Raw genomic sequence first — 57671 nt, 5'->3', positions numbered from 1 at the left:
TGCGGATTGCCCCTGTACTTTCACACTGACAATACCATCACTGCTTATGGCGAGGTCCGTCGCATTATCAGGAATAGTAATGGTAGGGAAGATCAAAAAACCGCTAGCGGTCGTCAACTGCCCGTTTTGATCTTCCTGAAATGAACCGTCACGGGTATAGGCGCTGGTGCCATCAGGTAACTGAACCTGAAAGAAACCCTTTCCTCTAATAGCAACATTATGGCTGTTATTAGTTTCAGATAAGTTTCCCTGGCTATGTATACGTTCTGTTGCTACCGGGCGCACCCCAGTACCTATCTGTAAACCAGAAGGTAAGCGGGTTTGCTCCGATGACATCGCCCCTGGTTGACGAATGTTCTGGTAAAGCAGATCTTCAAAAATGGCACGCTGGCGTTTAAAACCATTGGTGCTGACGTTTGCCAGGTTGTTGGCAATCACATCCATATTAGTTTGCTGAGCATCCAGCCCAGTTTTAGCAATCCATAATGATCGGATCATCGGTTTTATCCTCTGTGTCTAAATCAACTCATTGCTAATAGCTGATTAGCACGTTGTGCATTTTCATCTGAGCTATGGATGACTTTCATCTGCATTTCAAAACGGCGGGCATTGGCAATCATACTCACCATGCTTTCCATTGGATTGACGTTACTTCCTTCAAGTACACCGGGCATTAATTTCACCTCATCACTGGCTGGCAAGACATCACCCTGTACCCCTTGCGCCTGTTCCGTCATGTGAAAAAGGCCATCATCGCCGCGGACTAGCTGATCGCTCTCCGGTTTCACCATTTTCAATCTGCCAAGTTGCCCCAACTGTGTTGGCGGATCACCAGGAATCAATGCAGATATAGAACCATCCGTCGCCAGGGTTAACTCAGCCTGTGGCGGAATGTTGATCGGGCCGTTGTCCCCCATCAATAAGTTACCTTGGACGGTTAACTGGCCTTCCGCTGAAATCTGAATGCTACCGTTACGTGTATAAGCCTCAGAACCATCTTCAAGCTGAACCGCCAGATATCCCCCCTGCCCAATCGCCACATCCAACGGACGAGAGGTATAGTTCATCGGCCCTTGACGATTGTCAGAACCCGGCGTTGAAGCCACAACCAAAGTACGGGTATTAAAGGCAGCCCCTTCAACAGGCACCGCTCGCAAAGCAGCCAGTTGCGCCTTAAAACCCGGCGTCGATGCATTAGCCAGGTTATTTGCCGTCACTGCCTGATGTTCTAGTGTCTGACGAGCGCCGCCCATTGCGGTATAAATGACATGATCCATAATGCTATCCTGAAACTATCAGCGCAGGCTGACCAGCGTTTGTAGGATCTGATCTTGGGTTTTAATGGTTTGCGCACTGGATTGGTAGTTGCGCTGCGCCACGATCATATTAACCAGTTCCTGGCTCATATCGACGTTGGATGCTTCCAGAGAACCACTGAGCAATTTGCCAAAACCGCCAGAATCCGCAATGCCAACAACAGGATTCCCAGAAGCCCCCGTCTCTACCCAAACGTTGTCCCCCTGCGCTGACATCCCCTCTGGGTTAGCAAAATTAGCCAGAACGATCTGCCCCAATAACTGGGATTGTTTATTGGAATAGGTGCCGACAACGCGGCCATCTGACTCAATACGGTAGCCACTGAATTCACCTGCGGCATAACCGTCTGCCTTGAGTGTCGATATGCTATCAGCATCAATTTTCTGCTGCTTACTGCCATTAAAATCAATAGTGATATCAGCGGCATTAGAACCATTCAGAGAGGGAACATTAAATGTAAACTGATTATTGTCACCAATCAGTTTACCGTTGCCATCAAATTTCAACGTCCCCAACGAAGCGGCTTTAGCGCCCTCTACCGCACTATCCTGAGCATGAACCTGCCATTCGTTATCGTTCGTTTTCACAAAGAACACCTTGATATTATGTGGATTACCCAGGCTATCAAAAGTGGTAACAGTGGTAGGGTAGTTATAAGAATCCTTATTTTCCGGCGAGAAAGCCTCTGTCGGTTTTTCATGCATCGAATTAAGGTTGGTTGTCATCGTCACCTTAGTTGTTGCCTTAGCCGCCAACATACCTTGAGGTATTGTAATCGGCTCTGGGTTAGCCCCTTTCTGAATCTCCGGCGTGCCACCATTGACACTGGCGGCGGGATAGCCGGTCAATTTCATGCCTTGCATGTTGATAATATTACGGTTCTCATCCATCTTGAATTGACCGTTACGGGAATAGTAGATCTTACCATCACCGCCTTGCATACGGAAAAAACCGCTTTGAGTGATCGCCAAATCAAGTGGGCGATTGGTCGTCGTTGGCGTACCATCTTTAAAATTCTGATTAACACCCGATATTTTTACCCCCAGCCCCACCTGAGAACCGGCAAAAATGTCAGAAAAAGCAACCGTGCTGGATTTAAAGCCAGATGTCGCCGCGTTAGCGATATTATTACCAATAACGTCCAAATTACCTGCCGCGGCATTCAAACCACTTACTGCTTGTGAAAAAGCCATATTATTCTCCGTTAAAATTCTTGCTTGTTAAAGAATCTGACGTATCTGATCCATTGTGACGGCCCCGATCCGTCCTAAATCCAACTTAGCGCCATCCGCATCACGAGTAACACCCTTCACCTCCGCGTGCCTCAGTTGCTGAAATACGCTCGGGCTGCCTTGATAGCTGGCCGAAATGGTGAATTTATAAGCGGTTCCCTCAGCCATAGCACCATCTTCTTTTATGCCATCCCAAGTAAAATTATGAACACCCGCTTCCAAGGCGCCGAGATCAATTTGGCGTACAACCCCGCCTTGCTTATCAGTAATGGTGACTTTTACACTATCTGCCGGTCTTGCCAGTTCAATACCATATTGTGACGTGCTGATGCTTCCATTTTCCTTTGAACCCACCAGGATGGTATCCCCTGGGATCATCACCCCTCGCCCAATCAGAGCCGATGCCTGTACAGGCTGATTATTATTTATCTGACCGACAATAGACCCCAGTGTGGTATTCAGCTTTTCGATCCCCGCCAGGGTGTTAATCTGCGCCAAATGGGAAGTCAGCTCATTGTTCTTCATCGGGTTAGTTGGGTCCTGATTTTTCATTTGCGCGACCAGCAATTTCATGAAGTTGCTATTCAGCTCTTCACTGTTCTTTTTCTTGCCGTTCGATGCTAACTCACCAACAGTCATGTTATTCAGTGATTCATTCACTGAACCAGTAATAGCCATGAGTCACTCCTGTTATTGACCTAACGTCAATGTTTTCAACATTATCGATTTAGTTGTATTAAGCACTTCAACGTTGGCTTGATAACTACGGGAAGCGGAAATGGTGTTAATCATTTCTCCGACCACATCAACGTTTGGCATCCGCACATAACCCTTTTCATCGGCCAATGGGTGCCCTGGCTGATACTCAAGGCGGAAAGGGGTGGGATCATCAACAATTTCACTGACTCTGACGCCGCCGGTTTCTTGCCCTGCCGGTGCGGCAACACGGAAAACAACTTGTTTAGCCCGATATGGCTGACCATCAGGCCCCGCAACGCTATCGGCATTTGCCATATTGCTGGCGCTGACATTTAATCGTTGGGATTGAGCTGATAATGCCGAACTGGCAATATCAAAAACACTAAGTAAAGACATTGCTCTTATCCTTGCTGTAAGACTGACATCATGCTTTTAACTTGAGAGCTGGTCGCAGTCAGTTCAGCCTGATATTTCAAGCTGTTATCCATAAAATTGCTGCGTTCCATATCCATATCTACCGTGTTGCCATCCATCGCTGGCTGATAAGGCACCCGATACAGCAAGTCCATCTCCATTCTCTTCTGAGGCTGAATAGGAATATGCCGATCGGATGTCAGCGTCAGCCCGATCCCGTTTCCGGCGACCCGACCGTGTGCAATGGTTTTTTTCAGTTGTGTGGCGAAATCAATATCCCGCGCTTGATAACCGGGCGTATCCGCATTGGCGATGTTAGCGGACAATATCTCTTGCCGCCGTGATCGCAATGACAGGGCTTCCTGCTGAAAATGAAAGGCTGCATCTAATTTATCGAGCATATTCCTCCCTCTGATGTGACTGACCTGTGTTGTGAACCTTTAATTGCGCTTTTCGCGATCGCGAAATTCGCAGTAAACAGAATAAACGCAGAAGGAAAAGCCTATCGGATGAATAGACGCTAATTGGATTGCTATTTATCCCATTGACCGATATTCAATACAGGTACACTTATACGCGACTAAACAGCAGCGTATTGACCTACAGAAATAATGAGAGCGAGAAGATGCAAGCTATAAAGATTATCGGGCTGTTCGCATTTTTCTTTATCGCTTCGATGGCATGGGGCAATAATTTACCCCAAGCTATAGAGCACTATTTCCAACAGATACATAGGGATAATCATCGCAAAGTTTCTGTTGACATCAGAACCCCTAAACAACAATGGCCCCAATGTGAACGGCCAGAAATTCAACCCGCTATCGGCGGTCAAAACTGGGGAAATCTCTCCTTACCGGTTATCTGCCATCAACAACGCAAATTCATTCAAGTCGCTGTCAGTGTGACAGGAAATTATCTGGTTACTCGCCGTGCCCTCGCACGTAATGATATTTTGTCAGAGAAAGATTTTCAGGTCAGAAGCGGATTACTGGAAAAACTGCCCCATGATCTGGTTATTAACAAAAATGAAATAAAAAACAGCATTACGATACGTAACATCCCAGCAGGGCAAGTCATTACACGTAATATGTTACGCCGCCCGTGGGCGATACGGTCAGGCCAGAGTGTGGTGGTGGTTGTACAGGGAAATGGCTTTCAGATACGGAATGAAGGGAAAGCTATTAATAACGCCGCCATTTCTGATAAAGTCAGGGTTCGAATGAATTCAGGACATGTTATAACCGGCCAGGCATTAGAAAACGGCAGTGTAAAAATCATGTTATAAGTTCCTAAAGTTTTCTTTCACTGTGCCGATATAACCAGCAGAGCACGATTTGCAGGTATGCAAATGGCATGTAACCTGCTCCGATCCATAGGTGAACCTATGCCTGGCCACAAAGGATAATAATTATGAGTATCGAACGCACTCACCCCTTATTAGCTATCGCTGCTGTTCAACAGCGACCAACTAATGAAAGCGCCCAAGGCACCCGCAAAACCTCCGGCGTTACCTTACAAAGCAGCGATGCACAAGTAAAACTGAGCGAAGCACAAGCAAAACTGGTTCAACCAAGCAGCCAGGATATCAATATCCAAAAGGTGCAAAAGTTGAAAGAAGCTATTGCTCAAGGAACTTTAAAAATGAACAGCGGTAAAATCGCAGATGCTTTGCTTAAAGAAGCCGCCGAAAACTTTCAGTACGATAAGAAATAATTGAACCTGCTATGGAAGCACTACAACAATTACTCGAACAGCAAGTGACCTATTTGACCTCGCTGACCCAAACTATGGCGGAAGAACAGCGTATTTTATGCGAGGGTTTTATTGAAGCACGAGATTTGCACCAGATAACAGAACGAAAAAATTTTTTGTTATCTGCGCTTAGCCATTCAGAACAGCAACGTCTTAATTTGAGCAAGACATTAAACATCATTGCACCTTATGATAAACAACCTATGCTTGCCACGTTATGGCAACAGATCGGCAAAGCTGTCACCCAAATTCGTGATCTAAATACCCATAACGGCCTGCTATTAACTCAACATCTTGAACTAAATAGTCAAGCTATCGCTTTTCTAAAAAGCCACCATAGCCCTTCTCTTTATGGCTCAGACGGCCAAGCTGCCCGTCACTCTGCGCTTTCCGGCCATAGAGCTCAAGTTTAATTCAGCGCATTACCGCCTATTGCGGTAGTGCTGCTTTTTATTGTTTTGATCGTATTTGTAAGCACCACCTTCCTGTTCAAACCGAGCTTCGTATCTGCTCACAGAGTCCTCAAGCATGAATAATTCAAACGAAATGTACTGTGAAATGGTTGTTGCAATCAGGGGAGAACGGATTGGCAAAAATCACTGTTTGTAAGCCAACGTAACAATTGCGAAACAATAACGTTTTGCGTGTTGCAAAAATATACTGCAAAATAGGAATAAGCAACAACGGGGAGATTATCAAAAATCAGGCTAATGGATTAACAGCGAGAACACCCTTCATTTCATTGATCTATCTTGGGAATAACACATTGATGCACAAGAAATTAAAAAAAAGCAAATCTAGCGGACAGCAGATGCCAAAAACGCCTCAGCAACAATTCAAAGCTTACTGGACGTCCATCGAAAAATACCAGTTGAAGATCGCTAAGTTACAACAGCAGCAAGACGAACTGTTCATGCGCTTTCAACAGGAGGTCTTACCGGTAGAGCATCAATATATGCAGTCCAGATATGATAAAGCGGCGCGGTTGCTTTCATTTGCCGATAAAAAATCGCTGGGGAAAAACCAACGAAGAGAACTATTTTCCTGGATAGAAGAAGAGCTTGCTGAGTTATGTACTTACCCCTTTAACGAAAACCTTGATCTCAATAAGTTGACCGATCACTTTTCCAATCTTCATGCGTTTAAAGAAGAGGAAATTCCGACACCAGAACAGATGGCTGATATCCGGCAGACTTTTGGTGAATATTTTGATTTTAATGAAGAAATATCTGATGAAGAATTACTTGATATGATAAAAAATCCCGAAAAAATGCGTGCCACCATAGAACAGCATTTTCAACGGGAATCAGAACATTTCTACGATGAATATGATGCAGAAGAGACCTCTGACTTCGATCCTGCGGCAGAAGACCAGAAAAAACTGGATTCTTTGTTTAAATCGCAGGAAGTGAGCCAAATGTATAGAAAAATAGCCAAGGTACTGCATCCGGATCGTGAACAGGATTTAGATGAGAAAAAGAAAAAAAACCAATTGATGGTACAGTTATCGCAAGCCAAGAAAGATAATGATGTCTGGACGATAATAAACATGTACCACAAGTACATTGATCCAACTTTCAGTTTTAACAGCCAGGATATATCCGACATCAATAAATTGCTCAAAGCACGTATAGACATATTAGCCAATGAGCTTAATCAGCTAAAACAATCTGATTCATTACCGGGCATGATTTGGCGCACACTGGGAGGTAATACATCGAAGGCAATAGAGAATAACCTCCGCGAACATTGCAAAAAATTGCGACAAAATATAGAAAACGAAATCCAACTGCGCGAAAGCCTACGCTCACTCACTGTACTAAAAAGCTACCTGGCAGAACGACGTGATGCCTTTGCCTTTGAAATTGAACAGGAAATGATCGACTATTTTTTCAGACAATATTGAATCCGCTGAGTCTGACAGAAATTTCAGCGGCTTACTTATAAGTTTACCGACCATTAGCCGCGCACTGTGTCAGAGCATTACCACCCATTGTGGTAGTCCCATTTCCTTGTAATATATACAAAAAATGGGGCTATCCTAGATTAGACCATCATTTGATATTCTCAAAAACATAAACTGCACCGGCTTCGGACTCAGAACCAAGCTTGATTGGACCTGCGCCAACAACCAAACTCGTCCCCGCCTTATTCAGGCCGACAGCCCCACCAAAACCACTTAAATTGTCTGAAAGGTTTTTTATGTCTAATTTTAATTTCGGCCCTGTTATTCCCCTTGGCAGGGTTTTTCCTCCGGGAAGTACAATCAATCATGGAAATGGCTGGACAACAACGACAACCCCCGTTTTTCCTGGGGTTCCGGGTGGAGGGCATAGCATTACTCATTATACAGGTATCTATAATAAACCAACACAGCCTCCAACCTATAATTGGACACCCCCCATTAATAGACCCTGGGGACAACCTGGAACTCCTTATAAAGACGTAGACCATTACTTTAGAGAAAACGATCTTGAAGTTATTGATAAAAAATTAACCAATGTAACAAAAGAATTAGAAGATTCTGAGAAAAACGTTTCTTATGATTTTGACGACTCTCTTCTAAAAGCAGAAATGTTGTTGGTCATATTAAATAAATTGGCTTCTGAGAATTCTTCCGAAGCACTAAAAACAAATGTTGTTGATTTCAAGTTATTGATTGAGCAAAAGCCGTGCTTGGATATCGGGGAGATTGGACCGGGGTTTGGAATGAATACGTTGTAGCACCAGCGATGGATTTATATAATGCAAAACATGAACTCATTAATGTATTAAATAAAATAACACCGGCAAAAGAAGAGATCAAAACAAATACTAAAAAATTATTGACTACAGATAATAGCATGAGTGGATTGGGAATGTTTTTTCATTTTACAGGAAAATCAGGTCGAGAACTCACTCTCTCTGAAATCGGTGTGCATGATAGAATTCGTGTATTAATGCAGAAGCCAGGTGCATTTGGCAGAACAGAAGGCAGTATTCAATCTCGTTTTATTTCACAAATTCAGAATGGTGAACGAATTGATTTTAAAAATGGTTATGATTTTGCTAAGGAATCAAAAATACCAGGTATCGACCCTCTGTGGGCTATTGGAGGTGCAACGATTAGTGGAAATTTGATAAATATTAAGGCAGAAGACTCAGGTGATAAATATAATATATCCGGTGTAATAAATTATAAACTATATGATAATTTTACTGATCCATATGATACATTTAACTGGAAGACGGAAGATATTAATTGGGGTGGAGAGCCATTTGAAATCACTGGGGAATGGAAGGAAAATGTAAATTTTCAGATCGATAAAAATATTTATGAAAATAAAATCAAACCATTAATTCAACAGAATAAACAATAATATTCTTAAGGTCTCGCATTAAATGCGCGACCTTATACCAAATACCCAATTAAAAAAAGTACTGATAAATAACCTGAGGAAAAACGTGACTGAATATTGCAATAACAGTCATTAGCAATGATATCAATATAGTTTTTTTAAAATTTCTTCCTAGTATAAAAAAATAATTAACCAACATAGATAACATAAAAAAAATAACAAATATCGATAAAAAAAGAGCAACCAGCATTTTATATACACTCAGTTTAAAAACTTTCTGTAATATTATCATAAATAAGATTTATTCTCAGTGCTGAGAACATGATCAATTCTAAATATTCAATAAATGTGAGATTTATCGCAAAAAACGCGATAACAACGGGAATGGTGCATGCGTGATCAGGCACATTCAACTTAGAACTTAGTATTAACAATTATGGCCATCAATTGATATTTTCAAAGATATAAACCGCACCGACTTTGGATTTAGAATCGACACTTTCTGACATTGCCCCAACAACCAAACTCGTTCCTGCTTTATTCAGGCCAACAGGTCCACCAAAACCATTTAAATTGTCTGAATTGCCTGAAGGATTCAAAATCTCCATCGGTGTTTCCATATTCCACTTACCATTCAGACAGGTATACACATACACCCGGGAAGCCGCCCCCACTGCCAGACGATCCCCCGCAGCATTCAGATCGAGAGAACGGCCAAAATCTGTTACGTCACCACTTGCAGGAGCTGAAAACTTAATGGGATTTTCTTTATCCCAGATCCCATTCCTGCTCTTATACAAATAAACCTCCCCATCTGTGGATTTATAAAACTCCATCCCCACCGCCAAGCGATCCCCCTCTGCATTCAGGCTAAAAGCCCTGCCCACTGATAGGTTATTTTCAGAGGCACTGAACTTAATGGGGTTTTCTCCATCCCAAATCCCATTTGTGCGTGTCGTGGAATCGTTATCACGCACCGCCAGACAGTTTCCCGCAGCACTTAGGTGGGCCATCCAGCCAAACTCATAAGAATCCGAAGGGAGCGGAATAGGGTTTTTTGTATCCCAGATCCCATTCCGGCGCATAAATATACGGAACGGAGGGGAGTATTTGCCCCCACCCACCAGACAGTCTCCCGCGGCACTCAAGCTGACATTCACACCAAAGTATTCAACTCCAATCGGAAACACAACGGGATGTTTTATATCCCAGACGCCCTTCCTGCGCGTATACACACAAACCCGCCCTCGGTTATCAGCAGGATACGGCAACATGTTTCCCAACGCTAGGGTATCTCCCGCCGCATCCAGACAGACATCCCATGAAGATCTATGATATTCATCTTCAAAAGCCTCAAACACAATCGGCTTACTTATATTCCACTCACCACTCTTCCGGCGTGTATATACACAGACTTGATTATTCATCCCAACCGCTAAACAGTCTCCTGCCGCGTTCAGGCTAACAGAAGTGCCAAAATGCTCATTCTCTTTGGGGAAGGGAGAAACAATTCGCGTTATCATGGTGCGTTTCAAACCTAACACCTGCGTGATCTCTATCCGCTCACGCCGCGATAAACTGAAAAAATCCGCAAACTGAACCTGCCGATCGGCATCCAATTTCAGATACCCTCCCCCATCAAAAGAGAGTCCACCTTCTGGCTTCAGTGATAGGGACAAAGCGCCTTGATTAGAATTTAACCCGCCAGAATACTGGGTGTTGAGGGTCAGTTTTCCTTTGCTATCTCGTTTCAGTCCTGCGGTTGGGCCATCACCCTGAGCGCCATCAATGGTTTCATATGCCTTATATGCCTCATCAATCAAATGGGAAAAGGCTTCAGGCATGAGCCGTACACCAGACTTAAAACTCGCTTTCAATGAGTCAACGGTATTAATTTCTTTATCAGTCATCACTTATCAGTCATCACATTTCCTCAAAAGCCACATTAGACAGTCACCTGTCTTCTGTTCTCTGTCTTCTGTCTTCTATACGGTCATCAATTGATATTTTCAAAGATATAAACTGCACCGGCTTTGGATTTAGAATCAACACCTTCTGACGTTGCCCCAACAGCCAAACTCGTCCCCGTCTTATTCAGGCCGACAGGTCCACCAAAACCATTTAAATTGTTTGAATTGCCTGAAGGGTTCAAAATCTCCATAGGTGTTTCCATATTCCACTTACCATTCAGACAGGTATACACATACACCCGGGAAGCTGCACCCACTGCCAGACGATCTCCCGCGTCATTCAGTTCGAGAGAACCGCCAAAAGATATGCGACTTACAGGGGCCGAAAACTTAACGGGATTTTCTCTATCCCATATCCCATTCGTGCACGTATACAGATAAACCTCCCCATTATAGGGTTTATAAAAACCCGTACCCACCGCCAAGCGATCTCCCTCTGCATTCAGGCTAAAAACCCTGCTAAAATTAGATGATTCATGATCAGGGCGACGGAACTTAATGGGGTTTTCTGTATCCCAAATCCCATTTGTGCGTGTATACACATAAATCGCGGAAATGTAATCATCACACACCGCCAGACGGTTTCCCGCAGCACTCAGGTGGGCAATCGCGCCAAACTCATAAGCATCCGAAGGGGCCGGAAACAGAATGGTTTTTTTTGTATCCCAGATCCCATTCCTGCGTATAAACATACGGAATGGAGAGGAGTATTTGCCCCCAGCCACCAGACAGTCTCCTGCGGCGTTCAAGCTGACATTCGCACCAAATCTTACAGCATCCCTCGGAAACACAACGGGATGTTTTGTATCCCAAACGCCCTTCGTGCGTGTATATACACGAACCACTTCGGGCCATATGTCTCCCAACGCCAGACAATCTCCCGCCGCATCCAGACCGACACTCCATGAAGATAAATCATCTTCAACATCCTCAAACATAATCGGCTTGCTTATATTCCACTCACCACTCTTCCGGCGCGTATACACATAGACGTGACTATTCATCCCAACCGCTAAACAGTCTCCTGCCGCGTTCAGGCTAACAGAGCTACCAAAATACTCATCCGTTCTAGGGAAGGGAGAAACAATGCGCGTTATCATAGTACGTTTCAAACCCAACAACTGCGTGATCTCCATCCGCGCTCCCCGCGATAAACTGAAAAAATCCGCAAACTGAATCTGCCGAGCGGCATCCAATTTCAGATATCCTCCCCCATCAAAAGAGAGTCCACCTTCTGGCTTCAAGGATAGCGCCAAAGCGCCTTGTTCGAGGTTTAACCCGCCAGAATGATGAGTGTTGAGGGCCAGTTTTCCTTTTCCATCTCGTTTCAGCCCTGCGGTTGGGCCATCACCCTGAGCGCCATCAATGATTTCATATGCCTTATATGCCTCATCAATCAAATAGGAAAAGGCTTCCGGCATGAGCCGTACACCAGACTTAAAACTCGCTTTCAATGAGTCAACAGAACTAATTTCTTTATCAGTCATCATATTTCCCCAAAAGCCGTATTAGACAGTCACTGCTATCGGTTTCTGTTAATGTTTTATCCACTTCGTTAAAGTCGATGGAATTAAGTGACGGCACTGACTACGAAATACACCACAATTAATGCCTTCACACCTTTTAGCTCGATATCCTGCGGTTTGGCGCTACTTAACTTCACTGACTACCTCAGGTATGTTGCTATCTTCTAAAAACACATCCCAGATAACACTGATTTGATATTTAAGTTGAATATGTCATTAACTTTTCGTATAACACAATCTGATATTATTAAGCATTATGGAAATGTAAATTTTTGCCAGTTATTTAATAAAAATTAATTGCTCCTATAAAATTTCATATAAAAATATATCGCTTAAATAATAACTCAAGAACTATAATTACCGCAACAACCATAAAGTTAATTAGATTAAAATCAATCCACCAAAAAACAAAAAAATTACAAAATAATCAATAACATAATAAAACATCTTTATTTAAATATAATCTTTTTATTATCATTCAATAAATGTATTTCATTTTAATTTTTAAAGAAAAATTAGCACATACTCAAACAATATCAAAATCATAATTACTCATATTAAATAATTCACAATCGAAAATAAAATCAATATAAAGACAAGAATAATGGTTAATAAATAAATTTAAAACTCCTCACAAACACAATTACCACCAAATTAAAAATAATATAAAATCACCCGAAATGATAACACCACATCCTTTTACAATATGTCCCTGTTATGTTTAATTTATTTTTATTAGATGTTATCATGCACTTATTTTCCATATTTGAAGGTGAAAAGCGAAATAATTACTATATACCCATATTCTGTTGTATACCGCCGATAGAAGATAATATCCAGTTTAGTGATTACAGTCATCAATTGACATTCTCAAAAACATAAACTACACCGGCTTTGGATTTAGAATCAACACTCTCTGAATCTGCACCAACAACCAAACTCGTCCCCGCCTTATTCAGGCCGATAGACCCACCAAAACCATTTAAATTGTCTGAATTGCCCGAAGGGTCCAAAATCTCCGTAGGTGTTTCTATATTCCACTTATTATTCAAACAGGTATACAGATATACCCTGTAAGACGCTCCTACTGCCAGACGATCTCCCGCATCATTCAGTTCGAGAGCTCGGCCAAAATCTGTTACATCACTTGCAGGAGCTGAAAACTTAATGGGATTTTCTCTATCCCAGATCCCATTTGTGCGTGTATACAGATAAACCTCCCTAACAATATTCGTGGACTTATAAAAACCCACCCCCACCGCCAGACGATCTCCCTCTGCATTCAGGCTAAAAACCTTGCTGAAAACAGATGATTGACCTTCAAGGTGACTGAGCTTAATGGGGGTTTCTCTATCCCAGATCCCATTCGTACGTGTATACACATAAATCGTGCTTATTGTGTAATCATCGTAACCATGCACCGCCAGACAGTTTCCTGCGGCACTCAGGACGACAGCCTTGCCAAACTCATAAGAACTTAAAGGGACCGGAAACTTAATGGGATTTTCTCTATCCCAGATCCCGTTCGTACATGTAAATATATGGAACGTAGAATGTAACGCAGGTTTGTATTCGCATCCAGCCACCAGACCGTCTCCTGCTGCGCTCAAGCTGATACTTATACCAAAGATTTCAGTGTGGCTCGGAGCCGGAAACCAAACGGGCTTTACTACATCCCAAACGCCATTGGTGCGCATATGTACACCAACCCTCTTTTCGGAACTATTGGCCCCACTAGCTGCCAACGCCAAGCAACCTCCCGCCGCATCCAGACAGACATCCCATGAAAATCCATAATGATCACTTTGATAATACTCAAGAACAATAGGAGTGCTTGTATTCCACTCACCACTCTTCCGGCGCGTATATACATAGACTTTATTCATCATTCCAACCGCTAAACAGTCTCCTGCGGCATTCAGACTAACAGAAGTACCAAAGTACTCCCTCGCTTTAGGAGAAGGAGAAACAATACGCGTCATCATGGCGCGTTTCAAACCCAACACCTGCGTGATCTCCATCCGCTCCCACCGCGATAAACTGAAAAAATCCGCAAATTGAACCTGCCGATCGGCATCCAATTTCAGATACCCTCCCCCATCAAAAGAGAGCCCACCTTCTGGCTTCAAGGATAGCGCCAAAGCCCCCTGTTCAAGGTTTAACCCTCCAGAATGGTGAGTGTTGAGGGCCAGTTTTCCTTTGCCATCTCGTTTCAGCCCTGTGGTTGGGCCATCACCCTGAGTGCCATCAATGATTTCATATGCCTTATATGCTTCATCAATCAAGTGGGAAAAGGCGTCAGGCATAAGCCGAATACCAGACTTAAAACTCGCTTTCAATGAGTCAACAGAACTAATTTCTTTATCAGTCATCATATTTCCTCAAAAGCCGTATTAGACAGTCACCGTCATCTGTTCTCTGTCTTCTGTCCTCTATTTGACATCCTCAAAAACATAAACCGCACCAGCTCTGGACTTAGAATCGACACTTTCTGACGTTGCCCCAACAACCAAACTCGTTCCCGCCTTATTCAGGCCAATAGCCTTACCAAAATCATTTAAATTGTCTGAATTGCCCGAAGGGTCCAAAATCTCCGTAGGTGTTTCTATATTCCACTTATTATTCAGACAGGTATACACATACACCCGGGAAGCTGCACCCACTGCCAGACGATCTCCCGCATCATTCAGTTCGAGAGCTCGGCCAAAATCTGTTACATCACTTGCAGGAGCTGAAAACTTAATGGGATTTTGTGTATCCCAGATCCCATTCGTGCGCGTATACAGATAAACCTTCCCATTAATAATAGGTGAATCATCATCCGCCCCCACCGCCAGACGATCTCCCTCTGCATTCAGGCTAAAAACCTTGCCAAAACTGGGTGAGCTATCTTCAGGGGGATCGAACCTAATGTAGCCTGCATCCCAAATCCCATTCGTGCGTGTATACACATAAACCGTGTTTCGTGCGGGATGATAAGAATAGTTTCCATACACTGCCAGGCAGTTTCCCGAGGCACTCAGACAAATCGTAGTAACCCCGTTACCAACATCCGTAAAACGAAGCTGAATGGGGTTTTCTTTGTCCCAAATCCCATTTGTGCGTGTATACACATAGAACGTATAGTCCCCCATTACCACCAGACAGTTTCCTGCTGCACTCAAGCTGACACTCACACCATAGTTTCCATAAGAACGCGCGATCGGAAACACAATGGGATTTTTTGTATCCCAGACACCATTCGTGCGCGTATACACACAAACCTCCACTTTTTGATCACCAGTTTCATCTGAGTATCCCACTGCCAGGTTATCTCCCTCAGCATCCAGACTGACATTCCATGAAGCACTGCGATATTTATCACCATAAGCCTCAAACACAATGGGCGTGCTTGTATTCCACCACTCATCCTTCCGGCACATATACAAATAGAGTACTTTCCCCATCCCAACCACTAAGCAATCTCCCGCCGCGTTCAAGCTAACAGAAGTGCCAAAGCGTTCATTCTCTTTAGGGGAAGGAGCAACAATACGCGTCATCTTGGTGTTGGTACTGCGTTTCAAACCCAACAACTGTGCGATCTCCATCCGCTCCCACCGCGATAAACTGAAAAAATCGGCAAACTGAACCTGCCGATCGGCATCTAATTTCAGACGCCTTCCTCCATCAAAAGAGAGCCCACCTTCTGGCTTCAGTGACAGTGCCAAAGCTCTCTGATCAAGGTTTAACCCGCCAGAATGGTGAGTGTTGAGGGCCAGTTTTCCTTTGTCATCTCGTCCCAGCCCTGTGGTCGGACCATCCCGCTTATCACCATCAATGATTTCATATGCCTTATATGCCTCATCAATCAAATGAGAAAATGCTTCAGGCATAGGCGGAACACCAGACTTAAAACTCGCTTTCAATGAGTCAACAGAACTCATTTCTTTATCAGTCATAATATGTCCTCAAAAGCCGTATTAGGCAGTCACCGTCATCTATTCTCTGTCATCTGTTTTCTGTCTCAGCATTCAATAACAACTTGGCAATTTGTTTCCGCGTCTCCTCAGGAAGCAATTTAAAAGCTTGTGCTGAAACTGCTACAGTACCATCCACCGACAGCGCCCCAGATTTATCCAACATCAATCCCCCATTGGGCTGTAGCCTTAACGCAAGCCCCTCCGGTTTCACCGTGATGCCATTACCAGTCTTAACCGCCAAACGGTTGTCGATAACCTGCAAACCGCCCCCCGGATGATAAGCCTGATCACCATCCTGCCAACCAAAAAGCTGTCGCCACAACGTGGCCCAATCAATCAGTGAATAAAACGCCGCCTCAGTCGGGATCTTTCCAGGGGCGAAGTGGGTACCAAGCTGACTGACCGTTTCATCTGTTATCTCTTTCGCCATCGTCTTTTCCTCATTTAGCTAGTCGTAAAGGTAAACTTTCCCTTCGCCACTTTTCCAGCCACTGGCACCGATCGCCAATGTATTGGCGTCACCGCTAAAACAAACACCGGCACCAAATTTATGGTTTAATTCCCCATCCAGCTCCAGTAATTTGCTTTGCATAATCCATTGTTCATTCTGATAGATAAACCACCATACCGCACCGGTTTGCACACCTGTGTCATTCTTACCAACAGGTGTTGACACCACCAGCACCTGGCCGTCACTACTCAAAGACAGTTCGCTGCCAAACCTTTCCCCGGCAGTCACCGCTTCTCTCAGTATTCCCATAACTTGCCATACATTACGGTGACGCTGGTACAAATAGACCGCACCAACATTGTTCTTCTCTCCCGGGCACCCCACCGCCAGAATATTGCCGCTATCGCTCAGGCTGAGACTGCCGCCAAAGTCGTCTTTTCTGATGGTTAAAGGCGAAGTCAGCGAATTGAGCGGCGGTTGCGGCTGCCAATATTCCCCGTGACGATGAAATATCGTCACTTCACCATTACCATTACGCCCTGTTGCCGCCACTGCCAAGGTTGAACCATCGGCACTCAAGCTAAGTTTGCCGCCAAACATATCGCCCTGTGCCGGAGAAGATAAGGTCAGACGCTCACCAAGCTGTGACCACTTCTTCCCGTCATACTGATAAAGATACACTGCGCCGCAGTTATCCAATAAACCCGATCTCCAGCCATAAGAACCTACTGCTAATAGTGTGCCATCAGCGCTTAGGCCCACAGCGCAACCGAAATGCTGCTGAACGTTCGCCTCACTAAGCCAAAGTTTGGCAGATTTCTCCCACGCGCCATTTGCCAATCTGCGATAAACGAACACCGAACCATGCCCACCATCACTGTTCCGGTTATCAATCCCCACCGCGAGAACATTACCATTTCGATTCAAACTTAACGCTCTGCCGCTATAACCACTGACGTAATCAGCGAATTGCTGCCGCCAACCGTTATCGGTATAAGAAAAGAGATATACAGGATCCTTTCCTTCTGCCCCACTAAGCGCGATAGTTTTCCCATCGCCGCTGACACTGACAACAGCGCCAAGGTTTTTATTGTTACCATTGGTCGGCAAATCAAACGCAGGCAACTGCGCCTTACTTGCTGCTATCTCCTCAGCATGAATCAGCCAACGGTAAAGCTCCCTTTTTTGTTCCTCTGTAAAACTCTCAAACAATTCCAGCGACAATTTAAAGTCGGGGCGTAATCCCAATTCGCCATTAATGAACTGTAAACCGCTGCTTTTATCAATATTGACAGCAATTTCACGGTCTTCGCCGATATGCACCCCATCACCGGGATTCACTAAGAGTAAATTCACTTCATCCAGATCTCGGTTCAAACCTGCTCCTGGATTATTATCGGGCTGAGCAGGGTCCAGCCCGGCCAAACGTCGACCTTCCGCCGCTATTTGCACCAATTGAGCATAATTTTCACTTTTCGGCAGGGAATATAATTTAAACCAGGATTTAACTTCCTCTTTATCCAACAAACTATTCTCGCTGGATGTAGTAGATGTCTTGTTGTGAGCCATTAATACCTCCAATTCCGAATGACAGATAAGTTAATGTTATTACACGCCGTTCTATTCTTTTATTTTCGGGATAAACAATATTCTGGCTTTATCCCCCTCTTAATGTTTCTTTTCATTCTAATTGGCCGCTTTATCGGTAAATTTTGCCGAATCGTCTGGCGTGGCGATATGTTTACCCCCTAACCGGGCATTCCTTCTCTGGGTACAAACAGCACCTCTGCGGCTTTTAGCTGTTCGTAGTCTTTCTTACTCCAGAAAAGTTCTTTATCGGCAAACTTCGCCAAATCGTCGGGCGTGGCAACATGTTTGATCCCTACACCACGTATTTTCTCTGCCGGTATAAACAACACCCTTACAACTTCTATCTGTTCGTAGGTTTCCTCACTCCAGTAACCCTCTTCATCGACAAACCTCACCAAATCACCGGGCGTGGCGACATATTTAATTCCCAGGCCAGGTGAAATCTCTCCCGCTGGTGTAAACAACACTTCGGCAGTTTTCATCTGTTCATAGGTTTCTTCATTCCAGAAGAGCGATTGATCGGCAAACTTCGCCAAATCGTCGGGTGTGGCAACATGTATCACGACAATATCTTCTTGATATAGCGGCGGTTCGGTGGACATAATGTTCCCCCTATTAATAAAGTCAGACCTTGGTTATGTGTTATAGCTGAAACTATCCTCGGCAGACTCGCTTCCGATAACACTTATTTAATATTTAACTTGACTACGTTATTCGTTTTTCGTATGAAACAATCAGCTATATTTAAGCATTATAGAAAAATGAATTTTTGCCAGCCATTTAATAAATTTTTAATTACTTTTTTTTAAAAATCTCACATAAAAAGATATCGTTTAAACAATATTCCACTGGTATCGCAATAACTATTAATTCAATTAGATCTAAACTAATCAACCAAAGATTTTATTAGAGCAAACATAATAATCAATAGCACTTATAAATGTCACATATTTATGCCGGACTATTTCATTGCTACATAATAAAAACATTTTACGAATTAAACCAAATACAATAATTAAAACTGATTTTTTAATATAATCAACAACCCATTTAAATGGAGAAGTTTATAGATAATTATAAAGAATTAAAAATATAGAAATTTAAAATTAACAAAATATAAAAATAGAGCTCATTCTCCAGATTTATATATACCCAATGGATTTCAAGATGGATCGCGACGGCAAGGGAGCGAATCCCCGGGAGCATAGAGAACTATGTGACCGGGGTGAGTGAGTGCAGCCAACAAAGAGGCAACTTGAAAGATGACGGGTATATTTGATAATAGGATTGGTAATATGGAGTATGAGAGTTACCTGGCGTTTTATTATAAGATTTCAAATCTATACCAAAACCGGTAACTCTCAATTTTTCAAAGTGCTGTATCAGCTCAAGTTGTGCTTAATACACATTAATTTAATCGATCATTTTCCAAATATCTTGGTTTTAGCTGGTATTCCATCTGAAAATTTTGTACCACTCCAGTCTATCTGATTAGGCGGTATACCGAACTTTTTCCATGTCAAATTAACCGGTACTCCAAGTATACATGCAGCAATAAATCGATGCTGACCATCCATGATATGGGTAAGCCCCGTCCGGCTATTGTGCCAGACAACGATTGATATTGGATTTCCCTTTGTTTTGAAGCTTGCTATTTTTTCGTCAACAACTTTTTGAAAAACTTCTGCTTGAGCGGGTAATGGTGCGGAATTCCCAATATCCCTTCTTCCTACAGGGCTGCCTTTTAATATTGATGTGTCATATGTTCCCTCATTTCCTTTTAGTTGAGGTCCGTTTGCTGTTTTTCTTAATGTTACGGGATTTAACATATTTTTATACATATTTAACTCTCATCCTTTTGAATTGTTTAGGGCATCCGATATTACTGAATTTTCCTTTTTCGTCACCCAATTCTGTGTATTATTTTTTATCTTTCCTTTATCATTATTTTATTCAACATTCGATTATTTAGCCCGTTATTTATTATTCTTACTCAGTATGACTTGATCTGTTTTTGAGCTATTTAAAAAACTTTTTAACATCAACTATGGACATAATATCATCATTTGTGAATTTCAAACAAAAAGTATATTGGAAATAAATAATATATAGATTACATCCATTATTTATATTTAATCTTATCTCAACATAGAGAAATTAAAATAAATACATTTAAATAAATATTATTATACAAAAGCATTAATTGATAGCTTGGATTCAAAATTTCAATATAAATATATAATATGAAATCAACCAGAAAATACAATTTTTTCATCGACAGAAGAACAGAACACGATTATTCGTCATGAATAAGCCGAATAATCCTCCTCGTAAAATATTATGATATAAAACATCCAATGAATTATTTTTAAATAAAGGAAGTTCGTTTATCGTATAGATAAAATCATTTTTACTTATTATGTGAATCTACCTACCCTAATTAGTGTTGTTGACTAAAAATAACTATTAATATCGAAAGATGATGATAGCAGGCCATTTGGGAATAAAGTGGCCTGCTATTCTATTGATACCGCTATCCATTACCACCAATGGTCGCGGTCATACGGATTTGACGGTTATCACTGATTTCAAGATTAGATAAAACCACTAATTGAGGCAAAGTTCTACGCAAGAAACGCGATAACAGCGGGCGTAATGCATGATTGACCAACAGTACCGGAGGCGCGCCCAACATTTCTTGGCGTTGCAGTGCTTCCGTCGCCTGCCGTTGTAAGTTATCCGCCAATCCCGGTTCCAGACCACCGCCATTTTGTAATGCCTGAATTAACAAGCGTTCAAGGCCAGCATCCAACCCGATCACCTGAATTTCCTGTGCGCCGGGGAACCATTGTTGAGCAATTGCCCGGCCAAGCGCGATTCTAACCAAGGATGTCAATTCATAAGGATCAGTTTGTCCAGGTGCATGTTCAGCCAAGGTTTCAATAATTGTCCGCATGTCTCGAATCGGCACTTGTTCAGACAACAGATTTTGCAGCACTTTGTGCAAGGTTGTCAGATTAACAACATCAGGAATAAAGTCTTCCGTCAATTTCGGCATCTCCTGGCTGACCCGCTCAAACAGTTGCTGAGCTTCCTGACGACCAAATAATTCATTCGCATATTGCGTCAACAGGTGATTCATATGGGTCGCAACCACCGTACTAGCGGCAACCACAGTGTATCCCTGAACCTGAGCCTGTTCTCTGAGGCTATCATCAATCCAAACCGCAGACAGGCCAAAAGCGGGATCTTTCGTGATATCACCTTGCAATTCCCCTACGGCACCACCGGGATTAATCGCCAGCCAACGCCCCGGATGCGCTTCACCACGACCAATTTCCACCCCTTTCATCAAAATACGGTAGCCCGCCGGAGCGAGTTCAAGGTTGTCCCGGATATGAACAACCGGCGGTAAATATCCCATCTCTTGGGCAAATTTCTTACGAATACCGCTGATTCGCCCCAATAACTCACCATTTTGCCGAAAATCAACCATCGGGATCAGGCGATATCCCACTTCCATACCCAAGGGATCTTCAAGCTGAACGTCAGACCATGAAGCTTCTGATGCTTGTTGTTGTTCTTCTATTTTCGGTTTTTCTGTGTTTATTGCCGGCGCATCAGTGCGGCGATATAGATACCAGCCAAGACCTGCCAACGCCGCAGTAAATAACAAGAAAACAAAGTTAGGCATTCCCGGTACCATACCCAACAACCCGAGAACACCGGCACTCAACATCATCACTCTGGGATTATTGAACAGTTGAGTCACCATCTGCTGACCAACGTCCTGATCCGTTGCTACACGGGTGACAATCACACCCGCCGCAGTAGAAATAATGAGAGCAGGCAGCTGTGCAACCAGACCATCGCCAATGGTTAACAGGGTATACGCTTCTCCCGCATCTCCCAGACTCATACCATGTTGAGCTACACCAACAATTAAGCCGCCAACGACGTTGATAACTAAGATCATCAATCCCGCAATCGCATCGCCGCGCACAAACTTACTGGCGCCATCCATCGAACCATAAAAATCCGATTCCTGCGTCACCTCAGCACGGCGCTTCTTCGCTTCTTCTTCACCAATTAATCCGGCATTTAAATCGGCATCAATTGCCATCTGTTTACCGGGCATGCCATCCAACACAAAACGGGCGCCCACTTCGGCAATCCGACCTGCACCTTTAGTAATGACCATAAAGTTAATCAATACCAAGATGATAAATACCACAATACCGATAGCGAAGTTGCCACCAACCAGAAAATGACCAAATGCCTCTACAACGTGCCCCGCTGCCGCAGAACCCGTATGCCCTTCCAATAAAATGATACGGGTTGAAGCTACGTTAAGAGATAAACGCAATAACGTGGAGAACAGCAAAATGGTCGGAAATGCGGCAAAATCCAGCGTACGCCGGGTAAACATCGCCACCAGCAACACCATGATTGATAACGCTATGTTAAATGTAAACAGCAAATCAAGCATGAATGGCGGCAATGGCAATACCATCATCGACAAAATCAAGAGGATCAATACCGGTCCAGCAAGCATTTGCCATTGCGAACCTTTCATATTGCCCGGTAAACGAAGTATAGAGGCCAGATTAGCCATGACGATTATTTTCTCCAGCAAAATCCAGTGCAGGCGGCACTGGCAGATTTTCAGGTTTCTTCGGCTTCAAGCCGCCTTCCCGTTTCCAACGTTTCAATTGATAAACCCAGGCAATGACTTCCGCGACTGCTGCATAAAGTGTCGCGGGAATATGCCCGCCGACTTCACTATGGCGATAAAGCGCTCTGGCAAGCGGCGGCGCCTCAAGTAATGGAATGCGGTTTTCTGTACCGATTTCCTTAATACGTAAAGCAATTAGCCCTGCCCCTTTCGCCAATACTTTTGGCGCACTCATCGCTTTTTCGTCATATTTCAACGCAACAGCATAGTGAGTTGGGTTGGTGATAATCACATCCGCTTTCGGTACATCCGCCATCATACGCTGACGGGCAGCCGCCCGCTGTTGCTGACGGATACGCGCTTTAACATGTGGGTCCCCCTCTTGTTCTTTAAACTCATCCTTTATTTCCTGCCGGGTCATTCTCAGTTTTTTCAAATGGCTGTATATCTGATAAACAACATCGAAAGCCACCATCGGTATCAACATGAAAACCACCACATAACCGGCGAATATCAGCATTTGCATAGCGTCATCCAGCGCCAACAATGGCGGTTGAGCTATAAGCCGTAACATGGCAGGCCAGTTCATCCAAAGGAACAAAGCAGCACCAATACCGACAAATCCCGCTTTAAGCAGTGCTTTGAATAACTCCGCCAACGCATTCATTGAAAAAATACGTTTCAGGCCAGAAATGGGATTCAATTTTTTCGGATCAAATTTGATGGATTTAGTACTGAACACTAACCCACCCAACAGCGCCGGGGCACTTAATGCAACTAACACTAATCCAGCAAAAACTGGCAGCAGAGCCAAAACAGCCTGTTGCAGCAACCTGCCAATCTGTTGCACCATCTGCTTATCATTGCTGACCATGCTGTGATCAAAGCTAAACCCTTCAAACACCATCAACGACAATTCATGCGTCATTGACTGACCACTCATCCAGAGCAAACTTAAACCACTGGTCAACATCAATATAGAACTCAGCTCTCTGGAACGGACTATCTGCCCCTCTTTTCGGGCTTTTTCCCGCTTATGGGGCGTGGGTTCTTCTGTTTTCTCAAGATCGCTATCTTCAGCCACGGCTTTCCTTGTCAGATTTTCAAACGCTATCGATCAGAAAATATGGAATCAAATGGCGGTTAGCATGACAAAAGAGAAAAAATCCGATGGCTGGAACAATGAGAAATTTGACCGGGTATTTGCGGGATAGAGCTAGCCGCAAAAAATTCGATTTTATTTTCATTAATTTCTGAACTTTTCTATATCTCCTTAACTCAAATATATTGCATTACCGATCAATTATTACCTTTTAAGTTGTAACGATACGGTAATTATTTTAGTTAAACAAAAGATTAATGTGGTTAGTCAAAGGAGAAGTGAAGTAGATGGCAATAGGGTATTACCTGCTCGTTGGTGACAAAACCACCTGCGGCGGACAGATTATCACTGGTGATCACACCATGACATTTAACGGGCGAGCAACTGCGCGTGAAGGGGATAAAGTTACCTGTGGTAAACATCCCGGCACTTACACGATTGTCGGCGGCATATCAGATATGTTTGATATGGGGCAACGATTAGCTGGCACATTGGATAGTGTCAGCACCTGCCCTTGCCGGGCCCGGTTTATTAACTCAGTTATGGACAGCTACGAGAAGCAGGAACAGCCTCGTCAACAAGCGGTAACGCCTGCTTATATGGCGACGCAAAACTTCTCATCACCAATGAAGGAAGCAACAACAGTTCAGCCCAATCCTCCACCGGTGACACAAGCGCCGCCTCCACCGATCCCGGTATTTGCCAAATCTCGTCAACGGGGCAAAGGCTGTACCGACGCCGGTACGGAGACTGAACCGGCAGATAATTTCGGTAGAATGGGGATATATCAGGTTCTATCATCGCCCGCTCCTGTCACGGAATCAAAGCCTGAACAGCCTCCGCAAGGCAAGAAACACCCGCCAGAACCGGATAAGCCACAGGATAAAAAATTACCGTGGTATAAACGGTGGTTTAGCGACAGCAAAGGTAAGTCCGAAGCCGCTGCAACTGTTGTAGCTGCAACGACCCGTAGCGCGGTAGCGGATGGCGAAGCGCTGGTGATGCGTTTCATTGGTGGTGGCGTTACCAGTGCCGGACGTTGGCTGGCGGTGCCGAATCCGTTGACAGTCGGGTTAATGGGGTTGTTTTATTCATCGGGGTTAAATGAAGGCGAAGAAGATTACTTAAACCAATATCATCTTAGTGAAATTGCCAGTCAGTATGGTAAAGCACCGACCCGTGTCCGTTTTCGCTGGATCAGAGATGAAAAAAGCGGCAGGATGACAGTTCAGGGGTATCACGTCAGCCCAGAAAGTGGTCTGGATAAAGTGCCAGTTCATATGATGAAACTGAATCCAGTCACCGGTAATTATGAGTTCTGGGAACCAGGAGAATACCGGCCGACGATTTTATGGACACCAAACGAACAGGAATTCAAAGTTCCATCCCATACCGGGAATGAGGAACAGCCGTTTATTCCGTCACAGATAACCGTATTGCCGATCCCGGATAAAGTCGGCAGCGATATTGAATCGTTGCCAATACCGGAAGAGAAGGATTTTCGGGATTATATTCTGGTATTTCCCGCCGGTTCAGGAATGAAACCAGTTTATGTGATGTTTAATACTCCTCGGAACCAACCGGGAGTGGTAACTGGCCAAGGACAAAGAGTTGAAGGTAATTGGTTAAGTCTCGCAGGACAAGATATGGGGGCACCCATCCCTAGCCAGATAGCGGATAAGTTACGAGGGAGGAGATTTAATAACTTTGATGATTTCAGAAGGGCATTTTGGAAAGAGGTTGGTAATGATCCTGAGTTGTCTCAGCAATTTAATTCACATAATAAAGAGTTTTTAAAAAAGAGTTACTCTCCATATTCACCACGACAGGAACACATTGGAAATCGAGAAAAATATGAGATCCATCATGTTAAATTTATTAAAGACGGTGGTGAAGTCTATAATCTCGATAACCTTCGTGTAACAACACCAAAAAGGCATATCGAAATTCATTCAAGCAAAGGTGGAATAAAATGAAGTTAAATAAAAAGTTAGAAGATTATACAGAAGCTGAGTTTTTAGAATTTGCCAGAAAAGTATGCAATGCAGACTATGCGACGGAAGATGAAGCTAATGTTGCAGTTCAAGATTTTATCCGTTTATCAGAGCATCCAGATGGTACTGATATCCTTTTTTACCCATCGTCTGGTCAGGATGATTCTCCTGAAGGAATAGTGAAGCAAATCAAAGAATGGCGAGCCAAAAGCGGTAAACCTGGCTTTAAAAAATAGCAATTAAGTCAGTGATCAAAAGGATTTTTATAATCCTTTTGATCACGGTTAAGTAAGGTTAATACCTCACACAGCTATCATATTGGTATTGAATCGCTGCCGATGCCGGAAGAGAAGGATTTTCGGGATTATATTCTGATACTCCCCATCCCGAATATGCCACCGGTGTATGTGTATTTGAGTAAGCCGCCGGTGAAATTGTTTGAGGTGGATTTTTGCGGGGAGACTGAGGAATGGAACACATGCAGATCATATGCCTTCAGATGCTGCGGTTCAGGCTTACTGGAAAAACCTTTATCCAGAACTGAAACCCAAGCAACTGGAAAGATTATCGAAAAATGTAGCAGCTATAATTATTCCTGCTGATGTCCATAGAAAACTCAGTGCGACCTATGATCTATCAGAGCGCGTTAAAGAAGTGACATTTCTACCCACCTCAGAAGTACGTTGGTGGTAGTCAAAAAGAGGAGATTTTCCTGAGAGCCAATTCATTAATCAACAGCTTAAAAAGTTAAATTGAAAATAAATTTGAATAGAATATTGGAACAGGAAATAATGGGATATAATACTTGTCCGTGTTGTGGTAAACAGACAATTGAACGTTTAGGTGAATATGAAATATGTTCGATATGTCATTGGGAAGATGATCCTGTTCAATCAGCAGACCCACACTTTTCAGGAGGAGCTAATTCTATGAGTTTAGAAGATGCGAAGAAACTCTATCTTTCAAAGAAAGATTGATTTTAGAGTTAAATATTCTTTGTAGTATTTCATTGCTTTTATTGTAAGTGATTAATATTTAGATGAAATTACTATCAAATGAATTATTCGCATAACATTATCAATAAGAAATAGTGGCTTATAAGGACTGAGCTCTGTAAGAATGAGAGAGTATGTAAGAATGAGAGAGTATGTAAGATGGAATTAAAAAAACTAGAACAATACACCGAAAATGAGTTTATAAATCTGATTTCAAAAATAATATCGAAAAGCAGATTCGACTCATAAAGTTGTATTTTAGTCAGTCCATCAATACCTTCTAGAAAATGACTAAAACGCTCGCTTTTACCAATATCCAAACGCAAGCGATGCAAACAGTTCAGTCATATATTACCCCTTAAGTGGGATTTGAGCTTTTTGTAGAGTGCGTCGGGTGCCAGATCAGCATCATTCGGCCAACACACTGCGCCACATTCATCAACACGCGCTTGGGCAAAGAATTTCTGCTCTTTCAGTGGCTCAAACATGGGTCCGAACAACCGATCCGCGATACACACCTCTCCATAGGTGCCATCATCGAACGTCACCACCAAGGTGTATTCTGGCTTTATTTCCACTTTCGTTATTCTGCGCATGATAATTTCTCCAGTGGTTCAATCTTGTTGAGAGGCGGATTATGGTTAATACATCCGGATCAGGATGCCAAAAAACTCACTGATAGTTGGCATTTGTAATGGCCTGAGAAACAATGATAATACTATTTACCGTAGCACTAAGATTGACACTACTCAACCATTAAATGCGAGCTATAAATATCTAGAAAGGGAGTCCTTTAGTCAGTTCATCAATCCCCAAATACGGATACCCAATATTTCCCAGATAGAATATTCACGATACTGTAGTGTGCAAGGATTAATGTTAAATGTGTTAGAGGGACAGATAGCTTATTGTCTCAAAGAGAACAACGTCACTGAATATTTCCTGCTTAGAAATGGATATGTTAGTAACGGCTTAACCAGAACTCAGGTTATTTAAATTAATTTCAATTCGAAAACTCATTACCACCATTCATTGAAATTATTTTCCAATTTAAATGTTAGGTTAAAGTAATTTCAATCGTTATTTCCACCTTTATTATTACAATAGCATATTATCTCTAATATATTTCTCCATTTTATTTCCAGTAAATCTAATGTTTCATAGGCTAGTACCTGATCCCCTTCATAAGATGCCCATATTATATTAATTGAAAAAATCTTATATCATCCTTTTATCACTCCAATGACTTATCCTGATTTGTAATTATCTTTATGAATATAATATCTGGCAGAATATCATGGCATTCTCGCAACTCACCAAGCACTAGCACATGTTTAATTCAATTTATCCCAAGTTAAACCTTTAATTCTTCTGGGGTTCCTTCTCTATATGGCACCAACGTCGTCCTATCTTGCGAATCAACCGCACAATGATTATTACCAACAACCAGCATAACCAAATCACTAGTTGCTTTAATCGCGTGATCTATTTCCCCATTCACAAAATAACAAACTCCAGGCTCTATTTCATGCTTTTTACCCGCATAAATAACATAACCCGTTCCTGCGAGTACAAATAAGATATGATGCCCTAAGTGAGTATGATTCTGCATTCCTTCATCTTTGCTGAAACGAATTAGATCAGCACCAAAACCATCAAACGAAACTAATCCCTCGCCCGTTCCCATACTGTTAACCATTTTATGACTTTTCGCCATTGTATCTACAACGAGATGTTCACCGTTCCAGTGACAGAATCTATTTTTAATAAGTTCCATATTACCTTCCTTTTATCTCTACAAATAAAATTTTATTTTAAAGTGACTATCCATCTATTAAATAAAATAATATTTCCCAGTAAAGTTTCAATCATCACAAATTCATATCAACAAAGAAATTAACTGGTTATTAACAATATATCAAATAGAAATATGTAATTCCATAGTAGTATTTTACAAAAACGCACTCTGTGATAGCAATCACTATAAAACTCTTATTTTAAATTTCTTTGTAGAAGATAATCTCAGCTTAAAGTAATATCAATCAAAAGTTAGATTAATTATATTATTCAATCAGGACAATAATGGCATTAATTAAGTTGACCTTAACTCTCACTAAAAATAACTATTTCAGAGATATAAAAACGCAATTCTTTTATTTTAGTTTATTGAGCAGATCACATTAAGCTCCCAAGCTTCAAGTTTTCTAACTTGAAATCCATAGGGTATAAATTACACCTAAAAGAAACCCCACAACCTCTGCCGAGATTGTGGGGTTTCCACCATACTCTTTGACTTTCCTGTTCCGCTTCACTACCTACTGTTTTGCAACCACAGATTCATTGTGAGGCAACCAGTAGTGCCGATGTTCAAAAGCATATTTAGGCAATCGAATACGCAACGGTTTCTGACCGGAAGGCCAGCAGGTACGCCAATCTATATCCTGACCTTGTAACCATAAGAATCGAGAGTCATCCTCTGCCATATGCAGCTGATCTTCTTTGGTTGAAGCAGACGACGCAAAATCTCGTAGCTGCCTGAGTAGATCCTGCCGTGATGTTGCAACAAATAATGCCCGATAAGATAACGCTGCCCTGCCAAACTGTAATGTCCAGCTAACCGCCGACAGTTCAATGTTTTCATCGTTCTCAATAAAATCCCCTAGCATAGCCACCATTTTTTGTAACGATGCCTGGCTATTAGCCGAGATGGGATAATAATACCCCTCCAAATTGGCTTTAATCTGTTGCTGCACTTGAGTTGGCGCCTCCTCCAAAATGACATGGGAATTGCTGCCGCCCAATCCAAAAGAGCTCAGCCCAGCGAAACGCTTTTGTCCTGCCCCCACCCGCCAAGGATTTTCCTCTGTAGCCAGTTGTAAGCGCGAATCCACACTATCAATTTCAGGATTCAAACGCTGAAACGCGGCGCAAGGCACAATGGATTTATGCTGCAACATTAATAAAACTTTAACGATGCCAGCTAACCCCGCAGCGCCTTCTAAGTGCCCAATGTTGGCTTTTACTGAGCCAATATAGCAAGGTTGTCGCGTTTCTCTTGATTCATCGCGGTTAAAGATCTCATTAAGCGCATTGAACTCGATAGGATCACCCAATGAGGTTCCCGTTCCATGTGCTTCAAGGTAACTGATTTGTTCCGCAGAGACGCCAGCCTGTTGCAAGCAATCATTGACTAACGCAATTTGTTGTTCCGGGTTAGGTGAAGTCAGTGAATTAGCACGCCCACCATGATTGACCGCCGATGCCCGAACGTATCCATAAATAGGGTCCCGATCCTCCAATGCCTGTTTTTGCGTTTTCAAGAACAGACACACAGCCCCTTCACCACGGACAAAGCCATTAGCATCTGCGTCAAAAACTCTACAACAGCCATCTTTAGATAACATTCCCGCCCGGTAATAAGCAGCCATGTTGAATGTGTTGCTCAATAAATTAACACTGCCAACTATCGCCTGTTGGCATTCCCCAGAACGCAATGAATTCACCGCGAGCGTCAGTGCTGTCAATCCACTTGAACACGCAGTATCAATTTGTAAACTCGGACCAATAAAGTTGTAATAAAATGACAATCTGTTAGCCAGCAGGCAATTCAGTGTCCCTGGCGTTGCATAAGCATTTGCCATCGCCATATCAGCCGCAACCAGTTCACGATAATCATTACTGCACGAGCCAATAAAAATACCCGTCTTTGATCCTGAATAACCAAGCGGATTAGCACCACTATCTTCGATCGCTTGCCAAGTCAATTCCAGCAACATTCTCTGTTGCGGGTCCATCATGGCTGCGACTCGTGGAGAAATGCCAAAGAATGGCGCATCAAAACCATCAATACTATCAAGCAACCCAGCTTTTAAGGCTTTTTTAGGCAACGGAATGACGTAAGGCTTCCCGGATGCAAACCGCTGTTCGGGAATCTCTTTTATTACGCTGTGTCCAGCTCTTAAGATCTCCCACATTTGCTCTGGGGAATCTTCCGCCCCAGGAAGTCGGAAAGCCATGCCCACAATAGCAATAGGCATCTGTTTGGTATCACCCGCACTACTTACTGAGGGGGTAATGGAACTTAAATGTTCCAACAAGGCAGATTTAGCTATCCGTTGTTCATCCGGGCTAAGCGAATGATATATGTGATGCAGATTATCCACGCTTTCCTCCTTCTATGAGGCGCTGTAACCTTAATGCTGCTTCGCCATCAAGACTACGCATCGCATTAATAAAGTCATCTAAGGAATGTTTATTCTCAGTCAGTTCAGTTTTGGCAGTGTCAAGATATTCAATCAATCGATGCGGTGAGCTATAACGCCAGAACAGCGTTGGCGATAATTTTCGACGAAAATGCCCTGACATCCGCTCTGCTAGTTTGACTGCCTTGAGCGAATCAATACCCAAATCAGCCCAAGTGCGCTGCATCATTGATTCAGTAAAATCTTCATCCCAATTCAGGAAATCCGCCAGCAGCGTACGTAACTGCCCAGCAACCGATTTAACCGGTTTAGCTTCTATCTGATGTGCAACTGATCGTGATCCAGACAGAGTACGAACCTGAGCAATAATCTCGGTCAGAAACTCAGACGCCTCTACCCCATTAAGCAGATAGTGATTAAATGCCAGAACGAGGTTCATCTCTTTGTTGTGAGGAGCACCAATGAACAATGTTGACTGGGACGGCGGCACAATAACCGGTACGGCAAAGGTGGCGCCATCGTTACCGGTATATGAGACCATCATAGGAACATCAACATCGACAGGCAATTTTTCTGCATCTGGATCAAGTACGCTATTTAGATGCTGTCTGAACTCAAAAAAGTCCATTGTCTGTGTTTTCGGTACCTTTAATGAGCTCAAATCGCCTTTTTCATCCAGAAACGCAATACCCAGGTTGATATCGGTATAAGTGTGATAGCGCTCTTGATCAAGCGGCCTCGAACGCAACATTGGGAATTTTTTCAATGCCTGAGAAATTGCATAAGTGATGACCTGAAATGGCGTTATCCACTCTTGCTGCCCGGAAGTCTCCGTTAAATGATGAATGGCGTTATCAACAAGTTCAATCGATAAGGGTTTAGCTGCCCAGCACGGCTGTACAGTAGCACTATTCAGCCGTATTGCTCGATTAAGGCGCTGCTGATCTCTTGACAGAAAACCAACATTGCCATCTTCTGCATTGCTCTTTTCTGATGGCTTGGTTTCGCGGTGTTGTCGAAGGTAATCATCTATATGACCAGGCAATAATGTGCCATATTTTTCCGCCAATTGATTAAGAATGTGCGGCTCAATTTGATGTTCTTGTGCGTATTGACGGGTTTTTGGCGGAATACGCGCAGGAGGAGCAGATACCTCAGGAACAGCCTCTACTTGCCCTACTTTTTCTACTTCCTCCACTCTCTCCACTTTCTCCGGCGGAGGCGTTAACTCTTCACTGATCGGGGAAGGCTCAGCCACTTCACCGACAGCTCTGATGACCGCAATAGGCGATCCAACAGGGATAATATCATTTTCCGCAGCCAACCATTTTTCCAAGATCCCCTCAACATCGGATTCAATGGTAAAGGCGGCCTTATCCGTCTCCATTTCATAAACAGGCTCATCACGCTTGACATGATCTCCCACCTGCTTAAGTAACTGGATGATGACGACTTCAGTGGTTCCTTCTCCCATCGGGGGAATAAGCAACTGTGCCATAAGTTCTCCTTAGCTCATTACCGCATAGACGGAAGCTAAAATGTCATCCGTGCCGGGTAAAACAGCTTTTTCTAAACAAGGATTAAAAGGAATATGAATATCTTCACGTGTCACCAGACGAGGCGGTGCCAGTAGAGAGAAGAAATTGTCATTCTCATCCAAAATATCAGCAATAATGGATGCACCCACACTGGCCGTCCGGGTATCCTCTTGCACAACGATAAGCCGCCCGGTTTTGCGCAAAGATTCCGCAATCCGTTGTTTATCCCAAGGTACCAGACTACGTAATTCAATCACTTCAATGTCAATATTGTCTTTTTCCGCTTGAAGAGCCGCCATCGTCGCAAGCTGAATCGTATTTCCCCAAGCAACCAGCGTAATATCCTTTCCTGCCCTGACGATATTTGCCTGCCCAAGCGACACTGGACTCACCAGCCGACGCTCATGGCGCTCTCTCATAAGGTGTTTAGGAATCAAGATCAGACTCGGCATGTCCAGGCTTAACGCGGTACGGAACAAGGCGACGGTATCAGCCGGTGTCGTTGGAACCATAACATTAATACCGGGAATATGCGCTAAGATACCGTCCGAGCTTTGGCTGTGCCATATACCGCCTCCTGGGAGATAAGCGCCATAAGGCGCATATATCACCACCGGACAGCGCCATTTACCTACCGTTCTCCAACTTAACGTGCCAAGTTGCGACTGTAACTGATTGAGACCTAACCCCACAAAGTCAATAAATTGCAGTTCAACAATTGGACGCCAACCACAAGCGGATAACCCAACAGACGAACCAATAATCGTGGCTTCTGAAAGGGGAGCATTAAAAACGCGTTCAGGATAGCGAGTGGATAAGCCACGGGTGAAACCAAAAACACCCCCTTTAGGGTCTTCAATATCCTCACCAAATATCAGCACTTTCGGATCCTGGCTCAACGCCTCGTCCAAAACCTGATTCACCGCTTTAAACTGTGTCTCTTCGGCTTCCATCTCAACATGTACGGTAGGCTTTTCTTCACGATTGCATAAATAGGTACTGACGCTTGCAGGATCAGGTTCTTCTTCGTGATAAACACGCTCAAATATTTCCGCGACATCAGCTTTAATGCGCTCTTTTTGTTCAGCCAGCGCCTGCTCAGTTATCGCCCCTTTTTCCTTCAAATAGGCGATGTAATTTTCAATCGGGTCCTGTAGTGTCTCCAGCTCATCCGGGGTACGGTACAGTTTGTGAGAATCTGAATTGGAATGAGAATCTAACCGATCCATACGACAAACCAATATGCAGGGAGTCCGCTCAAAACGCGCCTTATTGAATACCTCCTGTGCAACAGGAAACAACGTTTCCGGCTTGCGGGCATCAACACGGCGAATCAAACACTCGTTAAATATTCCCAATCGATACGGAGCCATCTTCTCCGTTGAGGTACTAATACCCAATTTATTATCGGAAACTACAAAGACCACTGGCAAACGCCTTTCAACCGCAAAGCTGACCGCTTCATAAAACTCTCCCTGCCGGGTTGCCGCATCGCCGACACCACACACGACAAGCCCATTTTTATTGTCCAACACGCTTGCCCAAGCAGCTCCAGTCGCAGGAATACATTGGGTTCCGGTCAAGCTGACTACCGAGAAGATATTATGTTCTTTGGAGCAAAAATGATTCGACATGGTGCGGCCGGCTGAATGGGAAGTGCCCTTCCCCATCAGTTCCCTTGTCATTTCAACAATAGACATACCACGCGCTAATACTAATGCCCGATCACGATAGTAAGGAACCAGCACATCATTCTTTTCCATAAGCTGCGGCAGTACTGCCAGCCCTTCATGTCCAGCAGCCGACACATGGAACCAAGCTCGGCCTTGTCGTGTGACTATCGCACTACGATTATCAAATTCCCGTGACAGCAGCATGTCATAAAGTAACTTTTGTTCATCCAGACAGTTATCCATTGAAGGGCTGTGTTCCTTAAGAGGTACTTCATTGATCTGTACGTCTATCACTCTCTTTTTCCTCACAAATAGTTAACGTGGTAGTTGTCGTTATTGCGCTTAATGCTTGATAAAAAAGCGAACACGGGGTAGTCCCGTTCATGATTACTTGAGAGACTATAGATCCCGATAAAGAAGTGAACGTAGGGTTATTGCCTACACGAATTGCAAAAGATAGAGGTATACGGTCACAATTTTTAATTACGTTTATACACCTAGCATGGGGGGAAAAATTATCTCCATAACCATAAATGGTTTCGGCTGTCATGGTATTCCCTAAATTTTTAGCATTGTCCTGAACATAATGTGACACCATTTAAAAAACTCCAACCGATGAACAACAGCCATTCGTTAAGAGTAAGGCCAACAAGCATCGGCATTTCCATGATTACAATACAATATGATTACAATACAATTAAAAAACAGCTGCTTATCTATGTCTGTAACTCCTGCAATGATGAGACATAGGAATAATTCATTACTTTGCTAAATTATTTTAATGATCAGATTTTTTCGACAAGCTCTTCATTAGGTATTTTTATGTTTAACCAAGACATAGCCTCAATAATAACACGTATTATATCAATCGGACTTAAGACTTTATGCTCACATTAGAATTCATTATGTTTTGTGATGAATATCAATAATGACCTCCTCATATCAAACAATAGATAAAGCTGAATTGACGAAATCATCCAGCATCAATCCTGATATTTTATTAAAATTCAGCTTATTATCTCCTATGTTTTATCATAAAAAAAATTGTAGTAATGCGGGAATGATCACAAAAAGGGCACCAAAAAATTTAACTATATGATTATTATGAATTTATCATCCCAAACAACACTGATATTATAATGCAATTAATAGGATATCAACATATAAAAATATATTTCATAACCCCTTGAATATATTATCAATCATTCAAATAGTAAATTGAAAAAATGATAAAAGGAAATATCATTTTCACACTTTGCAAAATGATTAATTCATGCAATTATTTCTACTTCAGATACTCTTTCTTATTTTAAACAAAAAAGGCTATAACCGACAGCTCCCTTTGTTCAGCAGTGGTTTTCAGTGATATACCACTCAATACAGAATCAACGATAACTGAATATATCTGGCAATATTCAATATGAAAAAAAGCTAAGGATATTATTGTACCTACAGGTCTCCGCACCGTTGATTCTCCACTGTTTTTTGATCCCCCTCACCCTATTGACACTGTTCAACATTATTTAATTGCATCACTAAATCGGTTCTTCTACTTTATTTCGCTATTTGGTCTTGATGAAAAGCAAGGGTTAAACATGATCGATCGTGTATGGACATTAGGAGACGCCGTTGTCGATTTAGTTCCGGAAAATTCAAATAGCTACCTGAAATGTCCCGGTGGCGCGCCAGCCAATGTTGCGGTAGGAATCGCACGATTGGGAGGTAATAGTGGCTTTATTGGTCGTGTAGGTAAAGATAGTTTTGGCACATTCTTAAAACAGGTACTGCATGTTGAAGGAGTAGATATCCATCACATGATGCAGGACGATGAACACCATACCTCCACCGTCGTAGTCGATCTGGATCAACAGGGTGAACGTTCATTTACTTTTATGGTTATTCCCAGTGCCGATCTGTTTTTACAACATTCTGATTTACCAGAATTTAAAACGGGAGAATGGTTGCACGTTTGTTCAACAGCCTTGTCACAGGAACCAAGCCGTAGTACTACATTAAATGCAATGAAAAAGATCAAATCAGTCGGCGGCAAAGTGAGTTTTGATCCTAATATTCGTACAGGAGCATGGAGACAACCAGAAGAACTGCGCTCTTGCCTGGAAAAAGCGCTGATGCTGGCAGACGTAGTGAAAATCTCACTCGATGAACTGCATTTTATTAGCAATATTGATAAACCGGAGGAGGCTATCGACTGGGTAATAGCACGCTTTCCAATATGCTTGCTTTTGGTTACTTTGGGTAGCAACGGTGTCTGGGTACATGATGGCAAACAACTCCACCGCTTTCGCACCACACCAATCATTCCTATCGATACTACAGGCGCAGGCGATGCATTTGTTGCCGGTCTACTGGCTGCGCTGGTGAAATTGGGATACCTCCCGCAGGGGGATGAATTAACTATGGTAATCACTCAGGCTCAAGCCTGTGGCGCATTAGCAACTACTGCCAAAGGCGCAATGACTGCACTACCCAACGCCGACGAATTAACCGCTTTCTTGCAAATACAAACCTGAACACCCGGTGGTCATTCATTCCTCTGTTATTTATCGTTCATGCCAAATTTGCGTATTTGATCACAATAGTTTCATCTAGTTAGTAGACTTGATTGCGATCTGCCAATCAACTCAATTATCTTCTAATCCAAAAAACCGGCTTGATAATTTAACTACGATATAATAACTAATATCCCAAAAGGGTAGAGTATCATGAGAAATCTTCGCTATCTGATTGCCACACCAGGATTAATGCTTTCAGCCTCTGTCCTTGCTTCACCTGCTAATAGCATCGAAGCACGCCTCGATGCACTGGAGCAGCGACTACAACAAGCAGAACAACGAGCCGCCCAAGCGGAAGCACGAGCCACAGCCGCAGAGCAACGCGCACAGCGGCTGGAGCAGCACGCTATCGAAACCAAACAACAGGCCATACAAGTAGCACAACACCCCACTTCGCAGGAAAATAGTGTTTCATCAACCAGCAACTTGAAACTGAATGATTTCGGCGATCTAAAATTGTACGGCGATGTCGAATTCAATCTCGATAGCGCCAGCCGAACCGGTCAGCTTACTTCACTTAAAACCAACGATAATAAAGACTGGAAACCTGGCGATAAAGAACGCTGGAATGTTAACGGCCGCATTTTGATCGGGCTGGACGGTTATCGCCGTGATCAAAACAACAACTTTGCCGGCTTTAGAGTGCAACCGTTAGCAGACATGACTGGCAAAATGAATCTCGACGACGCCGCTTTCTTCTTCGGCAATGAGAAAAACTGGCAGGTAAAAATCGGGCGTTTTGAAGCTTACGATATGTTCCCACTCAACCAAGATACTTTTATTCAGTATTCTGGTAATACCGCCAACGATTTGTATGCCGATGGTTTCGGCTATATCTACATGATGAAAGAAGGACGTGGCCGCAGTAACAGCGGTGGTAACTTGATGTTGAGCAAATACGCTGGCAACTGGTATTTCGAACTCAATACTCTACTCGAAGATGGCACTTCACTATTCCGAGATAACACCTATCACGGCAATACACTGGAAAATAAAAAAAATGTCGCCTATTTGCGCCCGGTGGCAGCCTGGAAAAAAGATCAGTTTAGTGCAGCCGTAGCAATGGAAAGTAATGTGGTCAATAACGCCTATGGCTACCAGAATAATCAAGGGCAATGGGTCGATCAATCCAGACGCAATGGTTACGGCATGACATTAAGTTGGAATGGTCTGGAGGCCGATCCTGATGATGGCATTGTCGCTAACCTGAATACCGCCTATCTGGATGCCTCGGATGAACACAATTTCACTACCGGAATTAATGTGATGTGGCATCGTTTCGAACTGGGTTATATCTATGCCCACAACAATATCAAAGCGTTCAATACCGACGATATGGCCGCGCGTATCAATCACCCATTCAATGAACCGGGTAAATACGATATAAATACCATCCATATGTCATATCAGATTCCTAGTATCATGAATATGAAGAACTTTAATCTCTATCTTGGCGCCTACGTCTCTATGCTGGAGGCAAATAATAACAACAAAATTGCCAACAGTAATAATGACCGACGCTACGGCGCACGCGCCAGATTTAAATATTTATTCTAATTCGGGTCCTGTGGAAGAACCCACAGATCTGTAAACTTCTTTAAGGAAGAAAACCCGCTCTACGGACTTTCTTCAACTCATTGACAAAGTGCTGTTTTTTTCCGGCACTTTGCCTTAATTAACCTCGGTTTCGTTTAAAAAGTCATAAAAACCAGCCCATACTCGTTTTTCCTCGCTGCGCAACTCTCTCAAATACTCTATGACGGGAAATATAGAGGTTGTGACAAACGGCAATTTTGGTCGAATCAATAAAAGCGGTTGATAATATACTAGATTTAAAATCAATTAAATTTAATATTCTGATGCCTCTTTATATGTAAAATTTCTTTGCCAAATAAAAAATAAAAACCCAAGTTGACATTGTATACTTTGCGATCTATTTTCTAATTAAATTTTAGTGAAAATATTTTTATTGTTGGGGTGTTTATGTGATTGGTAGCAACTACAGTAAAGGCATTTTACCCATTAAAAAAGGGTTAAAATAATGATGTTTAATAATGGGTTAAAATTTTCGAGTCATGAAATGATCAGTGAAGAGTTTAGATAAAAAAATTGACTTTGCTAATCCTTATGCGCTGCTAGCCAAGGATGATAAAAGAAAGATGAATGTCAAAGTATTGTCGGAGGATGCTATTGTTTCACCCGGCAAGAAAGGCAATATTATTGAGGTTATTAATTCACTCAAAAAACGGTTATTATAATATAGTAGGTTTGTCTAATGGGCTATTTATTTAAAATTATCTCTCTCATTTATCTAGCAATATTCTTTACTATCTGATTTGTCAGAAATTTATTGATTGATTTTGTAGCTCGACAAAAAGCATGGCAATGTTGTTGCACTGACTATGCGAAACCTCGATATTCTTATTTATAGGTGTTTTTTAAGATCACAAAATATAACTAAATAATTTTTTGATTTAACTAGTATTAACTGGATTTTCCTAAGATATCGTAATTAATTCAATACGATGTCATTTTAGTTCACCCTAATAAAGAGATATTACAATGGGCTGGAATATATTTAAAAACGCACCAGAGAGTTACCACCTTACTACCGCACATATCCGCAACAGCTTGCACCAACAAGGTTTTGCCACTTTCAATGCTGCCGATCTTAACCTTTCTGACAGTGAAAAAATTGATCTTATCTCTCTCTGTGAATTATCGAAATCACTGCCGTTAGATCGATTCGGTGAAGGTGGTCGTCACCGCAGTTATTGTGAAGGAGTGTGGAGCAGCGAAACAGAAGCTATTGATTGGAAAACAGGTTATCAGCAGCCCGATGGCAGCATAGAGATTGATTATCATCAGGGAAGTGAATATCAACCTGAATTTGGTGGTGTGGTACGCAAATTTCTGCGCATGTCTGATGAGATACTTAATAAAGGGCTACTTAATAAACTCATTTGGCACGATCTGAGTCTAACCGGTATGGCGGAGCATTATTCCCGTTTGCTATGTGGTGTACATCTGATCCGAATGCAGGCACTACCGGGTAAACCGGCAAAAATTACGCCTAACTGTTTCCATCGTGACGGTCAACCGTTCACCGCTGTACATTTGATTGAACGTTGCAATGTCGAAGGCGGTGCAACACATATCGCGCCCCCTTATTATGCTAATTGCCAGCTTGAAGCAGTACCTGCTCACAAGATAACTCGCTTTCTCCTTAATGATCCCCTTGATAGCTACATCATCGATGATGCAGCGATTTGCCACTACATCAATCCCGTAACTTGCGATGAAAACGCCAGTGTTGGAGTCCGCACTATCATTCTGATTGATTTTACCCCGCTAGAACAGAGTGACAGGCGTCCCCAGTAGCGCTTTTGCTATGAAAGCGGATGGCAATCAAGGGTGATAGTTTTTACGGCAATCACTAAGCTGCAAGAATCTTTTTATCTTAGGAAAAATTTTGTGAGTAATTATTCAAACACCTTATCAAATATTCCATTCTTATTACCAACACCCGCTCAACGCAGGCTATGGCTTATTAGCCAAGGAAATATGGACTCAGCATTATATAACGTGCCATTTTCGCTACGTTTGCATGGTACGTTAGATAGAGAAGCGCTTGAGCAAACTATTATTTTTATGATTGAGCGTCATCCGGTATTACGTTCACAATTTCATGTTCTCAACGGAGAATTGCAGATAACATTGAATCCGCAGCGGCCTGAATTACGTATCAGTGATCTCAGCTATTATTCCCCGGAAGAGCGCGAAACCAAAATACAGTCAATCTGTGATAGCGAAGTCAGATATTGTTTTAATCTCAGTAGTGATTTGCCTTTTCGTTGTTTATTGCTTCGGCGACAAGAGAACGATCATCAGTTGATATTGACTCTTCACCACATTGTATTTGATGATTGGTCTACTCACGTTTTTCTTAATGATTTTAACCATGCTTATAACCGGTATAAAGCAGGTCAACAACCTAATTTGGCACCGATTACCTACCCGCATGTCAGTGATTCTATAACAGATATTCATATGAATAGCGCTCGTCGGCAACGCTTACGCAGCTATTGGGGAAAACAGTTATCGGAATTGCCTGAACTACATAAATTACCTACAGATCGGCCACGGTTATTGGAACAACAGGGATGTGGCGCGGTATATCAGAAGTCACTGCCTTTATCTCTCGTTGGACGTATTTCTAAAATCTGCCAACGTTATGGATTAACACCTTATATGGTGGCGATTTCCGCTTTTGCTGTATTGTTGAATCGCTATTCACACGATGACGACATCGTTATTGGCAGTCCATTTGCGAATCGTCACAATATTGATGAACATGTCCGCCTTGGCTTTTTTATCAATTTGTTACCGTTGCGTTTTCGCTTTAACGAAGGAATAAGTTTCAGTGATCTATTGATCCAAGCACGCGATATATTGCTTGATGCATATGAAAATGCTGATTTGCCGTTTGATGAGATTGTCGATGTGGTACAGCCCCTACGTTCTCTGAGTCATGCCCCTGTTTTTCAGATTATGTTTGATTATTTGAAGAGTCCGGGACAAGCATTGCAACTGGATGGGTTAGAAACAGAAGTACAATTTATCCATTCTGGCACTGCTAAATATGATTTGACGTTATCGATAGAAGAATCTCCAAATTCACTACTTTGTCTGGTTGAGTTTGATACCGATTTGTTTGATAACCTCACCATTATTCGCATGGTGAATCACTATGAGACATTGTTGGATGCATTGTTAAGTGAACCTGAGCGTCCTGTCGCCAAATGTAGCATGTTGCCGCCAGAAGAGCTGGAGACATTGGCTCGCTTCTCCCGGCCGACAGAACCTCTGCCGGTATTGGAATTTATTTCGATAGCTGAACGCATTAAGTCACAAGTGCGTAATAATCCAGATGCACAAGCTATTGTTTGGCGTAATCAACGTTTCACCTATGCTCAACTGGACAAGTACGCGCAATGTCTGCTCGCGAAGATGCGCCAGTGTGGCGTTGAACCGGGTAGCCGGGTTGCAGTATTTATGAGCTACCGGCCAGAAATTGTCATCTCTTTTTACGCAATTCTCTCTGCCGGTGCGGTTTACGTACCGTTATCCCCCTCTGATCCTCGCTTTGCCGATAAGATAAATGATGCACAGCCAGTACTGATCCTCACCAGTGAACAAGATGCTGTTGGTTTAGCTGATTTTCGTGCCACTGTGCTAGAAGTTGATGGGCTGTTTCGTCAACCAGTGCTACCGGAAGCGCAACCAATTTGGCCGGTTCAGGAGAGTGATTCCGCCTATGTTATTTACACTTCTGGTTCAACGGGTAATCCAAAAGGGGTGGAGGTAAGCCACGGTAGTCTGCATGCATCGTACCATGCCTGGTGTCGTGACTATCGTTTCACCCAACCCGGTGAGCCGGTATCACTACAACTTGCCGCACCAATTTTCGATCTCAGTATAGGGGATTTCAGTCGTACTCTAGGCTGTGGTGGATGCTTGGTTATGTGTCCGCGTGAGTGGTTGCTGGATGCCCCTGAAATGCACCGCTTAATGATGCACGAAGGCGTGACCTTCGGTGATTTTCCTCCTGTGGTACTGCGTCAATTAATTCAATTCTGTCAGGATAATGGGCAACGTCTGGATGGATTATCAACACTGGTGTGTGGGGCTGATGTCTGGTTCGGTCATGAGCTGCATGAAGCGCAAGCGCTGTGCCGCCCCAATGCACGTATTCTGGGTTCTTACGGTGTGACGGAAGCAACTATTGATAGCACTGTTTTTGACCCGGAAACACATCTATTGGCAGCCGGGCGAGTCATTCCATTGGGTAGGCCGCTGGCTAGCTGTGAGCTGTTCATTGTTGATAAACACCTGCAACAAGTGCCGATTGGCGTTAGCGGTGAATTATTGATTGCTGGTGTCACCGTAGCAAAAGGATATCTCAATAATCCTCAACTCACGGCAGAGAAATTTATCACCGGCAAATTCGATAGCCAGGGCCGTTTTGTGGCAGACAAAGACAATAACAATAGCAGTACGCGATTCTATCGCACCTCAGATATTTGCTGTTTCCTGGCTGACGGCACTATTGATTTCATGGGGCGCAGTGATCATCAGGTTAAAATTCGCGGTTTTCGCGTCGAATTAGGCGAGGTGGAGAGTGCATTACTGGAGCACGCCGATGTGCGCCAGTGTGCGGTTGTCGCCTGTAATGACAGTACAAACAATAAAGTGTTAGTCGCCTATGTTGTGTCATCCGCTGATACTGACAAGTTACGTAGTTATTTGTCCCTACGGCTGCCCGGCCATATGATGCCGCGTGCTTTCATGTTTCTCGATAAATTACCAACCACTCCCAACGGGAAGGTTGACCGCAAACGCTTGCAGGTTCCAGATTTCTCACTACTAGAAAATCAGGAATCTATGACAGAACCAGCTAACGCCCGTGAAGAACAATTGCTGGAATTATGGAAAACGGCATTAGGGGTTCAGGTCATCGGTACGGAAGATAATTTCTTCTATTGTGGTGGTAATTCATTAATTGCTGCCAATCTGATTACACAGATCAATAAGACATTTGGTGTTCAGCTTAAGCTTTCCACTATTTTCAATCATCCAACTATCGCCGGATTGGCCTCGTTACTGGACAGTATTGAAAAAGACGGTATTGAAAAGAGCGGCGCGAAACAGAGTGTTGCTGTGCAGCACGTTTCGCAGGCCAGTGATTTACTCTCATTCGGTCAACGCAGTTTGTGGTTGATTGCAATGCAACGGCCGGATGATTGCAGTTACCACGTTCCTGTCACATGGCGTCTGCATGGCAATCTGCATTTTAGTGCGTTAACGCAGGCGCTGAATGATGTAGTACAACGTCATGATGTATTGCGTACCACATTCTCCAGTCAAGTCAGCAAAGTAAACGGACCGGATGGAACATCCAGTTTTGAACCTAGTCATCAGGTTGCATCTGAATTAACGCTAACCCTGCGCCAGCAGAATATCTCCGGTGGTGAGTCTGCGCTGGCATCGAAGTTGCAGGAAGAAATGATGGCAAGTTTCGATCTCGCCAATGGACCGCTCATCCGTGCGATACTGTTTACGTTGTCCCCGCAAGAGCACGTGCTTTGTATTACTCTGCATCACATCATTTCCGATGGTCGCTCGCTGGCAATACTTTTTGATGAGTTACGGCACTGCTATCAGGCACGTCTGGCCGGTAAAGCACCTATGCTACCCGTGTTGGAAGCAAACTATGGGCATTTCATTAGCTGGCAGCGCACTCGACTGACTGATCCTGCGGTACAGCAACAGATTCATTTCTGGCGTCAACAATTGGCGGATGCGCCAACTACTCTGCTACTGAATGATATGGCTGCACCAACTGACGAAGCGGCGGCAATAAGTTGTGTTATTCCCCACGTGTATGTTGAAGGCGTAGAGAAACTGGCTCGTGAGCAAAACTGTACACCGTTTATGGTCTGGTTGAGTTTGTTTGCCCTCCTGTTGCGTCAGCAAAGTGGTGAACAAGATCTTATCGTCGGCACACCGGTGTCGCTGCGCACCATACCTGCATGGGATGCGCTGATTGGCTACTTTGCTAATACTTTACCGGTACGTATTAATAGCCGTGAGTTGCAAACTTTTCAGCAACTACTGATGCACACGCGACAGGTTAGTCTCGACATTCTTGAAAATCGTGATTTGCCATTCGACTATTTGGTACAAGCACTTAATTTACCTCGCGTGGCGGGTAAAAATCCTGTTTTCCAAACCATTTTTTCCTGTGAGCTGGATCAACCAAACGATGCAACATTCGGGGACATGAAGGTTTCAGACGTCGAATTGGGGGACTATCGCGCCAAAATTGATTTAGAGCTGGCGATTAACCGTGTAAATGGTCAGGTTTACGCACACTTTATGTCCATGCCGGGGGGGTTATCTGCCGTCACTCTGGGACAGATGAGTGAGTATTTGCTGGCTATGTTGCCACAAGTCATTGAAAAACCAGATATGACATTGGCTGATTTGTTGACGGTTAATTCTGGCAATAGTGCCCAATCAGAACTTGTTGTTGATAAGCCACAAGGACTGTTTCAGTTGTTTCAGCAGAGCCTGTCCCGGTATGGCGAACATGTGGCGCTGGAAAGTGATGAATTGAGTTTGAGTTATCAGCAACTTGATACATTGACGGTATATGTAGCGCAACAACTACAACAAGCAGGTGTAGGCCGTGGTGATCGAGTTGGCATTCTGATGGGGCACCATCCACATAATGTCACGGCAATGCTGGCAATTAACCGGATTGGTGCGGTGTTTGTGCCGCTGGCTCCTGACAACGCCGAACCAGCAAATCGGTATGTAATTGATAATGCAGAAATAAAAGCGACATTGTGCCGAAATGAAACAGCGCCTCTGTGCCAGCGTCTTGGTCTGGCGGCAATTAATATCGATGAGTTAGATATAGCCAATGCACCTTATATGGCTATGGCGGCGATCTGTCAGCCGGATGACTGCGCTTACGTTATTTACACGTCGGGATCGACGGGTAAACCGAAAGGTGTTGCTGTCTCCCACCGCAGTGCCTGCCATAACATTCTGGCAATCCGCGATGAACTAAGGCTTGAACCTTCTTCTCGTATAGTGCAGTACTCTTCGCCCGTGTTTGATGTGATGTTGGGAGAAATTTTTCCAGCACTTGCAACCGGTGCTTGCGTAGTCTTCGGTAAGAAACAGCAACTGTTGCCTGGCAGTGAGCTAACAGAGTGGCTGGCACATAAACAGATTACGCATATGTGGATTGTCCCTTCCGCGTTGGCGATAGTGCCGTTAGTACCGCTGCCTCATCTCCAGGTGCTTATCGTAACTGGTGAGCCTTGTATGCCCGAAGTCGCCCAGCGCTGGTCTGTAGGGCGCAGGCTGATGAATGGATACGGCCCTACTGAATGTGCGATTGTGGTATCCCTTACCGATTATCATGCCGCAGGACAAAATCTGGTGCTGCGTCCAATGGGCGATGTTCGCTTCTATCTGCTTGATGAACAGAGAAAGCCCGTGGCGCCGGGGGAAATGGGTGAACTTTATTTAGCGGGAACCTGTGTTGCACAGGGCTATTTGGGTATGGATGAAAAAACCGCTGAGGTGTTTTTACCCGATAGCTTTGCACCACAATTAAAGGCTCGCATGTACCGTACTGGCGACATTGTGCGCCAACGCATGGATGGCGCACTAGAGTTTGTTGGTCGGGTTGACCGTCAGGTAAAAATCCGGGGTCATCGAATTGAACTGAATGCTGTACGTGCCGCCCTAAGTGCGTTACCGGGTGTACGTCAGGCCGAGGCGCTGGCGATCACCGATAACCAAGGGAATAAAGAGCTGGCAGGATATATTGTCGGCGAAATCAGCCGTAGTGAGATCTTGAGCGCATTACGCCGACAAGTTAGTGAAGTGATGGTGCCGACAGCGTTGTTCTTTCTTGATGCACTGCCTACCGGCATTACGGGAAAAGTCGATCTGAAAGCGTTGGCTGAAATGAAACTGACACGTGCTGGTCAGCATCAATCTTCTCCTGTGCCAACCAAAGTTGTGTCATCACTGAGTCGCGTTGAGGCTATCTGGCGTGAACTGCTGGAGAGAGATGAGATCGATTATGACGAAAACTTTTTCGATGCTGGCGGCCACTCCCTACGGGTTATGGCGCTATTCCAGCAATTGAATGAGACGTTTGGTGGCGGCTTATCTGTAACCGATATTTTCGCTCATCCCACCATTCGACAACAGGCTCAACTACTGGACACGTTATCGCAGCAAAAAACACCTGTTGCAGTCACACCGCAGATAGTCACTGAAAAGACAACAACACCAATGTTGAATGTTCCAACTCAGGATAGCAATGCTATTGCGATTATTGGTATGACTGGCCGTTTCCCACAAGCACCAGATCTCGACGCTTTTTGGCAGCAATTACTGGCGGGTTATGATGCCAGTGTAGAGTTGTCTGACGAGGAATTGTTACAACGTGGCGCCGATCCAACGCTGTTAAATCACCCGCGATTTGTCAAACGCGCACGTTTACTGGAGGGTTGTGCGGAGTTTGATGCACGTTTCTTTGGTTATTCATCACGTGAAGCCCAGGTGATGGACCCACAACAGCGGTTGTTTCTTGAAATGGCATGGGAAACGCTGGAATTATCTGGCTATGGCAATGATAGTACACCGCGTTCAGTGGGTGTCTTTGGTAGCAGTGGCTTCAATTATTACCTGCTGGAAAACGTCATGCCAAATAAAGACCGAATGCACCTCGACCCCGGTCAGTGGCAAATAGGTAATGACAAGGATTTTATCGCTACACGTACTGCTTACAAGCTGAACCTTAGTGGACCGGCTGTCAGTATTGGCACCGCCTGTTCGTCATCACTCACCGCTATTCACTTTGCCTGCGAAAGCTTGCGACGCGGTGAATGTGACATGGCATTGGCAGGCGCTGTAGCACTCGATCCGCAACAGGTTGGCTTTGTCCATGTCAGTGGTGGAATTATGTCGCCAGATGGCCTTTGCCGACCATTTGATGCGGCGGCCAACGGTACAGCCAGCGGCAGTGGCGGTGGGATAATATTACTGAAACGTCTGTCCGCCGCTTTGGCTGATGGCGATACCATCCATGCGGTAATTAAAGGTTCGGCTGTCAATAATGATGGCGCACAAAAGGTGAGTTACACGGCACCAAGTATTGACGGCCAATCTTCAGTGATTAAAGACGCGCTGCGTAATGCTGGGGTATCGCCTGCCAGCATCAGTTATATCGAAGCACATGGTACGGCAACCACTCTAGGCGATCCGATAGAAGTGCGTGCACTGACTCAGGCTTTCCTGGAACTATCTGATGGTGAAGTGTTGCCTGTAGGGAGTTGTGCAATAGGTTCTGTAAAAGGAAATATAGGACATATTGATGCGGCTGCCGGTATCGCGGGAGTCATCAAAACCGTGTTAGCGCTGCGTCACCAGACTTTGCCGCCAAGTATTCACTATCATCAACCCAATCCTGCAATCCACTTCGAACAGACTCCGTTTTCCGTGATCAATAGAGCATGCCCGTGGCCGCAAACAAGTCAGCCACGTCGTGCCGGTGTCAGCTCTTTCGGCATTGGCGGCACGAATGCGCACCTTATTCTGGAAGAAGCTCCGTATCAGCAAGATACTCGTATATTAGATGACGAACGCTGGCATCTGCTGCCAATTTCAGCGAAAACGCCGCCAGCGTTGATTCAGCAAGGGGAACGCTTGGCAGTAGCACTGACTACCAGTCATGAGCCATTGGCGGATATTGCCGGGACTTTGCAACAAGGACGCAGCGCTTTCAGTGAGCGTGCTTTTGTTGTGGGAAAAGATCGGGTGCAATTAATCAATCAACTACGTCAGCTCTCGCCACAAACTGTTAGTCGCAAACAACAACATCAGGCAGTGATTTTTATGTTTCCGGGGCAAGGAAGTCAGTCTATTGAAATGGGTCAATCACTCTATCTGCGTGGTGGTGTATTCCGCCAGCAATTTGATCGCTGTGCTGAGTTGCTACAGCCACACATCAAACTGGATATCAGGCAGTTAATTTATCCGCAATCGGAACGCGACAATGCTATCAGCCGGTTAAATGCTACACGTTATACCCAACCTGCGCTGTTCACTGTTGAGTATGCGCTGGCCCGCCAGCTGCAAGCTTGGGGTATTACACCTCAAGCCATGATTGGCCATAGCCTCGGTGAACTGGTTGCGGCCTGTGTAGGAGGCATGCTCGAACTGGAAGATGCACTGGCATTGGTAGCAAATCGAGCTGCAATCATGCAGCGCCAGCCCACTGGGGCGATGCTGGCGGTACAGGCATCATCTGAACGCATAGTTTCACTGGCGCCAGAATGTGAATTTGCAGCGATCAACGGGCCTGAACAGTGCGTGATAACTGGCAGCTATGACAACATTGCTGCACTGGAAGAACAATGCAACAAGGCAGGTATTTCTTGTCGGCGACTAACGACATCACATGCTTTTCATAGTTCATTGATGGATGCTGCCGCGCAACAGATGCGAGAATTCAGCGCAGGCTTCACGCTACAATCCGGTACCATTCCGATAATATCCAATATCAGCGGCAGTTGGTTCAGTGAACAGGATCGCGATAATTCTGGTTATTGGGGAGATCATCTGCGTCGGCCGGTACGCTTCTATGATGGTATTCTTACGTTGCTGAACCATTATGACAATCCAATCCTGCTTGAAGTGGGTCCGGGGAGTGCGCTGACCAGTATGCTGAAACATCTACAGCAAACAGGCCAGGCCCAGATACTGACCACAATGCGCCGTACTCACCAACAAAAACCGGATGAAGAGGTGCTGCTCAATACCATCGGGCAGTTGTGGCAACAAGGAGTTGCTATCGATTGGACTGCATTTGGTCATTCACATAAATTACATCGGGTTATGCTGCCAGCGTACCCCTTCCAACGACAACATCTCTGGTTGGAACATCCTGCCACTACATCAGCCGCTGTCATAAATACACGGCGGAGAAGAGTACCGACTTTCACACAATCATCAGATAAAGAGGGAGTCACACAGTTTACTTGTAAGCTAGATGATAATGTCTGGTTTATTGATGAACATCGCATTTTCGAAGGACAAGGTGTCTTACCGGGCACAGGTTGCCTGGAATTAGTGCGTCGTGCTTTTCACGAATTGCAACCCAGCGGCACAGCTACTTTCAGTGAAGTTTACTTCCCCTCACCTTTGGTACTACCGTCAGGTGTTGAGCGTCAGATACGCATCAGTTTGATCGCCATTGATCGCAGCTTTGCCTTTACGCTGGAGTCTTGCGGTGATGGTGATGACATGTGGCAACTCCATGCAAACGGCAATGTTACTGCCGTATGCGTTCCACCAGCAGAGATTACCTCACCTTATGAGTTACGTCGGAATTTGCAGCTTGAAGAAGTTGCAGAGGCGTCGGAGCGTTTCAATCAAGCATTTGCTGACTATGGACCGCGCTGGCAATGTATTGCTGGTGTGTGGATGGGTGATCACTGTGCGTTGGCGCAGTTGCGACTCAATTCGGCATTTATTGATGATTTGCCTGATATTGCATTACATCCGGCTTTGCTCGATTTAGGCACGGTGTTCTTACATGCCTGTCTGTTGCCGGGCGATGCTTCAATACCGTTCCATTATGGTTCACTGACGCTGCATCAGCCATTATGCGCCGAATTTTACAGCCTGGCGGTTGAGACGGCGCCTCGGACTTATGACATAACGCTATTTAGTTGGGATGAGAGTCAGAATTGCCAGCAAGTACTGGTTGAAATTCACGGTTACAATTTACGCCAGTTCAATTCCTTACCACGCCAGCCAGCACGTGAGGCGAATGTAGCCCAATGGTGTCGTCACCCTCGATGGTTGCCGAAGCCGCTGGGCGAAGCGAAACAAAATCGTGCGCCGTGGCTAATTTTTGGCGCCCAAGCCGCTGAGCTGAGTGATTTATGGCAAGCGGCAGCGCCCGGTAGTATCGCTGTTGAAGATGCTAATGAGTTTCTGCAACAGAGTACCTACCGCTTTAGTTTGCGTAAGGATCAGCCTGAAGATTATCAACGACTGATAGATTGTCTGATACAGCAACAAGTGCTGCCAGAACGTATTATCTGGTGCTGGACTGCGGCAGTGATTTCTCAACCAGAAGCCGCGTTTGAACAACTGGCGGCTGCGATTAAAGCGCTTACCGGTCATCACAAAGCTTTTAATATTACCCTGCTTTCCCGTGGTCTACAGGCAGCCAGAGTGCTGGAAACCTGTAATGCCGCACCTGCACTTGGCTTGCTGGGTATATTGGCAGCCGAGTACCCGGAGTATTCTGCACGTCATATCGATCTGGATGATGACACTTTTGCTACATATCAATCGCTGATTGCAGAACTGTATACAGATATGCAACCAGAAGAGACGACAGAAGGAATACCAGTTACCAGCATTACGCTTAAACAGGGTGAGCGTGAATTACAGACATTTACTGAGCTTGATGAGATACCTCGTCGGCAAATTCTGCGTGATGGCGGTGTTTACCTGATTACTGGTGGGCTGGGGGGGATCGGCCAGTTACTGGCGCGTCACATCAGCGATAAATGCAGTAAGGTTAAACTCGGTATTTTGAGCCGCCGGGAAACTAACGCGACAAGTGAAGCTTTACTCGATGCGTTACGGAAATCGGGTGCTGAAGTCATGATGTTGCGTGCTGATGTTGCTGATGGTGCGGCATTGACTAAGGCACTGGCACAGATGCGAGCAAAATTTGGTGCTATCAATGGCGTGATTCATTCAGCGGGTGTTGAAGCCAGTGGGTTGCTGGAGCATGGCACGTCGCAGAACTGGCGGCATGTGATGGCGGCAAAAGTCAGTGGCACACAACAACTGATGACGGCGATTAGTCAGGACTCTCTCGACTTTGTTTTGTTGTGCTCTTCACTTGCCTCATTGGTAGGGGGAATTGGTCAGGCAGACTACGCGGCGGCGAACCGTTATCTTGATGCTGTGGCGCACTACTGGCGACAACAGACTATACCGGTAACGTCAGTTAACTGGGATACCTGGTCAGAAGTAGGAATGGCCGTGGATTATGCTGCCCGCCGTAAAGAAAGTGTGATTGGTCTCAGTAATCAAGAGGGCTGCGCTATTTTCGATCTGGCTATCGCCGGAATGGAAGCACAGATCGTTGTCAGTAAATTTACTACTGTTCGGCGCCCACAATTACAGAATTCATCGGCGATATCTGATTCTGCCAGCCCAGAGGAAGCGGTTCGTCAATTGTGGTATGAGCTACTGGGTGAAGAGACAATTAACCTGGAAGATGATTTCTTCGAACTGGGTGGTCATTCACTGTTGGCAACGCAGATGATCTCCCGTTTACGTGATCATTTCCAACACTGTCTGACGCTGGCGGAGTTTCTTGAACAGCCGACAATGGCACGTGTTGTCCGTTCACTATCTGACGATAAAAAGAGCCAGGCTCCCGAGAATGCCCATATCCGCTACTGCCTGGTGCCTATTAATCACGGCGGTAATGGCAATTATTCTCCCTTCTTTTGTGTGCCGGGTATGGGCGGCAATGTTACCCAATTTATGCCCCTGGCCGCGGCGTTACCACGAGAATTGCCATTTATTGGTATGCAGTATTTGGGGCTTGATGGAAAAACTGCGCCGCACCAATCGGTGGAAGAGATAGCAACGCATTACATTGCCTGTTTGCGCTCGGTACAGAAGCAAGGGCCATATCATATCGGTGGTCATTCATTGGGCGGCAAAGTGGCTTATGAAATGGCACGACAGCTTCATGCTGAGGGAGAAAGCATCGGTTCTCTGGTGTTACTCGACTCTGCCGCACCTCCCTATGCACCGGTTCCGTATCAGGAAGATGCTGATATCGCCAAAGTTATTCTTGGTATTTTTGCTTACTACACTGACCGCCTGGAAATGATCGACAGCTTGGACGACGACGCAATGCGTGCATTACCACGTGAGGCGTTACTGAGCTATATCCAAGAGCAGCTAAAACGTTTTTCGTTGATTCATGCACAGAATGATATGAGCTCGATTAGCGGATTATTCAATGTCTATCGGGCTGCGTCGGATATGTCACCGAAATATCGTCCAATACCCGTACAGTTGCCAATTCCTATGCTGTTAGTCAAAGCGGTAGAACCCTTACCGAAAGGGGTTGTTGTGCCGGAGATCCGGGAGACCAATGGCTGGGGTTGGGAGAAGTTCTCCACTCTTCCCATTCGTATCGCAGAAGTGCCGGGGAATCATTATAGCTGTCTGATGGAACAGCACGTAGCACATGTATCGCAAGCAATAATTCATCACTTTCCATCAATAATAAAAGGAGGACAGGTATGAGTGATTCCTCCCCAACGGTTCACCGTCCTGAAAACCGCCAGCATAAACGCCGATTGGCTGTGATCCTAATGACATTGGCTGTAGATGCTCTGGGTATCGGGATTGTCCTTCCCGTTTTACCCGATCTATTGCGGGAGGTTGCCCCTCAACCCCCGGAAGCGGGTGTGCCGTTAATCGGGTTATTTGTCTCACTATATGCTTTTGCTCAATTCCTTTTCGCCCCGCTGCTAGGGACGCTTAGCGACGCTTGGGGAAGGCGGCCGGTATTGCTTGCAACACTGTTTGGCACAGCGCTGAGCTATACGCTGGTGGCGACAGCACCCTCGCTAGGATGGCTGGTGGCCGGTATATTTCTTTCAGGCTCCACCGCCGCCAGTACTTCCGCTGCATCGGCTTACGTAGCAGATGTTACGCCAGAAGCACAGCGAGCCGCGCGTTTCGGTTTAGTCAGTGGTGTTCTCGGCTTCGGCATGGTTGCCGGGCCTGCCTTCGGTGGGTTATTAGGCATGATTGCACCACGCCTTCCGTTTGTGATTGCTGGCTCACTGGCAGCAGTGAACGCTATTGCCGCCATGTTTGTTCTGAACGAAAGTCTGACTAAAGAGAACCGGCGTTCGTTCGACTGGCGCCGGGCCAATCCTTTAGGCAGTTTGAAACTACTGGCGACGGATGGAGTACTGAGACGCTTAGTTTACGCTTCGGCTCTTGGCATGGTGGCTTACGGTATTTTTCTGGCCTGTTTTGTCTTACTCAATGAAATACGTTTGGGCTGGGGACCTCGTGAAAACGGTTTGGCTCTCACCGGGCTCGGCATCGGAATCATCATAACGCAAACTTGGTTGCTAAAAATGTTCGTGACGCGCTGTAACGAATACCGCACAGCGATCATCGGTTACGGACTCTATATGTTGGCGTTTATCGCTTATAGCCTGGCCGTATCACCACTTATTGTTGCAGGCGCAATTGCTCTGCATGCACTGGCGTTGATCAGCGACTCAACGCTGCGTGCTTTGATTTCGTTACGTGCAGGTAATGAGCGACAAGGGGAGTATCTGGGAGCGCAGAACTGTATGTTGGGTCTGGCTATCACCGTTTCACCGCTGTTGGGGGCATTATTGCTGCATTTTTCAGCTCGTCAGGGACAACCTCTCTATTTCCAAGGGCTTCCCTTTGTTATTGCTGCCATTGTTTGCTTTTGCGCCATATTAATTTTGCTACGTGGTTCTCAGGCAGACATTAAATTACGCGATTTGTATAAATAAAAAAATCACCAGCCTGTTGAGGATTAATTATGAAACAATATCAAGGAACCTATTACCCCCTGACCGCAGCACAGCAGGAAATTTGGCTGGCTGAACAATTAAATGTAAGCGCAGGAATTTATAACACAGGTTGTTATATTGATATTTCAGGCGCTATCGATATTGAGACACTTAACACGGCATTGTCTCAGTTGATAGATGAAGCTGAGTGTTTACGAGTGGTGGTTGTACAGCACCCACAAGGACCACAGCAACAGATCGTTACTAATCTGCAATGGAGCTGCCCACTTATTGATCTATCTAACCATGTGGATGCATTAACAGAAGCTGAAATCTGGATGAAGGCTGAATTGGTGCGGCCGATGGACTTAACACAGGGGCCATTGTTTGGTTTTGCGCTGCTAAAAATCAGTGATGAACACTACTTTTTGTTTATTCGTGTCCATCATTTGGCGAGTGATGCTTTTGGTACTACGTTGCTGATTCAACGGCTTGCTGAACTGTATACCCAGAAATTTACTGGCGCTGATGAGCTGAAAAATCCTTTTGGACCTCTGAGCGATCTGTTGGCTTTTGATGAAGAATACCGCCGCTCGGAAAATTTTCAACATGACCGCCAGTGGTGGTTACAGTATATGGCTGGCCGAAGTGAGCCACAGAGCCTTGCCGTGGGGGCGAAACCCGGTCAGTTTGCCGACCTGGGTTCATTCAGTTGCACCCAATGTGAAATCCCGGCCAAGGTCAATGATATTCTGCGTACTCTGAGCGAAGAGAGTGGAAGTAGTATGGCGCAAATTATTGTTGCTATCGTTGCTTCCTGGATTTCTCGTATGACCGATAAGCAGGATATTACTTTAGGTATGCCAGTCACTGCGCGTTCAGGGCGTGCGTTACGTAGTATTCCAGGTATGATATCCAATGTATTACCTCTGCGCCTGACAATAGATCCCGCTCATTCCATAGGCGACATTAGTAAGCAGGTCAGCCAGGAAATCCGCCAGTTGCTCAAACATCAGCAGTATCGCTCTGAAGATATCTATCGTGATTTACAACGAAATGGTTCTGCTCCCCGCTTGTTTGCGCAGAATATTAATGTGATGCTGTTCAACAGCAATGTGAGCTTTGCGGGTAATTTTGGGCGTACCAAAAATTTGTCCAGTGGTCCAGTAGAAGACCTCTCTGTGACCATTTATTATCATGACGAAAGCGGCAATTTGCGGTTTACGCTCGATACCAATGATAACCTCTACACTCCCCACGATATTAACCTGCAAAAATCTCTTTTTCAGCATTTCATCACTGAATTGCTGGCGGATATATCACGCCCCATTGGTGAACTGACATTGCCAGATTGGCACATAGGAGACAGCCTATTACCTGTACGGCGCACAGAATCAAATAATGAGGAAACACTGACCTCACGCTTTGAACAACAAGCAATTGCAATGCCGGATAATGTGGCGCTGACTTATCAACAAGAGAATGTGAATTATACAGTATTGAACCAACGTGCTAACCAACTGGCACGCTATCTGGTGTCTCAACAAATAGGCCCGGAACAGCGTGTTATGGTCTGCTTACCACGTTCTATTGAGATGATGGTGGCACTGCTGGCCATCATTAAGGCTGGTGCTGCTTACGTGCCAGTTGAAGCGGATTATCCGCAAAGTCGTCTTGATTTTATGATTGGCGATGCTGAACCCGCTTGTGTGATCACCATCAGTGAAATTGCGCAACGCCTGACAACCAATACCCCCATGTTATCGCTAGATGATCCCGAGTTGATCGCCCATCTGGAAATGCAGAGTGTTGCTGATCTGTCTGACAAAGAGCGCTTGCAACCGCTGATTTCAGCACATCCTGCTTATATCATTTACACCTCTGGCTCCACCGGTGTCCCCAAAGGCGTAGTAGTGACTCATCATAATGTGATGCGTTTACTACAAAGTACTCAACGCTGGTTTAATTTCTCTGAAACTGATTGTTGGACAATGTTTCACTCCTATGCTTTTGATTTTGCTGTCTGGGAGTGTTGGGGAGCGTTGTTGAATGGCGGAAGACTGGTGATTGTCCCTTGGGAAGTTAGTCGTTCACCTACAGATTTTTTGCAGCTTTTGGTTAGCGAAAAAGTGACGGTGTTAAATCAGACGCCTTCAGCGTTTCAGGCGCTGATCCATGCTGATCGCGAAGCCCCTAATCTTGGGCAGAGTTTGGCGCTGCGCATGGTGATTTTTGGCGGAGAAGCGCTGAATGCCCATATCCTAGAGGAGTGGTATCAAAGACACGATGATAACGCACCTCAATTGATCAACATGTATGGTATTACTGAAACCACTGTACATGTGACCTATTTCCCTCTTTCACGTGAAGTCATTGCGCAGCCTGCTTCAAGCCTTATTGGTGAACCTATTGATGATCTCAGTATTTATATTCTTGATGAGGATCAGTGCCCGGTTCCGATAGGTTTTGTAGGTGAGATATACGTGGGCGGCGCGGGAGTAGCACGTGGTTATCTGAATCGTCCTGAACTCACTGCTGAACGCTTTATAGCTGATCCTTTTGTCGGCACAGATGCACGCATGTATCGCACTGGTGACTTGGCAAGATTGCGTCGGGATGGGGTACTGGACTTCCTTGGCCGCACTGACGATCAGGTTAAAATCCGCGGATTTCGTATTGAATTGGGCGAAGTAGCGGCAGCACTGAATGCACACCCTGATATCGTACAATCCGAAGTCATTGTGCGTGAAGATGAAGGTCAACAGAAGCGGTTGGTGGGTTATGTCATTGCTCATCAAGGTATTACCCTTGAACCGCAGTCAATACGCTCCAGTCTAGCCACACGCTTGCCCGAAGCGATGATTCCAGCGGCTATAGTGCAACTTGATCACTTCCCGTTGACCATTAACGGAAAATTAGACCGAAAGGCGTTGCCGAAACCCATGTGGAACAGTGCGGCAGTCAATGAAAGTGGCTCCTCCAGCCCACAGGAACTCTCGCTTTGTCGACTATTTGCCGAATTATTGGGATTAGAAAATATCTCTCCAGAGGATAATTTCTTTGAGCTTGGCGGCGAATCTTTGGTTGCGATGCGGGTAATAGCAAGAGTGCGTAGTGACTTCGGCGTTGAAATAACGTTGCGCGATCTATTTAACGCACCGAAGGTCAGCCAACTGGTGCAAAGATTGAATGCTTTGCAGCAGGAAAATGAAGTAATCAGCCAGAGCTAAATTTTTAACGCGATTATGCTGGCAAATAAATAAAACAGAGGACAAAACATAATGAACCGAATAGATGAGTTAACCGCAGAACTTCTTAGCTCAATGAATCAGTATGACCTTAAACGACTGGATAATATTTTTTCCGAAGATATTTCACTTTATTATCCGGGTATTCCTCCAATGATAGGTAAAAAGATGTCGCTTATTTTTCTCAAGAAACTTTTCTCAAATTTTGAATAT

40 protein-coding genes and 1 pseudogene (2 of these 41 cut by a window edge) are annotated in these 57671 nt (G+C 44.4%); 19 read left to right on the top strand and 22 right to left on the bottom strand.

The window, feature by feature from the left end:
* The 6 genes in view from flgG to flgB are tightly spaced (at most 27 nt apart) and all read right to left on the bottom strand, a layout consistent with a single transcriptional unit that may run on beyond the window.
* A protein-coding gene (gene flgG, locus EAE90_RS08605; RefSeq protein ID WP_214053149.1) for a flagellar basal-body rod protein FlgG crosses the window boundary here: on the bottom strand, positions 1-498 show its 5' portion. It extends 285 nt beyond the left edge of the window; 498 of the gene's 783 nt are visible here — the first part of the coding sequence; its start codon is at positions 496-498; the stop codon falls past the left edge of the window.
* Positions 499-521: 23 nt separating this feature from the next.
* Entirely contained in the window at positions 522-1277 is a 756-nt protein-coding gene (locus EAE90_RS08600; RefSeq protein WP_214053148.1) for a flagellar basal body rod protein FlgF, read from the bottom strand.
* An 18-nt stretch (positions 1278-1295) separates the two neighbouring features.
* A complete protein-coding gene (flgE, locus tag EAE90_RS08595; protein WP_214053147.1) occupies positions 1296-2510 on the bottom strand; it encodes a flagellar hook protein FlgE in 1215 nt (404 codons plus the stop codon).
* 27 nt (positions 2511-2537) lie between these two features.
* Positions 2538-3227, bottom strand: a complete 690-nt coding sequence (flgD, locus tag EAE90_RS08590; protein WP_214053146.1) for a flagellar hook assembly protein FlgD — start codon at positions 3225-3227, stop codon at positions 2538-2540.
* A 12-nt stretch (positions 3228-3239) separates the two neighbouring features.
* Positions 3240-3644, bottom strand: a complete 405-nt coding sequence (gene flgC, locus EAE90_RS08585) for a flagellar basal body rod protein FlgC (protein WP_036775735.1) — start codon at positions 3642-3644, stop codon at positions 3240-3242.
* 5 nt (positions 3645-3649) lie between these two features.
* Entirely contained in the window at positions 3650-4063 is a 414-nt protein-coding gene (gene flgB, locus EAE90_RS08580) for a flagellar basal body rod protein FlgB (RefSeq protein ID WP_036807421.1), read from the bottom strand.
* A 224-nt stretch (positions 4064-4287) separates the two neighbouring features.
* On the opposite strand from flgB, the gene flgA reads away from it, so the two are divergent.
* From flgA to EAE90_RS08550, 6 genes are all read left to right on the top strand, one after another.
* Positions 4288-4947, top strand: a complete 660-nt coding sequence (gene flgA, locus EAE90_RS08575; RefSeq protein ID WP_214053145.1) for a flagellar basal body P-ring formation chaperone FlgA — start codon at positions 4288-4290, stop codon at positions 4945-4947.
* A gap of 125 nt (positions 4948-5072) precedes the next feature.
* Positions 5073-5375 (top strand): flagellar biosynthesis anti-sigma factor FlgM, encoded by a 303-nt coding sequence (gene flgM, locus EAE90_RS08570; protein WP_036775739.1) that lies wholly within the window; start codon positions 5073-5075, stop codon positions 5373-5375.
* 11 nt (positions 5376-5386) lie between these two features.
* Positions 5387-5827: a flagella synthesis protein FlgN gene (locus tag EAE90_RS08565; RefSeq protein WP_036775741.1), complete on the top strand. Its 441-nt coding sequence runs from the start codon at positions 5387-5389 to the stop codon at positions 5825-5827.
* Positions 5828-6225: 398 nt separating this feature from the next.
* Positions 6226-7320: a hypothetical protein gene (locus EAE90_RS08560; protein WP_214053144.1), complete on the top strand. Its 1095-nt coding sequence runs from the start codon at positions 6226-6228 to the stop codon at positions 7318-7320.
* A 296-nt stretch (positions 7321-7616) separates the two neighbouring features.
* The gene (locus EAE90_RS08555; RefSeq protein ID WP_214053143.1) at positions 7617-8138 is read left to right on the top strand and encodes a hypothetical protein; all 522 of its coding nucleotides are present in this window, start codon (positions 7617-7619) and stop codon (positions 8136-8138) included.
* Complete coding sequence (locus tag EAE90_RS08550) at positions 8087-8773, top strand: hypothetical protein (RefSeq protein WP_214053142.1); 687 nt, start codon at positions 8087-8089, stop codon at positions 8771-8773. The genes EAE90_RS08555 and EAE90_RS08550 overlap by 52 nt, the downstream gene beginning before the upstream one ends.
* 422 nt (positions 8774-9195) lie before the next feature.
* Here the strand turns inward: EAE90_RS08550 and EAE90_RS08545 are convergent, their stop codons facing one another.
* The 10 genes from EAE90_RS08545 to flhB form a co-directional block, all read right to left on the bottom strand.
* On the bottom strand, positions 9196-10665 hold the full coding sequence (locus EAE90_RS08545; RefSeq protein WP_214053141.1) for a hypothetical protein: 1470 nt from the start codon (positions 10663-10665) through the stop codon (positions 9196-9198).
* A gap of 83 nt (positions 10666-10748) precedes the next feature.
* Positions 10749-12212, bottom strand: coding sequence for a hypothetical protein (locus EAE90_RS08540; protein WP_214053140.1), 1464 nt, complete (start codon positions 12210-12212; stop codon positions 10749-10751).
* Positions 12213-13105: 893 nt separating this feature from the next.
* Positions 13106-14623, bottom strand: coding sequence for a hypothetical protein (locus EAE90_RS08535; RefSeq protein ID WP_214053139.1), 1518 nt, complete (start codon positions 14621-14623; stop codon positions 13106-13108).
* A 57-nt stretch (positions 14624-14680) separates the two neighbouring features.
* Positions 14681-16189 (bottom strand): hypothetical protein, encoded by a 1509-nt coding sequence (locus tag EAE90_RS08530; RefSeq protein WP_214053171.1) that lies wholly within the window; start codon positions 16187-16189, stop codon positions 14681-14683.
* A 46-nt stretch (positions 16190-16235) separates the two neighbouring features.
* Positions 16236-16637, bottom strand: a complete 402-nt coding sequence (locus tag EAE90_RS08525; RefSeq protein ID WP_214053138.1) for a hypothetical protein — start codon at positions 16635-16637, stop codon at positions 16236-16238.
* An 18-nt stretch (positions 16638-16655) separates the two neighbouring features.
* Complete coding sequence (locus EAE90_RS08520; protein ID WP_214053137.1) at positions 16656-18227, bottom strand: WD40 repeat domain-containing protein; 1572 nt, start codon at positions 18225-18227, stop codon at positions 16656-16658.
* Between the two features lie 179 nt (positions 18228-18406).
* On the bottom strand, positions 18407-18850 hold the full coding sequence (locus tag EAE90_RS08515; protein WP_214053136.1) for a hypothetical protein: 444 nt from the start codon (positions 18848-18850) through the stop codon (positions 18407-18409).
* Positions 18851-19669: 819 nt separating this feature from the next.
* Positions 19670-20089, bottom strand: a complete 420-nt coding sequence (locus EAE90_RS08510; protein WP_214053135.1) for a hypothetical protein — start codon at positions 20087-20089, stop codon at positions 19670-19672.
* A 692-nt stretch (positions 20090-20781) separates the two neighbouring features.
* Entirely contained in the window at positions 20782-22863 is a 2082-nt protein-coding gene (gene flhA, locus EAE90_RS08505; protein WP_214053134.1) for a flagellar biosynthesis protein FlhA, read from the bottom strand.
* On the bottom strand, positions 22856-24007 hold the full coding sequence (flhB, locus tag EAE90_RS08500) for a flagellar biosynthesis protein FlhB (protein ID WP_036775755.1): 1152 nt from the start codon (positions 24005-24007) through the stop codon (positions 22856-22858). Before flhB ends, flhA begins: the two co-directional genes overlap by 8 nt.
* Positions 24008-24312: 305 nt before the next feature.
* On the opposite strand from flhB, the gene EAE90_RS08495 reads away from it, so the two are divergent.
* The 5 genes from EAE90_RS08495 (at position 24313) to EAE90_RS24645 (ending at position 27263) form a co-directional block, all read left to right on the top strand.
* The gene (locus EAE90_RS08495; protein ID WP_214053133.1) at positions 24313-26001 is read left to right on the top strand and encodes an S-type pyocin domain-containing protein; all 1689 of its coding nucleotides are present in this window, start codon (positions 24313-24315) and stop codon (positions 25999-26001) included.
* Positions 25998-26255, top strand: coding sequence for a bacteriocin immunity protein (locus EAE90_RS08490; RefSeq protein WP_011146157.1), 258 nt, complete (start codon positions 25998-26000; stop codon positions 26253-26255). The genes EAE90_RS08495 and EAE90_RS08490 overlap by 4 nt, the downstream gene beginning before the upstream one ends.
* A 202-nt stretch (positions 26256-26457) precedes the next feature.
* Complete coding sequence (locus EAE90_RS24455) at positions 26458-26712, top strand: hypothetical protein (RefSeq protein WP_343221346.1); 255 nt, start codon at positions 26458-26460, stop codon at positions 26710-26712.
* Positions 26713-26810: 98 nt separating this feature from the next.
* On the top strand, positions 26811-26996 hold the full coding sequence (locus EAE90_RS08480; RefSeq protein WP_011146154.1) for a CPCC family cysteine-rich protein: 186 nt from the start codon (positions 26811-26813) through the stop codon (positions 26994-26996).
* A gap of 177 nt (positions 26997-27173) precedes the next feature.
* On the top strand, positions 27174-27263 hold the full coding sequence (locus EAE90_RS24645; RefSeq protein ID WP_214053132.1) for a bacteriocin immunity protein: 90 nt from the start codon (positions 27174-27176) through the stop codon (positions 27261-27263).
* 95 nt (positions 27264-27358) lie between these two features.
* Here EAE90_RS24645 and EAE90_RS08470 read toward each other — a convergent pair whose 3' ends face one another.
* The 5 genes from EAE90_RS08470 to EAE90_RS08450 all read right to left on the bottom strand — a co-directional run bounded on the left by EAE90_RS08470 (position 27359) and on the right by EAE90_RS08450 (position 34721).
* Positions 27359-27610: a DUF2442 domain-containing protein gene (locus tag EAE90_RS08470; RefSeq protein WP_214053131.1), complete on the bottom strand. Its 252-nt coding sequence runs from the start codon at positions 27608-27610 to the stop codon at positions 27359-27361.
* Positions 27611-28368: 758 nt separating this feature from the next.
* On the bottom strand, positions 28369-28791 hold the full coding sequence (locus EAE90_RS08465) for a cupin domain-containing protein (protein ID WP_214053130.1): 423 nt from the start codon (positions 28789-28791) through the stop codon (positions 28369-28371).
* A 538-nt stretch (positions 28792-29329) separates the two neighbouring features.
* Entirely contained in the window at positions 29330-31177 is a 1848-nt protein-coding gene (locus EAE90_RS08460) for a type I polyketide synthase (RefSeq protein ID WP_214053129.1), read from the bottom strand.
* Positions 31170-32714: a biotin/lipoyl-containing protein gene (locus EAE90_RS08455; protein WP_214053128.1), complete on the bottom strand. Its 1545-nt coding sequence runs from the start codon at positions 32712-32714 to the stop codon at positions 31170-31172. The genes EAE90_RS08460 and EAE90_RS08455 overlap by 8 nt, the downstream gene beginning before the upstream one ends.
* Before the next feature lie 9 nt (positions 32715-32723).
* Positions 32724-34721 (bottom strand): dehydrogenase E1 component subunit alpha/beta, encoded by a 1998-nt coding sequence (locus tag EAE90_RS08450; protein WP_214053127.1) that lies wholly within the window; start codon positions 34719-34721, stop codon positions 32724-32726.
* 1301 nt (positions 34722-36022) lie between these two features.
* Between EAE90_RS08450 and EAE90_RS08445 the strand changes: the two genes are divergently transcribed.
* Positions 36023-36958 (top strand): aminoimidazole riboside kinase, encoded by a 936-nt coding sequence (locus tag EAE90_RS08445; RefSeq protein WP_214053126.1) that lies wholly within the window; start codon positions 36023-36025, stop codon positions 36956-36958.
* A 192-nt stretch (positions 36959-37150) separates the two neighbouring features.
* Complete coding sequence (locus EAE90_RS08440) at positions 37151-38557, top strand: carbohydrate porin (RefSeq protein WP_214053125.1); 1407 nt, start codon at positions 37151-37153, stop codon at positions 38555-38557.
* A gap of 148 nt (positions 38558-38705) precedes the next feature.
* Here the strand turns inward: EAE90_RS08440 and EAE90_RS08435 are convergent.
* Positions 38706-38816 (bottom strand): annotated as a pseudogene (locus EAE90_RS08435) (transposase); the annotation flags it as partial.
* 271 nt (positions 38817-39087) lie between these two features.
* Between EAE90_RS08435 and EAE90_RS08430 the strand changes: the two are divergent.
* The 6 genes from EAE90_RS08430 to EAE90_RS08405 form a co-directional block, all read left to right on the top strand.
* The gene (locus tag EAE90_RS08430; protein WP_214053124.1) at positions 39088-39258 is read left to right on the top strand and encodes a hypothetical protein; all 171 of its coding nucleotides are present in this window, start codon (positions 39088-39090) and stop codon (positions 39256-39258) included.
* 304 nt (positions 39259-39562) lie between these two features.
* A complete protein-coding gene (locus EAE90_RS08425; protein ID WP_214053123.1) occupies positions 39563-40381 on the top strand; it encodes a 2OG-Fe dioxygenase family protein in 819 nt (272 codons plus the stop codon).
* 93 nt (positions 40382-40474) lie between these two features.
* Positions 40475-52948 carry a hybrid non-ribosomal peptide synthetase/type I polyketide synthase gene (locus EAE90_RS08420; RefSeq protein WP_339921073.1) on the top strand — a complete coding sequence of 4158 codons (12474 nt, stop codon included), beginning with the start codon at positions 40475-40477 and terminating at the stop codon, positions 52946-52948.
* On the top strand, positions 52945-54210 hold the full coding sequence (locus tag EAE90_RS08415; RefSeq protein ID WP_214053122.1) for an MFS transporter: 1266 nt from the start codon (positions 52945-52947) through the stop codon (positions 54208-54210). The genes EAE90_RS08420 and EAE90_RS08415 overlap by 4 nt, the downstream gene beginning before the upstream one ends.
* A 29-nt stretch (positions 54211-54239) precedes the next feature.
* Entirely contained in the window at positions 54240-57440 is a 3201-nt protein-coding gene (locus tag EAE90_RS08410; RefSeq protein ID WP_214053121.1) for a non-ribosomal peptide synthetase, read from the top strand.
* A 51-nt stretch (positions 57441-57491) separates the two neighbouring features.
* Positions 57492-57671 carry the beginning of a nuclear transport factor 2 family protein gene (locus EAE90_RS08405; protein ID WP_036775771.1) on the top strand. The gene runs 180 nt beyond the window's last position, so the window shows 180 of its 360 coding nt (coding positions 1-180); the start codon lies at positions 57492-57494; the stop codon falls past the right edge of the window.

Origin of the sequence: Photorhabdus caribbeanensis, from assembly GCF_018448885.1 — a bacterium.
Classification (GTDB): Bacteria; Pseudomonadota; Gammaproteobacteria; order Enterobacterales; family Enterobacteriaceae; genus Photorhabdus; species Photorhabdus caribbeanensis.
Note: the sequence above shows the minus strand (reverse complement) of the source record. Positions and strands in the feature narration are given on the sequence as shown.

Excerpts from the sequence above, each read along its gene's own strand:
- EAE90_RS08600 (WP_214053148.1), bottom strand. The coding sequence starts at position 1,277 with ATGGATCATGTCATTTATACCGCAATGGGCGGCGCTCGTCAGACACTA.
- flgE (WP_214053147.1), bottom strand. The coding sequence starts at position 2,510 with ATGGCTTTTTCACAAGCAGTAAGTGGTTTGAATGCCGCGGCAGGTAAT.
- flgD (WP_214053146.1), bottom strand. The coding sequence starts at position 3,227 with ATGGCTATTACTGGTTCAGTGAATGAATCACTGAATAACATGACTGTT.
- flgC (WP_036775735.1), bottom strand. The coding sequence starts at position 3,644 with ATGTCTTTACTTAGTGTTTTTGATATTGCCAGTTCGGCATTATCAGCT.
- flgB (WP_036807421.1), bottom strand. The coding sequence starts at position 4,063 with ATGCTCGATAAATTAGATGCAGCCTTTCATTTTCAGCAGGAAGCCCTG.
- flgA (WP_214053145.1), top strand. The coding sequence starts at position 4,288 with ATGCAAGCTATAAAGATTATCGGGCTGTTCGCATTTTTCTTTATCGCT.
- flgM (WP_036775739.1), top strand. The coding sequence starts at position 5,073 with ATGAGTATCGAACGCACTCACCCCTTATTAGCTATCGCTGCTGTTCAA.
- EAE90_RS08565 (WP_036775741.1), top strand. The coding sequence starts at position 5,387 with ATGGAAGCACTACAACAATTACTCGAACAGCAAGTGACCTATTTGACC.
- EAE90_RS08560 (WP_214053144.1), top strand. The coding sequence starts at position 6,226 with ATGCCAAAAACGCCTCAGCAACAATTCAAAGCTTACTGGACGTCCATC.
- EAE90_RS08555 (WP_214053143.1), top strand. The coding sequence starts at position 7,617 with ATGTCTAATTTTAATTTCGGCCCTGTTATTCCCCTTGGCAGGGTTTTT.
- EAE90_RS08540 (WP_214053140.1), bottom strand. The coding sequence starts at position 12,212 with ATGATGACTGATAAAGAAATTAGTTCTGTTGACTCATTGAAAGCGAGT.
- EAE90_RS08535 (WP_214053139.1), bottom strand. The coding sequence starts at position 14,623 with ATGATGACTGATAAAGAAATTAGTTCTGTTGACTCATTGAAAGCGAGT.
- EAE90_RS08525 (WP_214053138.1), bottom strand. The coding sequence starts at position 16,637 with ATGGCGAAAGAGATAACAGATGAAACGGTCAGTCAGCTTGGTACCCAC.
- EAE90_RS08520 (WP_214053137.1), bottom strand. The coding sequence starts at position 18,227 with ATGGCTCACAACAAGACATCTACTACATCCAGCGAGAATAGTTTGTTG.
- EAE90_RS08515 (WP_214053136.1), bottom strand. The coding sequence starts at position 18,850 with ATGTCCACCGAACCGCCGCTATATCAAGAAGATATTGTCGTGATACAT.
- EAE90_RS08510 (WP_214053135.1), bottom strand. The coding sequence starts at position 20,089 with ATGTATAAAAATATGTTAAATCCCGTAACATTAAGAAAAACAGCAAAC.
- flhA (WP_214053134.1), bottom strand. The coding sequence starts at position 22,863 with ATGGCTAATCTGGCCTCTATACTTCGTTTACCGGGCAATATGAAAGGT.
- EAE90_RS08495 (WP_214053133.1), top strand. The coding sequence starts at position 24,313 with ATGGCAATAGGGTATTACCTGCTCGTTGGTGACAAAACCACCTGCGGC.
- EAE90_RS08490 (WP_011146157.1), top strand. The coding sequence starts at position 25,998 with ATGAAGTTAAATAAAAAGTTAGAAGATTATACAGAAGCTGAGTTTTTA.
- EAE90_RS08480 (WP_011146154.1), top strand. The coding sequence starts at position 26,811 with ATGGGATATAATACTTGTCCGTGTTGTGGTAAACAGACAATTGAACGT.
- EAE90_RS24645 (WP_214053132.1), top strand. The coding sequence starts at position 27,174 with ATGGAATTAAAAAAACTAGAACAATACACCGAAAATGAGTTTATAAAT.
- EAE90_RS08470 (WP_214053131.1), bottom strand. The coding sequence starts at position 27,610 with ATGCGCAGAATAACGAAAGTGGAAATAAAGCCAGAATACACCTTGGTG.
- EAE90_RS08465 (WP_214053130.1), bottom strand. The coding sequence starts at position 28,791 with ATGGAACTTATTAAAAATAGATTCTGTCACTGGAACGGTGAACATCTC.
- EAE90_RS08455 (WP_214053128.1), bottom strand. The coding sequence starts at position 32,714 with ATGGCACAGTTGCTTATTCCCCCGATGGGAGAAGGAACCACTGAAGTC.
- EAE90_RS08445 (WP_214053126.1), top strand. The coding sequence starts at position 36,023 with ATGATCGATCGTGTATGGACATTAGGAGACGCCGTTGTCGATTTAGTT.
- EAE90_RS08440 (WP_214053125.1), top strand. The coding sequence starts at position 37,151 with ATGAGAAATCTTCGCTATCTGATTGCCACACCAGGATTAATGCTTTCA.
- EAE90_RS08425 (WP_214053123.1), top strand. The coding sequence starts at position 39,563 with ATGGGCTGGAATATATTTAAAAACGCACCAGAGAGTTACCACCTTACT.
- EAE90_RS08415 (WP_214053122.1), top strand. The coding sequence starts at position 52,945 with ATGAGTGATTCCTCCCCAACGGTTCACCGTCCTGAAAACCGCCAGCAT.
- EAE90_RS08410 (WP_214053121.1), top strand. The coding sequence starts at position 54,240 with ATGAAACAATATCAAGGAACCTATTACCCCCTGACCGCAGCACAGCAG.